Origin of the sequence: Thermogutta terrifontis (assembly GCF_002277955.1) — a bacterium.
Lineage (GTDB): Bacteria > Planctomycetota > Planctomycetia > Pirellulales > Thermoguttaceae > Thermogutta > Thermogutta terrifontis.
Genome location: NZ_CP018477.1, coordinates 3,633,307 through 3,690,977 on the forward strand (window position 1 = coordinate 3,633,307; position 57,671 = coordinate 3,690,977).

Sequence of the window (57,671 nt, forward strand, 5' to 3'; positions counted from 1 at the left end):
ACGGAGGGCACACCCGGAGCGGTGGTGCGGACCGTCTGGAATACTTCGGACATCTGGCTGCGACGGAGTTTCGAGCTCACCAAGCTCCCCGAGCACGGCGAATTGGCCTTGGCGATTCACCACGACGAAGACGCCGAGGTCTATCTCAACGGGCAGCTCATCAAAAGAACGAAAGGATTTCTTACCGGCTACACGATCGTGCCCCTGACGGGTGAGGCAGTTCGAAACGCCCTCAAACCGGGGCGCAACGTGCTGGCCGTGCACTGCCACCAGACACGCGGTGGACAGTATATCGACGTGGGACTCACTTTGATTGTCGAGAAAGAATAGCCCCCGACCGCCGGAGCGCAACAGGCCTTCGCCTTCGTGGGCGGTTCATGATAGCGTGTGCCCGTAGGCTGGCTTTACCGCGCTCGCCCCCTCTGGGGCGAGTTTTTTTACGCCGGAGCCACCATCGAGCAATCGAGCGATCGCGCCGGACAGTGCGAACAGTCCCCGTGTCCGCCCCCGGCTGGCTGGGCCACGTGGAGCCGACGGATTTCGACTGTTGTCTGAAGTCCGGCCGGATCGTAGGAGATTGTCCGCGACACCGGTTCGTTCTCAACCGCCAGCATGACGTACCACATGGTGCTCGCCCGATCCATGGCCTGTTGGTTGAGGGCCTGAATAGTGGCCAGCGCCTGTTCGTAACTGAGCTGGTCTTCCTGCAGCGTTCCGTGGGTGCGACAGATGCACAGGGGCATATCGAGCGGCGAGTTCGGCTCCCAGCCAGGAGGCCACCAGATCGAAGCGATCTTGTAGCGCAGGGGCGTGCAGATACGGAGGCCCGGCCAGGTTTTGCCCGGGCAGCCCACTTCGCATACGACAGCCCACCGGCCTTTCCGTTCCGACCAGGTCTGCTGATTAAATTGAATCGCTTCTCTCACTGCCGAGAAAAAGTCCTCTGTTTCAAGGAGGCGCTCGTTCGGCTGCGGTGGCTGGGCAGGGACATCATCCGGCGATGCCGGGGTCCAGTTTTCATCGACCGGTATCAGCACAACGCGGTAACATGCCATGACAATTGCCTCGAACGGAATCGATCTTACACGGAAACTGTCCCATGGTTCCTTCACGATAGTATAAACCATCGCTCGCCGGAGGGCGAACGATGGGAACCAAGATACTGTGAGCCGGTGCTCCGCTTTACGCATGCCTCCGCCGGGGTTAACATACATCGCGCCGCGAAAATCGGTAACAACTGTCCAATTTACGTTTATTCCTGGCAGGAGGGCTGCCATGCAAGATGCCAGAACCGCTGCTCCAATCTTCTCCTGGTCATTCCGCAGCATGGCCACCAGTAAACTGAGATTGCTCGCCGTGGTTTGGATGAGCTTGTCGTTAAGCTCTGCTGCCTGGATTCTAGCGATGCAGCCCGTGCTCGCTGGCGGGCCGTCCCAGCGGGATGAAATTCAGGTGACCATCACGCGGCAAGATTTGGAACGGGATTATCTCAGGCAGGTGGAACTCCGTGAGTGGAGTACCGCGGCGCAGCAAGCAAGAACCACCGCCGACGATGCTCGGGGGGCCTGTGACGGAATCAAAGACGGCAAATGGGGATTTCACACCGAACGAGAGTCAAGGCCATGGTGGCAGGTCGATCTGGGACGTCAATATCTTGTAGAGTCGATCGTGGTGTACAATCGTTGCGACACGGTGGCCTCTCGGTCGGCACGGTTGCAGGTGCTCATCTCTCCAGACGGGGGCCAGTGGACCCAGGTCTATCAGCATGATGGGAGCGTATTTTACGGTTTCACCGATGGCCGACCGCTACGCATTACCCTCAATAAGCTCCCGGCAAGATTTGTACGGGCACAGCTTCCCGATACAGAATATCTCCACCTCGACGAAGTCGAGGTGTATGCCGAGGAGAATGGCGAAGTTCGGAATGTTGCCCTCTACAAGGCAGCGGATCAAAGCAGCCTGAGCATGTGGTCGAGATGGCATCCCGAGGGTGCACCTCACGCGCGGTGTTATCCCGTGCAGAAAACCGTTGAGCGAGGTTTGGCCCTGGCGGAGGAACTCCTCCAATTTGCCTCGCTCGATCCCGAGGCGGGAAGGATTATTGGGGAGGAAATGGAAAAACTCCGTCAAATCGCGGCAGAGGCGCGAAGCCCTGAGGCGGCGGATCAAAATGTAACCCGAGAACTCTATTTGCGGGCCTGCCTGGTTTCTCGACGCATCGCTCTGTTGAATCCCCTCCTCAATTTTGAAAGTCTCGTCTTTGTCAAGCGCAAGCCGCCGGTATTTCATCATATGTCCGATCAGCACTACGGCTGGTGGTGCCGACCAGACGGTGGCCTATACATTCTCGAGGGATGGAAAAGTGAGGCTCCACGGCTGCGGTGTCTGACAAGTTCGCTTCCTTCGGGGTCGGTTATTCGCCCGGATATTTCATATGATGGTAAGCGGATTCTGTTTACTTACGCTCGATATTATCCAGAATTACATAAGCATCCGAATAAATTAGACAAGAATAATATTCCCGAAGATGCCTTTTACCACGTCTATGAGGTGAATGTCGATGGCACGGAATTGCGTCGATTAACATATGGTAAATTCGATGATATCGATGCGCGGTACTTGCCCGACGGCCGAATTGTCTTTCTTTCCACGAGGCGCGGTGTGGCCACTCAGGTTCTACCGGATGTGAATCAGGTGACAACTGCGCCGCAACCCGATTGTTATGTTCGCTGCGGGGGAGGTCCCGAGCGACCGGTCGCGATTTACACGCTCCATGTCATGAATGGTGACGGCAGCAATATCCGGCCGATATCGGCCTTTGAGAGTTTTGAATGGCATCCCTGTGTCGATTTTTCCGGCAGAATCCTGTATGCCCGGTGGGATTATGTGGACCGGCATAATCAGCCGTTTATGGGGCTGTGGTCCACGCTGCCGGATGGTACCGGCGTGCAGGCGGTGTACGGCAATTTCACCTGGAATCCGTTATCAGTATTTGAAGCACGCCCGGTGCCGGGGTCGCACAAAATTGTGTTTACAGCATCGGCCCATCATTCGATCACCGGAGGAAGTCTGGTCTTACTCGATCCCCGTCGGGGAACGGATGACGAGGCCCCCCTAACCCGTCTTACGCCGGAAGTGTGTTTCCCGGAGAGCGAGGGCTGGCCTGCCCATTATTATGCCAATCCGTATCCGCTCAGTGAAAAATTCTTTCTCGTGTCGTGGAGCGATAAACCTCTCGCAGACCATGGGGGACAAATGGACGATGCTGGTCCCGGGCTGTATCTCTACGATGCCTTCGGCAATCTTCACCTCATTTATCAGGATCCCGAGATTGGCTGCGAATGTCCCCTTCCTCTGGCTCCCCGTCCGCGACCTCCTGCTGTAGCCAGCGAATCGCAGGCCCTTGCGCGTGACACGGCCACATGCGTAATCGCCGATGTTTACGCGGGAATGCCTACAGTGGCACGTGCGGCGGTAAAAAAACTCCGCATTGTGGGACTTCCCGTCAAAACTCATCCCACCATGAATTACCCGGAGTTAGGTTTGACCCACGAGGACCCCGGCAAGTTTGTGCTGGGCACGGTGCCGGTGGAACCGGACGGTTCGGCGTATTTTCGCGTTCCAGCCGGTATTTCCGTTTTCTTCCAGGCATTGGATGAAAGAGGAATGGCCCTCCGAACGATGCGTTCGGCCGTTTATTTCCAGCCAGGGCAGACTGCGAGTTGTATTGGATGCCACGAGTCACGGCAGATGGCACCTCCGAGCAAGACGATCGCCGCGCTCAGAAAGGAGCCGCAGCCAATTCAACCAGGTCCAGTGGGGAGTTGGCCGCTTGATTACAACGAGCTGGTGCAGCCGGTCCTGGATCGGCACTGTGTGAGGTGCCACAACCCTTCCGGGGAAGGCAAAAATTGGGATCTCTCAGCGGGCCAATCGTGGGAAACGCTTGTCCGTTACGGCAAACCCAGTTTGGCAGACCTGGTACTTGAAGGATACAGGCGGGGACGGTCTCTTCCCGGAGAAGGATTAGCTGCCCGCGCCCCGCTGATTTCCCTGCTTGTGAAAGGCCATTATCAGGTTGCTCTGCAAGCCGAGGATTGGGAACGCCTCATCATCTGGATGGATCTCTACGGGCAGAAGCGAGGTTATTTTGACGACAGACAGTACCAGGAGCTGGTGAACCTGCGAGAGCAATTGAGAGGGGTACTCGTCGGTATGGCGGATGCGGCACCTTGAGACGATCTGACAGGTTGCCTCGTGCCAGCGGGTGCAACCTCAATGTAAAAGTATTTCTACCAAGTGTATCCCGTGGTCAGCAAACCAGAGAATGGATGTAGCCATGTTGGGAGAAATCATCGCCATCGGAGACGAAATCACAAGTGGTCGAATCCTCGATACCAACAGTCAGTGGCTCAGCCTGCGGCTCGAAGATTTGGGGATTCGCGTGCTATTCCACACGGTTGTGGGCGACGAACTGCAAGCCATGGTGGCCGTATTTCGTCAGGCCATCGAGCGTTCCGACGTCGTCGTTACGACAGGCGGACTTGGACCCACAGCGGATGATCTGACCCGAGAAGCACTGGCCAACGCTACGGGGCGCCAACTGGTCGAATATCCCGAGGCCCTCGAGCACATTCGCCAGTTCTTCCAATCGCGGCAGCGCCCAATGCCGGAACGCAATCGCGTCCAGGCAGCTTTTCCGGCGGGAAGCGAAATGATCCACAATCCGCGGGGAACCGCACCGGGTATTTTTATCGCTGTTCCACGTGATGGCCGATCGCCCTGTTATTTTTTCTGTTTGCCGGGCGTGCCCTCAGAAATGCGGGAAATGTGGCCTCAGGTAGAAGAGCGACTCCGTCGTCTCGGGGCAGGACGCGAGTATATTCTCCATCGGGACATCAAATGTTTCGGAGCGGGCGAAAGTCAGGTGGAGGCCATGCTGCCTGACCTTATCCGGCGGGGCCGCGATCCTCTGGTGGGCATCAATGCCTCGCAGAATACCATCATCCTCCGCATTTCCACCCGCGGCGCGAACCGGGAGGAATGCGAAGCCAAGGTAGAACCGGTGGTTCGGACGATTTACAGCATTCTGGGCGATCTCGTTTTTGGGGAGAATGAGATCGAACTCCAGGATGTCGTGGTGGGGCAGCTTCGCGAGAAACGCCTCTCACTTGCGCTTATAGAGACAACGACTGCGGGGCTGGTCAGCCAATGGCTCAAGGCAGCGGAGAATAAACAGAGTGGAACATACCGCGGAGCACTCATCGTGGAGGATCTCGCCACAGCAGAAAGGCTCCTGACAGGTGTCGGCAGTCGGCCAATATCAAGCGACAACGGCGAATCTGAGTCGGCGCCGGGAGGGCTGCCCGTGTCCTTGGCCCGCCGTCTGTCACAACTTTTCCGAGCAGACATCGGTGCCGTAGCGGGACCCCTTCAGTTTCTCAATGATGAGGGGACGCTTGTCGAGTTTTCACTCGTTTTTTGCCAGGGCGAGCGTGTTCTGGAAAAGACGATCCGTTTCAGCAGTCATCCCGATTTTCGCCAAATCACCGTGGCCAAGCACATCCTCAACACGCTCCGTTTGTGGCTCAAAAACGGAACTTGAGGGAATGGATTGATCCCGCGGTGGTTGGGCCCCCCGAGCGGGAAAGCGCAATTTAGAGTCGGTCGAATAAGCCCGACTTGCAAATTGTCCGCCATAGACGCCATCCCCAGACGACGCTTATCCCTGCTCCCAGCGCGCCCGGAAAAGACAGATTCTGCATATGACCGTTAAAAAGGCTCCCGATCCAGGGAAGATCGCCCAAAAGGGGTGGTACCTGGAAAGCGAGCATCAGGGAACAGCCCACAAACAGCGCACTCGCCAGCAGTCCGGAGACCAGTCGATTGGCGGAAGGCTCCAGGCCACGGTGCTCGAGGCGGATGTCGAACTGTCCGCTTCGGATATGATCGAAAAGGTCCAGAAGATTTTGGGGGAGTGCATCGAGCAGGTGTTGAAAACGCCATGTCGCGCGACGGAGTTTTCGCAGTCGCCGGCGGAGGGAGAACTGTTGCCAGAAAAACTCTTTCTGGTATTCCTGAATCACGTAAAGAAGATGAAATTTGGGATTCAGCAGCTGAGCGGTCCCTTCCAGAATCACAAGAGTTTTTAAGAGAAGGGCAATACGGGCAGGCAGCATGATCCGGTACCGGCGGAGGATTTCAAACATCTCGTTGAGTGCTCCGCCGAGATCAAACTGATCAATGGGCAGGTGCCCGTAGTAGGACACATAGTCCGTCAAATCCACGGTCAAGCTTGCCCGGTCCAGATCGCGAGGCCCCTTGCCAATATGGCTGATGACATCCGCCAGTGTGATGGCATCCTGCGAAGCAAGCCCGGAAAGCAAAACCTGAACGTCTTCCCGGAGTTCATCATCCAGACGGCCCACCATCCCAAAATCCAGAAGTCCCACCCGACCGTCCCTGAGGATGAGGATATTTCCTGGGTGCGGATCCGCGTGATAAAAGCCGTCCTGAAAGATCATTTTTAGGTACGCGCGGGCACCACGGAGTGCCACGGCCTGGCAATCGATTCCATCCCGCTCGATTCGTGCGTGGTCTGCCAGTTTGATCCCGTCCAGGTATTCCATCGTGAGCACCCTTTTGGTGCTGAATTCTGGAAAAGCCCGGGGGATCTTAAGATCCTCGCTGTTCTGAAAATTTGCTTCAAATTCCTGAAGATTGCGCAATTCCCGCTGGAAGTCGAGCTCCCGCGTCATGGTCCGTTTGAGCTCGGCCATCAGTGCCGCGGGACGGTAGGTCTGGAGATCCGGTAATTTCTCAGCGAGCATGGCCAGAGCACTGAGAATTTCCAGATCGACGAGGACTTTCTGCTCGATCCCGGGATGCTGGATTTTCAGCACGACGCGGCGGCCGTCTTTCAACCGTGCCGCGTGCACCTGGCCAATGGAAGCCGAGGCGAGTGGCTCTTCTTCAAACTCGGCAAAAAGTTCCTCCGGATCTTGGCCCAACTCCGTGCGAATGACATGCCGAATTGCATCGGGTGGGTCGGGCGCCACATGTTCCTGAAGTTCCTCAAGTTCTCGGGCAAGTTCCACGCCCACCACGTCGGGCCGCGTGCTGAGCACCTGTCCTAGCTTGATGAACGTCGGGCCCAATTCCGTTAAGGCAAGTCGAAATCGGGTGGTCCAGGGCAGTCGCGCGACGATTTCTCCGGTGGGCCCTTTGATGAGATCGCGGGCTATTTCCAGGCCGAGGCGGTCAATCCAGTCCGCAAGGCCGTACTTGCTGAGCACGGATAAAATCTCGGCCCACCGGGTGCCGTGGCGATAAATCTGCCGGACGGGGAATAGATGCATGTCGCCTGAGCCCTCGGTAAGAATGGGGTTTAGGTCAACCGCCGGGGGACGGATCACCGTCTCGTCGCGTCAGCCGGTTGTCCCTCAACTGTGGGTGCCGATCGGCCGATAATGACTCCTGGATGCGCTGCCTTTGCCCAATTCCATCATAGTTCGCAGGAAATCGAAAGGGGCGTGCTTCGGGCCCCCTTGACGCTCCCAGAGATGTCTGTGTAATGAGAAATACCAGGAGCAAGTGGGGCCCGGTTGGGACGATCAAAAAATCGGAAGCCGGGGGTTGATCCTGAAAGGCAGCGGCCCCTATAATGACGAATGCCAGCTGAGTAATAGCCGCAAGAAGCCTAAAATGAGGATGAAAAGGCACGGCGGGGAGGGGTTGACAGGAAGTTGGGCGGGGCGATAGATTGAGAATGTCAGGAGTTAAAAAAGCTCCTGGCGGCAAACGAACAGGGGACGTAGTTTGGAAGCAAAGTGCGACCCCAGTTGGTTTGCCGCGGAGTGATGACATCAGGTTGTCGCTCCGTGTTTTGTTCTTTGACAATTCGGTTGTGATCTTTGGTGGCATCTGATGCCGAGCGTACGAGGCTACGGCCGAGCGTGTTATCCAGATGACATGTTCGGCTGGAGGCGAGCGTAGCGAGCTTGGGTATCGGCGGCCCGCCGGAAGGTGGGAGCGTTCGATACATGTGGCCAAGCTCCTAAGGGCGTACGGTGGATGTCTTGGCGTCGAGAGGCGATGAAGGGCGTGGAAGACTGCGATAAGCCCGGGGGAGCTGTCAAACAAGCGATGATCCCGGGATCCCCGAATGATCACACGCTGAACCCATAGGCGTGTGAGGCGATACCCGGCGAACTGAAACATCTTAGTAGCCGGAGGAAAAGAAAGAAAACTCGATTCCCTAAGTAGCGGCGAGCGAAAGGGGAACAGCCCAAACCGTGGGGATTTTCCCTGCGGGGTTGTAGGGCCTCCACATGGGTGATGTGAACGGCTAGCTGAACCATCCTGGAAAGGTGGACCACAGAGGGTGACAGTCCCGTAAGCGAAAGCTGGCTCACAGCCCGGAGGTACCTGAGTAGGTCGGGGCACGTGGAACCCCGACTGAAGCTACGGGGACCATCCCGTAAGGCTAAATACTCCTCGACGACCGATAGTGGACCAGTAGGGCGACCGAAAGATGAAAAGAACCCCCGTGAGGGGAGTGAAAGGAGACCCTGAAACCGTATGCCTACAAGCGGTCGGAGCACCGATTTCCTACCCCGCAAGGGGTGAGGTAGGTGTGACGGCGTGCCTTTTGCATAATGATCCGGCGAGTTACTGTCGGCGGCTTGGTTAAGGCCTTCCGGGCCGAAGCCGTAGGGAAACCGAGTCTGAATAGGGCGTTTTGTCGCCGGCAGTAGACGCGAAACTGCGTGACCTACCCATGGGCAGGGTGAAGCGCGGGTTACACCGCGTGGAGGCCCGAACCCACTTGGGTTGAAAACCGAGGGGATGACCTGTGGGGAGGAGTGAAAGTCTAATCAAACGCAGAGATAGCTCGTTCTCTCCGAAATAGCTTTAGGGCTAGCCTCGAGACACTACGCACCGGGGGTAGAGAGACTGAATTGGCATGGGGGCCTTCGCCGGCTGCCCAGCCGAACCAAACTCCGAATACCGGTGCGACTATCTCGGGAGTCAGTCCCTGGGGGATAAGCTCCAGGGTCGAGAGGGAAACAACCCGGACCACCAGCTAAGGTCCCTAAGTAAGGCTCAGTCACAAAGGAAGTGGGGTTGCTGAGACAGCCAGGATGTTGGCTTAGAAGCAGCCACCATTTAAAAAGTGCGTAAAAGCTTACTGGTCGAGCAACCCTGCGCCGAAAATGAACGGGAGTAAGCCTTACACCGAAGCTGTGGGCTACGCTACGCGTAGCGGTAGGAGAGCGCTGTAGAGCAGATACAGGCCGCTTCGTGAGGAGCGGTGGCGGGCTCTACAGGTGATTATGCCGGAATGAGTAACGATAAAGCAGGTGAGAATCCTGCTCGCCGAAAGCCTAAGGTTTCCTGGGGAAGGTAATTCCGCCCAGGGTTAGCCGGTACCTTAGTCGAGGCCGAAAGGCGTAGACGATGGACAGCAGGTCAACATTCCTGCGCCACTGAGGAGGACTGATGGAGGGACGGCGTCCGTAGGGTGATCGGACGGTTAGAAATGTCCGTGTACCGTTCTGAGGTGGGGGTAGGCAAATCCGCCCCCGCAAGCCGAGGGACGGGACCCACCGCGTTTTGTTCGGGAAGTCATCCGAAAGACGCCCGAGAAAAGCTCCTAAAGGTTGAATCCTCAGTGACCGTACTAAAACCGACACAGGTAGGCGAGACGAGTAGTCTCAGGCGCTCGGGAGAACGCTGGTTAAGGAACTCTGCAAAATGGCCCCGTAACTTCGGGAGAAGGGGTGCCCTCGGAGGTGATGAGCTTCTGGGGGTCTCAGTAAATCGGCTCTGGCGACTGTTTATCAAAAACACAGGACTCTGCTCAACTCGTAAGAGGATGTATAGAGTCTGACGCCTGCCCGGTGCCGGTAGGTTAAGGAAGCGGGTTAGCCGCAAGGCGAAGCTCGCAACCGAAGCCCCGGTAAACGGCGGCCGTAACTATGACGGTCCTAAGGTAGCGAAGTTCCTTGGCGGGTAAGTTCCGTCCTGCATGAATGGCGTAACGACCGGAGCACTGTCTCAACCAGCGACCCGGTGAAATTGTAGCTGTGGTGAAGATGCCACATACCCGCGGCTAGACGGAAAGACCCCGTGAACCTTTACTGTAGGCTGGTATTGGGCTGTGGTGTATCTTGTGTAGGATAGGTGGGAGGCTGTGAAGCCGGGACGCCAGTTCCGGTGGAGCCGCCCTTGAAATACCACCCTGGATACACTTTAGTTCTAACTCCGATTCCCGTAAACCGGGCGGAGGACAGTGCCAGCTGGGCAGTTTGACTGGGGCGGTCTCCTCCTAAAAAGTAACGGAGGAGTCCAAAGGTACCCTCAGCCTGGTCGGCAATCAGGCGTTGAGCGCAAAGGTAGACAGGGTGCTTAACTGCGAGACCGATGGGTCGAGCAGATACGAAAGTAGGGCTTAGTGATCCGGTGGTCCCGGATGGAAGGGCCATCGCTCAACAGACAAAAGGTACTCCGGGGATAACAGGCTTATCGCGCCCGAGCGTCCATAGCGGCGGCGCGGTTTGGCACCTCGATGTCGGCTCATCGCATCCTGGGGGTGGAGAAGCTCCCAAGGGTTTGGCTGTTCGCCAATGAAAGCGGTACGTGAGCTGGGTTCAGACCGTCGTGAGACAGGTCGGTCCCTATCTACCGTGGGCGCACGAGGCTTGAGGAGGGTCCTCCTTAGTACGAGAGGACTTGGAGGGACGCACCTCTGGTGTACCAGTTGTCGCGCTAGCGGCACGGCTGGATAGCTATGTGCGGAAAGGATAAGCGCTGAAAGCATCTAAGCGCGAAGCCCTCTCCAAGATGAGGCCTCGTAAGGGTTCTGACCCGAAAGCCCCCTGGAAGACTACCAGGTTGATAGGCCGGGTGTGTAAGCGCAGCAATGCGCTGAGCTAACCGGTACTAACGGGCGAAAGCTTGGCCACATGTATCAAACGCTCCCGCGCTCGACATCAACCCGCCACCAAGGATACAACCGCCCCCTCCCTCCGACCGATGTCCGTCTCACTAGACGGCATCGGTCCTTTCCCGGTGGCCATACCCGGAAGGAAACACCCGTTCCCATTCCGAACACGGCCGTTAAGCTTCCGGGGCCGATGGTAGTACCAAAAGTGCGAGAGTAGGTGCTGCCGGGATTAATCCACCAACCCCCTGATGGTGATCCATCAGGGGGTTCCTTTTTTGATCCATCCATCCACTTTGCCATTTCGCATTCGTTCCGACTCGTATCCCTGCGCGACACGCGCGAAATGTGCTATGATCACAAAGTGCGATTGCGCTTGGGCGCCTGTAGCTCAGGGGATAGAGCGGCGGTTTCCTAAACCGTAGGTCGCAGGTTCGAATCCTGCCAGGCGCGCTAAGTCATCTTGCAACAATAAGTTACGTTTCGCATCCCGTTGCAAAACATAGCTATTCATCGATACTTGGGACGAAAAGTTCTTCATCTTGCCATCTCTTGCGCGAACCTGCTGTGCCGCATTTTGTGCCACCTGTGTGCCGGATTCTGTGCCACTGTTCATCTGGACACTACCGGCCGTCTGGGAGTCGTTTGTGACCGGCCGGGCGGGGTATCCAATCGCCTGTGCGAAGTCGGCGTCCGTTACTTGCCAGTAATGTGCATCGGCAATCCTTATGGAATGGCCACACCAAGCCGCCGCTACGTGCTGAGGATATTCCCGTGCCAGTTCGGTAGCCCGTGTTGCCCGCAAATTCTGCCACAGCTTCGGCCAAGGCTTTAGGCCCGCCCGGCGTATGATTCGTTGCAATTGTGTCCGAAGGTTTACTGCAGGGCTTCGGTACCGATTGATGACGTATACCGTGCCTTCAGGAGTTATGTTCCAAAGCTCCTCCAAGGCTTGGCGTAATTCTGGAAACAGCGGAATGATACGTTCCGCGTGGCCGGGGTGATGGGCCGTCTTGGGGCTTGGCACTCGCAGCCGCCCCCGCTCCCAATCCACGTCCGCCCACGTTAGGGCTAGGATTTCGCTGGGGCAGCGCAATGCACCCCAACGGGCCAGACTGAACAGTGCCCGCCATTCAGCGTCCGGGCAAGCGTCCAATACTTTCCAAGCTTCCTCTGGTGTCACAAAGTAATCGCGTGCACGATTACTACCGCACCGGCTGACAAGCTTGGCGAAGGGATTCCGGGGTAACAGCTCATGATCAACGGCATCTTGAAAAAATTGTTTTGCGGTGCGTAGTCGCTTGCCAATAGTCGTTGCTGACAAGCATCGTTCACCTGTTCTATTTCTCCAGGCTTTCGGTGTTTTTAGCCAACACGCAAAGTCGGCCGCATCTCCCAGAGTGATGCTGGCCAACAGCCGTTCCTCGCCGAAAAACGTAACCAGGCACCACGCCACTTGCTTCCAATGACTAAGGGTTGATGGCCTGACACTCGCCCGCCGCTTAAAGTAATCATCCAAAAAAGCCTTCAGTGTGATGCCGGGGAGGTGCTGGGCATCAATCAGCCCTGCGCTAATTAGCCTGGCCCGCAAGGTATCACCGATGCTGCTAAGCCAAATCGCCGTTGCTTGGGGAATAGGCAAACCGGCGATGCGTGCGGACAGTAAGGCTTCCACGTGGTGCCGGATTGATTCAGCCCCCTTCCTGTCTACGGGGCCGAGTCGCACCGTTTTCCGCCTGCCATCGGGGGCCACGAAGAGGATCCGCCAGCCCTTGCCGTCTTTTGCTACGCTTGCCATAGAGAGCTCCTTTCCGTTCTCTGGTACGTCAGCCGTTATTTGAGCCACTGCACTGTTTCCAAGCCACCGGAATCGGACTGGACACAGGCATCCTCATGGCGTCAAATTGGCTCCGCTCAACCGCCATGCTCTTGACCCTGACCGAGTGACCGGGGGGTTTCTAGCCAGAAACGCTTGAGGGCCCTTTCTAACTGCGCGTCGGTCCAATCGTCAAAGGGCCACCGCTTCACGGTATCTTTGGGTTCCAGATTCGCTCCGTAAAGTCCCACGCACTTAAGGACGTGCACCGCCGCTGATTGCCGTAGCCGCCGGTCGTCATCTTGGAGTAGGTCAGCTTCCAACACCTGAAGAGCTCGGCCTATCAACTGCCGTAACCGCTCCACGCAAGCCCCCCAGAGTTCCCGTCGGCGGGCATCCAGGGCCGCTTGAAACACCTTGTCTCTGTTGCGCCAAAGGTTGACGGTTTGCCGAGTGACGCCCACCGCCTCGGCCACTTCCTGATCGGTCTTACCGGCCAGCAGAAGCTCGATGGCGTTCTTCTGAGCGAGCCGCAATTGTCGGGTTTTGTCGGATTTTGCCATGTCACACCCTTTCCTGTGATGCTTAAGCCAACTCCCTCTCTTGTAGATGAAGGACCGCTTCCCTCACGAACCTTTCAGCCGCCTTGGGCCAATCTACGGGGGCAATCTTAAGCAACCGGCAGGCGTCCAGTAGCAGGGCAACCGCGGAGTCGTGGAAAGTGTCGTAGAGTTCAAAGAGAGCTGGGAAGTCCACGGGCTGCGCCGGCGTCCCCGTTGGCATGAGAACGTATCCCGGGCCGTATTCGCTCGGTTGCAGCCGGAGGGAATATCCCGCGTCCCAGAGTTTGTGAAGTAACAGCCAACCGCCCACTTCCTCTTTGTGGCCAAGCAGGAGGGTCAACTCGGCTTTGGTCAAGGCCTCCGGGGCTACGTGGAAGTGAAGTTCTCCACGTTCCCACGTGACGGACACTCCCGGGCGGTTGAGCACATGCAAGACGCCTTTGGGGAGAGTTCCGCATAGATTCACCCGCTGGCCCACGGTCGGGGCGGTCACCTTGCCAGTGGAAGATTCCCTCTGAGTGGTGGTACAATCTAGCCACGCTAGTGGGTCGAGAGAGTTTCTCATAATTTCTTCCCTCTTACTTCTGGTTTCCGCATTTCCGCTAGTCGTAAATCTTGTTGGGACAATGACTTAAGTGGAAAGTGCCGCGAATTTCCGCTAGTTTCCGCTTTTCGGCTAGCTGCCACGTTCGTGCCTTGTGGAAATGCCGAAAGTAGTGGAAAGTAATGCCACTTTCAGCTTTAATTGCGGCCATTTCACAACTTGCGCCTAGCGGAAAGTGAGAAACGGGGAGGAAGCAAAAACTTTTTCTGGTTCAGGGAGCACCCCCCGGCCGTGGTGTTCCCCGATGATTCTCCAGGTGGCCGACTTAGGCCCTCCTCCGGGGGATACTTGCTCAATAGCTCCCTGTTCTGCTAGGGCGCGGAGGGCCTGTCGTGTCCACTGTGGGGTCATGCCACCAATGTCGGCCGCTTCCTTTGTCGAAAACTCCCCGTCCCCGACAGCCGCTTTCAGTTTTTCAAGCAAGCGTTCAAATGACGTGTGCACCTCCCGCCCCAGCAACCGAGCGGCGGGCCGTTGCAGTAGGCGATAGGCCACGTAGTAATCCGCCGGGTCGGCGATGATCGCCTCGCCATCCCGCTCGCGTTGGAACTGATGGGCGAGGGTACTCGCTCGAATCAGCGCCACACAGTGTCTTGCGATACGCCGGCACTCCGGTCTGTCCACCGGGAATTTTTCCGCGAGTTGTTCCGCAAACGGGATCACGACCTGCGGCGGGTGGCTCCCGATGAGCCGCTGAAAAGCCCAATGCTTCGCGATGAGCGTTTCAGAGTTTTCACTTTGCGGGTTGCTTGCGTCGCTGAACAGCTTACTGATCACCAGCCGGGTCTGTTCTTCCGAGTCGTCTGAGTTCAAGATCAGCATCCGCGACGCGTCCTCATCAAGAAGTTTGCTTTTCGTCGTGGATTCGCAAAACGCGACGGGGCCTTCCTGAATGACCACTTCCGTGGTCATCTGCCCATCCGGCCCGCGAGTGGCGACAGCCTTGACGAGCCGCCCTTCGCTGACCAGCTCTCGCCAGCTCCGGTTGGCGTCCACAACTTCGGGTGTTTCCCCCTGCGGGCGTTCACCCAGGGTCACGAAACGATGACGCAGGCTTCCCGGGGGAAGATAGAACCAACTCTGCGGGCTGGCCTGAGTCAACTTGATTGTTGCTTCGGGAGGGAAGAGCGCGCCCACTTTCTGTAACACATGCGATTTTCCAGTGGACGTGGGACCCACGATAACGGCCGCCAACGGGCTTGCCAGCAAACGGCTCACCCCCACGAGCCATACAGTCAAGGCTGTCTCGGCCTCTCCGGCAACACCCAGTGTGCAAATGTCCTGATAAACCTCCCGGAGTAATTCGGGGCTGTTTGCCATCCGCTCCGCCTCGGCGACGATCTCTGGCGGTGTTTTTTCTAACTCACGGCGGGCGATTTCAAAGGGATCAGTGGAATTGCCGTTGCCGCGGGCTGCCTGTTCTTTCGCCGCTTTATCCACTTCATCGGCTAGGTTGAGAAGCATGCCCTCGAACGCCCGGGCTAACTCCTGCCCCGGGCGCTGAAGCGTCTGCCCTAACCTCTCAAAAAAGCGTTTACGAGCGTTTGCGTTGTCAACATCAACTTTGTCACGGAACACTTCCGCCCCATTTTCCCATACCATGACGAGTCGGCGGACGGACCCGTTATGGGGAGTGACAACAAAATTCAGTGGACTCATTTTCGAAACCTCCTGTGATGAGCGATGGCGCGTGACCAGGCCCGATAAAACGCTGGTGGAAGAGGAATTGGGCCGGTGGGATACTTTGAAATGGACTTTGCAATGGCCAACACTTCCCGCTCGGGAAGCGGCGGGCGACAACGCGACTGATTGGCCGCCAAAAGAGCGGCCGCTATCTCATCCTGTGAAAAGCCCAGTCGGCGGAGACGGCCCGCAAGACTTGTTAGGCCACAATTTCTTTGCCCTTCGCAGAGGATTGAACCCTCTCGGGCTATTTCTTCGGCGGACTTAGGATCGGGGGTGTGTTCGATGGCCTTCGCGGCGGCTTTCAGAGCTGCGTCCAGCCACTGCGGCGGCGGGGGGAGTTGATCGATCGGAACGAGCGGCCGAAGCCATCGGTAGCTCTTGCCGTTTACACTCGACGGCGGGGCCACCACATAGCCGCGGGGGCCTTTCGTATCCACCCCCGGGGCAATCACCCCAACGGTGTTAGGCCAGTTTGCTTTGAAGTAAAGATGAAACCCACCGCGCGGGGTCTGAACCAACGGGCATCCCGTGGCCTTCAGTTCCTGCCGGCGCTGGTCACCGGGCCACCCTGCCTCCAGGGCAGCGGGGTCAATGTCCAGTACAGAGAAGCCGTCTCCGGTTGCTATGCCCCAATTGCACCCCGGAAAGTCTGCCAGCCAGCGGCGAACGGTCGCCTCGTCACGGGCAGCCCGTTCCGGCCAGTTTTGGAGAATCGGCCCCTTAGTGCCCGCCTTTAGCGGATGGAGCCGGTATTCGTAAGAGAGATATTCTCGCAGAATCTGGTGCATGAGGTTCCTCTTATTGCGGCTGATCGGGAAGAGAGTTGTCACCTTCCACTGCGGAGTCCGCGCGACCTGATTGGCTAGCCAGCTCTTGTTCAATCCACTTCTCCACCGCCTGACGTGGAAAGCGAAGGCAGCGGCCGATCCGCAGCGACGGAAGTTTTCCCGCTTTGGCCCAGGTCCAGGCCGTCCGCTGGCTAACACGAAGCAGTCGGGCCACCTCGGGCAGTGTCAAAAGGAGCGAGTTCTGATGAGAACATTGGTGTTTCATCTTTTTCCTCCAATTGGAACAACAGGACACGTACCGAAAACTTTCTATTACCCGTTTCCAGTATAAGGGGCGCCTTTTGCAAAATGCCGCCACTTGCAGCAAGGGGATGAGGCTTACGGAATTCGCTTTGGGGATTTGGAACGCATTATAAACCCCAGGGGTTAGAAACTTGGGACAGTTTTACAGCGATTCATGCTTTTGCTTGCGTTGTCAGTCACTGGGATGGCCGGGATTTGCCAAGAAGGCAAGGAAATTGCGCTGTATCTCGCGCTGAGCTAACAAGTTATGGCACTTACGCTTTTTGCTCCCAGGGCGCTGTGCATGACTTGACACGCGATAGGCAATGCCATCAATCGCCGTACGTGGAGGGTGACGGACAAGGAGTTTGCGTGGGCCGATGTTCGCTTTCCAACCCTGCTCCAACAGGACCGTAATTTTTTCGGCAATCGCGTGGAATGAACCGGCAGGCCAGCGCGGAGGGGCATCTCAAGACTGTCAAGGGATTTCCAGACCGACCGGCCGGGCACCTTAAAAGAAACTTTCTCCAGCCTTAACTCTGTTCAGCGTTGACTGAAAGAATTCCAATCCCCCCGGATGGAATGCCGACATAACTCCTTCGAGGGGATTGACAACACACGCACACACATTTAAGCTGTCTGACGAATTTCTGGCACTAACGGGCACTTTTCTCAATATCGGAGCGGGGTTCAATGGTTGGTGGGCAAAAAGGGACGCGGTTGAGGGCAGAATGGGGGTGCGACGAGGGCGCAGCAGGGGGTCCCTGGCCGTCGGCCGACCCGGAAAAACTCTTCGAGGCGGCCCTTGCAGCCCATCGCGGAGATGATCTTGTGACGGCCGAGAGACTCTATCGGCAGATCCTGGAAATGGACCCTCGCCACCCGGGTGCTTGGCATTTTCTGGGCGTGATTGCCCTGGTTAAGGGCGATCTCCAAGAAGCTTGCCAAGCGATCGAGTCCTCATTGCAGTTTTGTCCTCAAAAAGCTGTTTACTGGAACAATTACGGGGCTGTTTTAAAGGCCCTTGGTCGATGGTCAGAGGCTGCGGCGGCGTTTTCTCGGGCGATCGATCTACGGGCCGATTACGCGGATGCGTGGTCCAACCTGGGGTTGGTGCATTTGGAGCGGGGGGAGGCCGCGGATGCCGAGCGGTGTCTTCTGCGGGCCTTAGAGTTGGCTCCGCACCACGTGGACGCCCTTCGTCATTTGGCTCGATTGCGTCAGATTCAGGGGAACTCGAGGGAGTCCCTCCGGCTGTGTGAGCTGGCCCTGGTGCTGGCCCCACGACATGCGGAGCTTCTGCTGCAGTTGGGCGAACTTTACGCCACTCTGAAACGCTTCGGAGAAGCGATTCGGATGTTGCGGGAGGCAGTCAATCTGAGGCCGACCTGGGGCCAGGCCCGTTTGGCATTGGGGCAAGTCCTTAATGATATGGAGGAGTACGAGAAGGCGCGGGAAGCTTTTCGCCGGGCGGCACAACTTTGTCCCACGAGGCCGTTGTGGCGGTGGCGGGAGCTGAGTCTGTGCCCAGCGGTCTTCGATTCAGAAGAGGCCCTTTGGGCTTACCGGGCGGAGTTGGAACGGCGACTGGACGAGGCCTTGGCAGAGCGGCCCCCTTGCGATTGGCGAGAGATTTTCCGGGATGGGTTCCTGCCGTCCTTTCATCTGTATCATCATGGGGTGTGCGATCGTGGCCTGCGGGAGAAGTTTGCCGCATTGTGGGGAGGGGCCTTTCCTCAAGAGAGACCCCGGCCACCGCGAGGGTCCAAAATCCGGGTGGGCTTCTTAGTAACGGCTGGTCATCACGGGGGCTTTTTGCGAGGCCTGGGGCGGGTTTTGGCCGGTTTGGATCGGCGGCGCTTTGAGGTCGTTGGGCTGGTCTCGGCAGGGATCGGAGAGGCCTGCCGCAAGAGCGTGCCTGCAGGCGACATCCCCTGGATTGAGTTCCCTCATGAGATTCAGCAGGCCTTGTCGGTGATTCGCCAAGTCCAATGCCATATCATCTTTCACTGGCAAGCGGGAACGGATACGGTGGACTATTTTCTCCCTTTCTTGCCCCTGGCACCTGTGCAATGCATCGGTTTTGGGCAGCATGGGACCACGGGAATAAAAAACATTGACTACTTCATCTCTTCCCAACTGTTTGAGCGTGGATCAGAAGCCCAAGAGGACTACACGGAGAAGCTGGTCCAATTTTCGGGTTTAACGACCTGGCAGCCGCGCCCCGGGGTCCTTGCAGACATGGGGCGAGAGCATTGGGGGCTGCCGGAACGGGGAACGGTCTATTTCTGTCCTCATCGGCTGAACAAGTTTCACCCTGCATTCGACCGACTATTAAGAGGAGTTTTGGAGGCAGACGAGGAGGGGTATCTGGTCGTTTTGAGAGGATACCGCCCGGCGACCCAGGCCCGGCTGCAAGCCCGTTGGGAAAGCACGTTGGGAAAAGACCTTTGCCGGCGGGTGATTTGGCTGCCCAGCCAGTCGGTGGGGGACTATTACCGTCTTTTGAGCGCAGCGGACGTGGTTCTCGATTCGCCCGCTTACAGCGGTTCTCTGACGGGTTTTGACGCCTTGGGACTGGGTATTCCAGTGGTGACGCTTCCTGGACGGTTGATGGTCCAGCGCTACATGGGCGGATTCTATCGTCTTTTGGGCCTCCCGGACTTGATTGCTGCAACCGAGGAAGAGTACATCCGTTTGGCCGTCCGGCTGGGCCGGGAAAGAGATTTTCACCAGGCCATGCGAAAGAAGATTTTGGAGCGGGCGGAGGTACTTTTTGAACAGGATGGGGTGATTCGAGAGTACGAAGATCTTTTCACTCAGCTTGCGGAGTATTCTCGCTGAAAGGTCCTGTCGGGAAAGTAGGAGGTATGGCAATGCGTCTCGGAAGCTTGTCCGAAATGGGGTCGAAACGTGAATCACGGCAACGTTGGCTGGGCAAAACGAGACAACATCAGAAACAGCGGCACCGTGCCCTGCGGGTGGAAGAACTCGAACGGCGGGAACTCCTCTCGGTAGTGGCCAATATCACGGTGGATCAGCCCTCTCAAGTGGAACGGTTGGAGGGGACGTCCACGTTCACGATTACGATTACGGACTGTCCGCCCAACCTGACGTTTGGAGTGGTCAATTTCCAGGTCACCGGGACAGCGGATCCCAATTGTGATTATCAGGCGTCAGGCTTTCTGACGTGCGGCTACATCACTTTTTATGGCAACGGGAGCCAGTCGGCCACGGTGACCATCGAGAACGATCCTTGGCGGGAGGAGGACGAGACGATCACGGTGCGACTGACGGGCGGTTGGTGGACGGACACCAGTTGCTGCGGTACTTATCCGGTGACCATTGGTGAGAACAGTGCGGCCACTGTCACGATTTTCGACGACGATCAGTGGAACTTTTACCTAACAGCGGTGGACAATATAGGGGCGGAGACGCTCCAGGGGAAAAACAACGCGACCTTCCGGATCACCCGGAGCAATCTCCGCGAACCGGACCTCAGTTATGGCATCAAGGTGTATTACGACATTTCGGGGACGGCCACCCAAGGTGAGGGTGTCAACGACGACTATGACCCGCTTCCTGGGGTGGAAGGTGATGGATGCTGGTATTCTTCCACGGGTTATATCATCTTCCCGGCCAATTCTTCCCAGATGGCATCCGACATCGAGGTCAATGTGAGAGATGATGCGCAAAATCCCCGCGCAGAGCCACTGGAGACGGTGATTCTCACGGTTGCCCGTGCGGAGGCTGTATGGGAAGGGGGCGAATACGCCAGTTACCCCGTGTCCCGAGATTCAGACACAGTTTATATTCACGACAACGACTGGATCATCGTTCGTGGGGGCGACGCAGTGGAGCCTATTGCCCCCCTCCCCGAGCCGACTACAGGCATGGAATCGGAAATGCATGGGCACCCCGGAGCGTTCATTATTCACCTTTTGGAGGGTAATGAGAACTTCGAGGACGTCGCTGTTTCGTACAGCGTGGGAGGGACGGCCACGATCGACGATGATCCGCATTGGGACAATGAGCCGACACCCCGTAATAATCGAGCCGACGCTGATGGATTTCTTACGACGGGGCAGGGTGCACTCTCTCTGAGTGGTCAAGTCACGATTCCAGCGGGCCAGAACCAATACTCCATCTCTTTCGTGCCGTGGTATGACGGCTTTCAGAATCAGAATGATGGTCAGAATGGAAATGAGTCAACACCTCCGGAAACCGTCATATTGACCATTTTCGGAAACAACGTCGACCAACAACGCAATTCCGGCACCCTTCTCATTTTGGAACCGATAGGGGATCCAAAACCTTGTGTGGATTGCTGTGGCAAGGAAACGGGCGACCCCGGTGTTAGTTGCAATGTCGCCGCTCCGACTGGTGGTTTGGGCATAAGCAACCAGGGAACCCGTATCACGTATTACGCCCACTTTAGTTCAGGTCAGGAGACAGTTGTGGCGTTCAGTCCCCTCCAGCTCACCAACGGCCAGGCCACCCTGGAGTTCGTGGAGGCCAAATTGGTCAGCTTTGGCAGCAGTAACCCCGATACAACCATCTGGTTTGACGCCGCGGATGCTTCCGCACTCAGCACGTACGCTTTTGCTTTTCCGGTGGATGTGTCAACTCTCAGTACGGGAGCCTATCCCTGGACGGTCCAATTGATTCAGCACTACTCCGACAATTCCACACAAACAATCACGCTCAGTGGCAAAAAGAACGTTTTCAACACGCTCAACAGCCCGATGGGACCAGGTTGGTTTCCCTTTGGTGTGGCCCGGCTCATCCCCGACGGCCCCGATGTACTTCTCTTGCGTGGCGGGCTGCAGCGGTTTAAACCCGACGGCATGGGCGGTTGGATCCCCGACCTTTCCGATGACACCAGTGCCTACACCCTGACCGGCAACTGGTACACCGGCTTCACTTTGCGGGCCAAGGATGGGACCGTCGATTACTTCAATCCAGCGGGACTCATTACCCGCACAGTCGATCCCGCACGGAATCAAACTGTTTACAACTATGACGACTCCAATCGTCTGGTCTCGATCGACGCCCCGGAAGGGGATACCGTCTATCTCTACGATGAACAGACCGGTTGGCTCAGCCAGGCCATCCGCCCCGATGGCGTGGTTTCGACTTACACTCATGATGCTCAGGGCCGCATCATCCAGATCACCAAATCCGACCCCGACGGCAACGGCCCGCTGCCGGCCCCCGTCACGACTTTTGAATATGCGGGCCCCAACGGCCTCCTTTCGGCCGTCACCTTCCCCGACGGCTCGCGCGAAACCTACGAGTACGATCATGCCCTGCGACTCAAAAAGATCATCCGCGCCGATGGCAGCGAAGAGACTTATGTTTCCTTCCCCGCCGCGGTCCTGGTGGATCTGGGGAGTGGCGAGGGGACGTTCGACAACCCAGCGGCGCTCCGCGACACCGCTGCGATTCGCGTTTCCTCCACGGTTGGCGGGATCACCACGACCTCGGCTGTGGATATGTGGGGGTTCCCCCTGGAATCGGTGGATGGCGAAGGCCACACCACCCGCTACATCCGCAATGCCGCCGGACAGGTGGTCCAAGTTATTGAACCCGATCCCGATGGCGAAGGCCCCTTAACGCCTTCCGTGACCTCTTACGAATACGATGCCAAAGGCAACCGGATCAAGATGGTTCTCCCCGACGGCGGTATCCGCCGCTGGGAGTACGACCCTCAATGGAATGTCGTCACCAAATACATTGACGAGCGGGGGATTACGACCCTCTACAAAATCGACCCGCAAACTGGTTACGTGTTGGAAAGCCGCATCGTCGTGGGCCAGGTTGATTCACCGGGCAACGGGGAAAGCGATGACGTGGTCACCACCTACACCTACACCGACGCCAACGACGGGACGCTCATCGGCCTGGTGAAGACCGAGACCGACCCCCTGGGCACCGTCACCCACTATCAGTACAACGCCCGGGGCCAGGTGACCCAGATCACGTATGCTGTGGGCACCTCCGAGGAGGCATCTGTCAGCTACGAATACGACCCCAATACCGGAAAACTCCTCGCTGAAGTGGACGAACTCGGTCGCCGGACAGAGTACGAGTACAACGCCCTCGGTCAGCTCATTCGCAAGACCCTTCCCGACCCGGATGGAGACGGTCCGCTCACCAGCCCCGTCTACCAGTATAGCTACGATGCCATGGGCAACCTGGCGGCCGAGACCGATCCCTTGGGGAACGTCACGCAGTACGTTTATGACGCGCGCGGCAGGCTGATCCGCACTATCCAGCCCGATCCAGATGGCGAAAACGGCCCGCTCGCCAGCCCCGTCACCCAGCAGTTTTACGACCGTGCAGGACGCCTCAGCCATGTCATCGACCCGGTGGGAACGATCACCGAGTATGCCTACGACAATGCCGATCGCCAAACCGCAGTCTATCATGGCGCCCTGCTGGATAACGCCGATGCCAACTATGCCGAAACCGGTCCCACCTGGACCGACCGGCAGACTGGTTACGGCGACCTCTCCCGGATCCATCCCACGGTGACGGGTGCCCCCACCGCCAGCGCCACCTGGACGTTTTCCCATCTCCTGGTGGGCATGGAATACGAGGTGTACGTCACCTGGGAGGCTGACCCCGATAATGCCTCTGATGCCCCCTTCGCCATCTTCGCGGGTGACACCTCCGGGCAACCGCTGGCCAGCATCACCGTGGATCAATCTCAGGATCCCGGCCAAACCGGACAGTTCCGTGAATTCGCCGGACTAACCTTCCGCAAACTGGGCAGCTTCACGCTCACCGACCCCACACTGATCGTGCAACTGGCCAACAACTCGGCCACCGCCAACAAAAACGTCGTCGCCGACGCCGTGGTCGTCCGCCTGGCTTCGCCGCTCTCCCAGACGATCTATGACAATGCCGGCCGCGTCGTTGGCTCCCTTGATGCCTTGGGCCGACTGACTACCTACGAATACGATGCCGCCGGACGCCAGACCAAGATCATCCAGCCTGACCCGGACGGCACCGGCCCCTTGGAAGCCCCCGTGACTCAATACGTTTACACCACCGGCGGACAACTCGTTCAGGTCATCGATCCCTTGGGCCGTGTCACCGCCTATGAGTACGATGCCCTCGGCCGCCGCAGCAAGGTGATTCTGCCCGACCCCGACGGCTCCGGCCCGCTCACTTCCCCGGAGACTCTCTATGAGTACGACAAGCTCGGGCGACTGCTAAAGGTCAGCGATCCCCTGGGTAACGTCACGGAATACGAATATGACGCCCGGGGGCGGCAAATCCGAGTCACCCAGCCTGACCCCGATGGTAGCGGCCCCTTGGAGGCCCCCGTCACCCAGTACACCTATGATGCGGCCGGACAACTCCTCCAGGTCACTGATCCCCTCGATCGTGTCACCAGCTACGAGTACGACGGCCTCGGCCGCCAGACCAAGATCACTCAGCCCGACCCCGACGGGGAAGGTGAAGAACTGGCCCCGTGGACCGTCTTCACCTACGATGCGGCGGGGCGGCTTCTCACTCAGGCCGACCGCCTTGGCCACACCACGACGTTCACCTACGATGCCCTGGGCCGGCTTATTAGCCAGACTGACGCCAACGGCGCCGAAACCACCTACACCTACGATGCCGCCGGGCGACGGCTTTCCCTCACCGACCCCGTCGGCAACACCACCACCTGGACCTACGACGCCCTGGGCCGGGCCGTGGCCGAGACCAACGAACTGGACGATACCCGGTACTTCGTCTATGATGCCGCCGGCTACCTCCTCCGCCAGATCGACCGCCTGGGCCGCGTCCGCCAGTTCCAGTACGACAACCTTGGCCGCAACACCGCCGAAATCTGGTACAATAACGTCCAGGATGCCGACGCCGACCAGAACCGGGTGGGCACGATCTCCTTTACCTACGACGCCGCTGGGCAGTTGCTCACCGCCAGTGATTGGGCGGCCCAGTATAGCTACACTTACGACGACCTCGGGCGGACCACCCGAATTGACCAGACACTCGTCGGGCTTGCGCCGACAATAACCTTCACCCAGCAGTACGACGCGGCTGGCCGCCGAACACGGCTTATTGCCAGCATCAATAGTACCCGTGACTTCAAAAACCGGTATTTCTATGACAACCTGGGTCGGATGACCGATCTGACGCAGGGGTCGCAATCAGGCGGGAACCCGGTCGCCACGAAGTGGGTCCACTTCTCCTACGATACAGCCAGTCAACTTACGGACCTCACCCGTTACGCCGACCTGGCCGGTACCCAGCTTGTCGCCCAGTCCGACTACACCTACGACGAGGCCGGGCGACTGCGGGGCCTCAGCCACTTCCGCGGCCAGACCACCTTCGTGGAATACACCTGGAACTTCGACGCCGCCAATCGCATGACCCAGTACATCAACTCGGTGGACGGCACGGCCGACTACACCAGCGACGCCACCGGCCAGCTCACCGCCGCCGACTACGACTACCAGAGCGACGAAAGCTACCAGTACGATGCCAACGGCAACCGCCTCACCGCGGGCGGCAGCACCTACACCACCGGCACGAACAACCAGCTTCTCTCCGACGGCACCTACCGTTACCTCTACGATGCCGAGGGGAACCGCACGCACCGCTTCATCGACGCCAATCAGAACGGCCAGCTCGACGCGGGTGACACCGACATCACCCAGTACACCTGGGACCACCGGAACCGGCTGACGAAGGTGTCGCATCGGCCCAGCTATGGGGCGGCCGTGGATTGGGTGATCCGGTACTGGTACGATTATCAGAACCGTATGGTCCGGAAACTGGGCGACCTTAACGGGGACGGCGACTACGAACAGAAACAGAACCTGGTCTATGATGGCAACCAGGTGGTGATGGACTTTCGGCGGACGGGCTCCGGGCTAGTTCAAACAGGTGATCTGGAGTGGCGTTACCTCTGGGGCCCGGCGGTCGATCAGATTTTGGCCGAGGAAAATGTTGACAACGGCAGTGATGAAACGGTACAGTGGACGCTGACGGACCACCTGAACACGGTCCGGGACATCGCCAAGTACGATTCGGGCAGCGACATGACCACCGCGGTCAATCATCTCATCTATGATGCCTTCGGCAAGGTCACGTCGGAGAGTAATCCGGCGGTAGATAGTCTCTTCTTATTCACGGGTAGACCATTCGATAGTGACAGTCAAATTCAGAACAACCTCAACCGCTGGTACGATGCCCGCGTCGGCCGCTGGCTGAGCGAAGACCCGATCGGGTTTGCCGGCGGGGATGGGAATTTGTATCGGTATGTCTTCAACGGGGTGTTGCGATACCCAGATCCGGTTGGTCATTTCTGCGGTGAGTGTCAGCCGCCAATACCGAAGTATGCGAACCAATATAATAAACGGGTTGTGGATATTGCCGTTACCGCGGGCCAGAGCCCCTCACAAGAGAGAGCCGCAGAATCCATAGAGCGGAATCTCGAGGCACTGGGGTATATTCAGGCATTCGGCGATGTAGCAACGGCTGCTCTCCTCGGAACCAAGGAGGCATTAGAAGCATTGGTAAACGCTATTGCAGAGACAGCTTCGTCTGCGTATTCCGGTGTAACGGGCGCTCCTAACCATGCGTACATAAAGCGCGGTTATATCGTTTGGCTCATTGTGGAGTTTGAATCTTGCGAACCTTGCTGCGTTTGGCCCATAGTCAAGGGCTATGAGTTCGTCACGCATCGGAGGGAAGTACCCATTCGCGCACCGGAGGGAGCAAACGATATTCCGGGATTCTACGGCTATCCCCCTTATGGCAGAGGACCAACATGGGAGGAGCTTCGTGATGCGATTGAGCGTGTGCTGGGCCCTGGTCCCATTGACGAGTCTCGTGATTGGATGCGACCTTGGTAGGCGTGATCATGCAAAAGTGGAGCATACAGTGAGCATTTTGGACGGTATCCTTCGGGGTGAGTCCGTCTTTGATCCAGAGGTACTACCTGCGTGTTTCAGGGCTCGTGAGTCTCTTAAGGCCGGTGGCTCACAAGCCCTTCGACAGCCCATTGTTTTATGGGCAATCATGCGTCCCTCACGCGTTCTAAACTCCGATGATGTATTTTCCTTAGATATTGCATGGCTGACACTTGATGATGCGAGTATCGCAGGCGTTTATTTTGTCTCTCGCTCTGAGTTAGATCCCAAAGTGGTGAAGAGTAGCATGCGGTTGGAGTGGGTGGATGCAGGCACGGCTTACTCGGTGAGATTTCACGAGAAGGGATCTTTTCGGGTAATCAAGGACCTCAGTGTTGAATCAGCCATGCGTCTGGGAGTCCTCTCGATCACTTTTGATGAGGAGGTCGCTAAACAGCTTCCTGAGGAACGGAGGGCAGCGACGGTTGTACTACCTCGCCAGTTCGAGCTCGATCAAAACCTCTATTTCGGCCTCTTGCTCAGCGATGATAGCCTTTCGGAGCCAATACGAATTCTGCGCCGCGATGTGCGTGACAAGAAACTTGCGCAATAGTGGCATGGCGACAGAGACAGATTTGCCTGACTGTCTGAAAGCGACCATGCACTTGATGTGACCAACTTTGGCCGAAAAGGCCGTTGACGGCGGCACACCCGACCTTGTACAGTGGACCCTCACGGACCACTTGAACACGGTTCGGGACATTGCCAAGTACGATTCGGGCAGCGACATGACCACCGTGGTCAACCACCTCATCTACGACGCCTTCGGCAAGGTGACGTCGGAGAGTAATGCGGCGGTGGACTCATTGTTCCTCTTCACCGCGCGACCCTTCGACACCGACACCGGATTGCAGAACAACCTCAACCGCTGGTATGATGCCCACGTCGGCCGCTGGCTGAGCGAGGACCCGATTGGCTTTGCCAGTGGGGACGCGAATTTGTATCGGTATGGGGGGAACGTGCCCCAAAGGCTGGCCGACCCGGATGGTCTTAAAGCGATCCCCTCCGGCGTGAAATATTGCACGGGGTTCATTAAGGGTGATCCCCTCTGGGGGCGTGTTCCAAGCCATTGGTTCATTACAATCGATGGCCAAGGGTGGGGATTCTTCGAAGAGCGGCTGAATGTTGTCGGCCAGGGAGACATACGTGACAATGACCTGGAAGTTTATCCGGAGGCAGACCCAGCAACCATCGCCCACGGGCATGGCTATTCGGTGTGTGTGGAGGTTATGATCTTTGACGAGTGTTATGACAAGGCAGCGTTTCAGCAAGGGGTCAGAGAGTTTGTTAGCCAAACCAAGAGTACTCCAGGCAGATATATCGCCGGGGTGCGCGATTGCAGGTGGTTCGCAAGGTCGGCGATCACCGCCGGCCTTCTGAAGGGGAGGCGGAAGGACCTCTCCTTTTGGAATTGCATAAAGTGTTCCTTCGTATACCAAGCCGACCTTGAGCTATGGGCAGGCATACGGTCAGGCCGACGAGGAGACTGAACAAAACCTTTGTAAGGCCCATCGCGTCGTGTTATCGTGGCCATAGCGCAATGCATCAGAGCGCGATTCATGAGCAGCAGTCGCCTTCGACGCGGACTTACGCTGGTCCCCTGGGCCACGCCAGGTCGGGGAGCTTAGCGTGTGTAAACCACGCCCCCGGTAAGCGGTGAAACGGCCAATTGACGGAGGTGTCTGTATTCATTTAGGCGTGTTGTGGATGGCGAGTTCTTCTTGACAAGGCGCGAGGGAGAAATGCCATGGCGCATATGTCGCGGGTGATTTGTGCACTCTGCATCATTTGGTTGGTCGTGGTTAGCTTCATCGCGTATAGCGAGTCTCTCTCTCGTGCGCAGCTACAGGCCAGGTATTCCGCGTCGGCCGAGATTTGCGGGAAAGAGCTTGACCAAATCGCCAAATTCCACATCCGATACCTTTCTGCAAATGGGATTGCTGCCATTGACTATCTTGAGGCTGTTGAGGTCGCCTCTCGTGAAACGGGACACTTGCGCGACTACTTGGAACATTGTCGGAAAGCGGTCCGGCAACAGTGGGATACCGGAGCCTTTCAGGGCGATCAGCAAGGGGGACAAAAGTAGCCCCCGTAGGGTAGATTGAGCCGGAGGCGAAAACCCGCCCGTTTGGTCAGGTGATGGTTTGATGATGGTTGGTCTTCGGTGCGCTCGACCCGCCAGGCTGGGCCTCTGGGGCCCGGCGGTGGACCAGATTTTGGCCGAGGAGGCGGTTGACGGCGGCACGGCAGACCTCGTACAGTGGACCCTGACGGACCACCTGAACACGGTCCGGGACATCGCGAAGTACGATCCGGGCAGCGACATGACCACCGTGGTCAATCACCTCATCTACAACGCCTTCGGCAAGGTGACGTCGGAGAGTAATCCGGCGGTGGATAGTCTCTTCTTATTCACGGGTAGACCGTTCGATAGTGACACCCAACTTCAGAACAACCTCAACCGCTGGTATGACTTTCGCGTCGGCCGCTGGCTGAGCGAGGACCCAATCGGGTTCGCCGGCGGGGATGGGAATTTGTATCGGTATGTGGGGAATAGAAGCTTAACAGCCGTTGACCCGGAAGGGTTAACGCTATGGTATCGAGGTACGCTGACATACCGAGTGATCCAGCCCATAAGAACGATAAGTGTGGTTCTTCCGGCGAAGGGCTCCTCTGGCCTCTCGAAGGAGAGAATACAGAAGCTCGTCGAGGATGCAACCCGAGAATGGGCAAAAAACGACGGAAAAATTATTTTCCACATCGATAAACGATGTCCGGCCGGCACGATACCTGGGCCTGGTCAACGTATCCGGGTTGCACAACAATTTGAGGGCGAGCTCCGGATTTTCGTAAAGCTGAGCCGTCGATTCTTTGGGTTATTTGGGGATTGGACTGCCGTGATTGTGACTGATCCACGCAAGGAAGACGATCAGTGGTCTTTGGGTACGGTGTTATTTCTAGCTGTTTATCAAAAAGAATTCTACGGCGAATGTGGACCGTGTTGCGAGAAAACCTAGGCTCGTGGTAGGATGGCCGTTTTTTGCCGTTTAGTCGTTGACATCTGAAGTTCAGGAAGATTTGAAGGAAGAGAATTGCGATCCCATGTGCACACGGACTGGAAAGGGATTTTTAGGGATTACACTCTCTGTCGGATTCATCGCTTGCATGGGTTGCGGCTGCTTGCGATGTGACGACGGCGAGTATGAACGGACTGGCACGATACCGCTGGCGATTCCGGAAAGAGGTAAGTCCGCACATTGGCTTCTTGTCAATGCCTATTCCGATGAGGACATCGCGAAGGCGGTGGAGGGCCGGTCACACATCCGTGCTTTGCTCATCGACATCGGCCCTGATGTTCTACGAACCTTGCGAGACGATAAGCCCACAGTTAGCGATGAAGGACTGGCGATTGTCACAAAACTTCCAGATCTGGAATCCCTATGTATAACGGGGAAAGGGGAGTTGACCGGTGACTTTCTGGCGTACGTCTCTGCTTTATGTAATCTGCAGGTACTCGATCTCAGTGGTTTTCCAGCCATTACTGATGAATCTCTTGCACATTTGAAAGAATTGCACGGGCTCCGTGTTCTTTCCATGCGGAATTGCGGCGTTCACGGCCCCGGGTTAGCACACTTGGTGACGTTACCGGCTTTGGAATCGCTTGATCTCTCAGGGAATCCGCTGGACGATCTGAACAAATCCGAACTTAGTAGGTTTCAGAGCTTGCAGGCTCTTTTTTTGGACGACACGCCCGTGCGTGATGCGGACTTGCGGCATATCGCTCGCCTTGAGCGGCTTCGCGCGTTGGGACTCGGAAATACTGGCATTAGTAACCAAGGCTTGCGATATATAGCGAATTTGAAAGATCTGGAATTTTTAAATTTATCCGGCACAGGCATAACGGATGAGGGCTTGCATTGGTTAAGCAAACTCGCAACCCTTCAGAAGTTAGATTTGAGCGCTACGCGTATATCTGACAACGGAATTCCGCAGCTTACTAGCCTGAGAAACTTACAATCCCTCGATTTGCGAGGGACTGAGGTCACCGATTTCGGGCGTAAACAGCTTAAGCGGATAGCTGAATTTAGGACCGTGGAGTTAGACATGCCGGTTTTTTGGATGGCCGCAGAAGAACTATCCGAGTAGTGTGTGTCAACAACTCGCTTATTCGGCACTCTTCAATAGATGCCAAAGAGCTGGGGCAGTTGGGAATGTTTGTGTTTCGAAGAAGTGAGGTGTGAATGAGCAATACGGCAGTCAAGCGCGTCTTACTGGGCGTAATCATTGCAGCACCTGTAGGGGGTGTTGTCATTGGGGTCGCCGTTTTTTACCCACGGGCCGTGAGCACTACTTACGATATAGCCCCGTTTCCGGCGCCCGCCCTTACGCAGGAAGAACAAGAAGAACTGTTAGAGACGCTAGGTAGTGCGGCGTTTCGTCAAGACATCGTATCGCGATCAGGCAGAACCGTTGCGCGCGTCGACGCACAATTAACTCGTTGGCATCTATTCAGCACGGGAACGACCCTCCTTCTGGAGATTCAGGCGCGTCCTTTAAACCTATTCGAAAGTTATGCATTGAATCGATTGGTTCACGAATTCCAAGAGGAATGTAGGATGGCTATTGCGCTTACACTTCTTCGAAAGCATCTGCGCAATGGGCAAAGTGTCATCCTGTGGGATAGCGAAAGGAAGCCACTTGTGGAAATGGTGTATTGCACCGTAAAAGGGGAAAAGTTTCACTCGCCCGTGGTGATTAGCTGGGATGCGTCTCGAATTCCGAAGACTCGCGCTGTCCGCCAGATCATAATGGATATTGAGGATGAGTATCCAGGTTATTACTTAGATGTCATCATGGACAACTTGGTGACCACCGCATAACACACCGGTTACATGTGGACTAATCCCTCATTCGACATAAGCTACAGGAAGGTACGTCAACCGTGGATATGGGGGAGATGACCTCCTTGATGATAGAACCGCTGAGGGAATCGTTGGGGCATGTTCGATCAACTCTGACCGACCACGTTGAATACCGTGCCGGACATTGCGATCTTCGACCCGCTGACGGTTTCCGGCGTGGTCGCAAGACCCGACAACCCAGATGTGGCGGAGGCAAGGGGGCGACGATCGTGGTCAATCACCTCATTTATGACGCTTTTGGCCGAGTCACGTCGGAGACTAATCCGACCAAAGAGGGTGCCCTGTTATTCGAAGTGGGACCATTGTTAGTCAGGAATAGTCTCTTCTTATTCACGGCTAGATCATGTGATAGTGATCCTCAACTTCAAAGGCCGTTCGATAGTGACACCCAACTTCAAAACAACCTCAACCGCTGGTACGATGCTTCAGTCGGCCGCTGGCTGAGCGAGGACCCGATCGGCTTCGCTGGTGGTGACGGGAATTTGTATCGGTATGTGGAGAATACCGCGCACACAGAGAAAGACCCGAACGGGCTTTGGCCATATTTCAAGCCAAAAACGTATGGCGATTGTATAAAGGACGTGGAGGTAACCTATCAGGGCTGTCGAAAGCGTGCTGCAGTGGTCTGCGAACTTTATGCACGTTTGGTATCCGGAGGGGGGTTAGGTAACGAACCTATCCGAAGGCAGATATTCTTGACTTGCGTATTGGCTTACGATTTTGCGTGCCAAGCTGATCGCAACCTCGGATGGTACTTATGTAGGCGTTGGTTTTGTGAGACCTGACTGAACACGCATTCACGGATAGTACCAATCGAAAGGAATTTGCCACTCAATCCAAGGAACCCTAGAATAAACAGCGACTTTAGCAATGCAAGATAATAAGGTAGAGACGTTCAAAAGAATAGTAGCGTTCCCTCTACGCGCCGGTTTGTTCCGGGTATGCCCCCGGTGCGCTAAATGGTTTGCTTTACGGAAAGTAAAACGACTGCGAATGTGTTCTCGCTACGTCGTTTTTTATCGATGCAGGTTTTGCCACGAAGTGGTGTCATTTGATTGGCCGCGTCTACGCGGTAGCTTTGTGGTGCACTAAAAGGCGCTCGTCATGTCCGAGCGATTTGGATCGGAAAGTGGCGTGGATCGCTTTGTTCGGGAACGAGATTGCGCCGTGGTCAACCACCTCATCTACGACGCCTTCGGCAAGCTGACGTCGGAGACCAATCCGGCGGTGGATAGTCTCTTTTTATTCACGGGTAGACCGTTCGATAGTGATACCCAACTTCAAAACAACCTCAACCGCTGGTACGATGCTTCGGTCGGCCGTTGGCTGAGCGAGGACCCGATCGGCTTCGCCGCCGGCGACGGGAATTTGTATCGGTATGTTAAAAATGATCCGTTGGAGGCCCTTGACCCCGACGGCAAGGTCGTTCGCGGGGTGATTATTGGCGGTGGCTTTAGCTTCGCAGTTGGCGGATGTCTGTATGTTTATTCTGTCTCCGACCACTTAGGCAATGCGGCGGTGATTCTTGCGCCTCGCTTGGCAGTCGGGGTAGAGGTGAGTATTGGTGCGCAAGGATTTATAAGCCAGGGTACAGTTCCGGAGTTTTTAAAAGGGTTTTCAGTCGACATCTCTGGGGGCGTGGGCATTATCGGGGGACAGGTTGGGTTAAATCCCCAGGCAGGCTGGGCGGGCGGTGCGGGGATTTCCGTCCCGTGGGTACCGCATTGGATCTTCAAAGTAGGCCTAAGTGGAGGTGTAACACCCGTCGTTCATGTCATTTGGAAGAATTTCTAGCCTCGCACGTTGACCGTAGGGTGTAGAATGTTCGGGCGATCTTCTTTAACATGGTACCTTCGCGGCGTGGCAAGCGTTTCGCCGATTCTGGTCTATTTTCCATTATTTTGCGTTTTGGTGTTATCGCTTATTCATGGCTCTTGGGACCCTACCTTGTTTTCGGTAACCTTCGTGACGGGGATTGTCGTTTCACTAGCGATTCTTTATGTGGCAGCTTATTATGTGTATCGCGTTTACAACGATAGTCACCTTACACCCGACCAAAAGATAATATGGGCGCTGTTACTTCTGGGCTTCGCCCCAATAGGCTGCCCGTTGTTTTGGTGGACAATGGACAAACCCCAGACCAGTGATTTCACGGATGAGCTGACAAAGAGTGTGGCCGTTCAAAGGCAACCGTGTCACAATGCTGAGGAGCACGGAGGGCAGAAACCGACCCATGGTCGCGCGGCGACGCTCATCTTGGGTGCAGCCAGCCTCGGCTGGCTTCTTTTTGCCGGTGCCTTTGTGTTGGTGATGTTTTCGATTCTTATAGAGTGGAAGCCACCGCCGACGATTGGATTTGGTGTTATTCTTGTCGCAGGAATTGGGGGATTTGCGACGATGACTGTTGTGGCATATTTTTTGTACCATGTATCTAGAAATGGCTATCTGCGGCCGGACCAGAGGAAATTTTGGGCATTAGTGCTGGTTCTATTATGGCCATTGGCTGCCCCTGCTTACTGGTATTGTCATATTTACAAGGCAACTCGCGCGAATCGAAAATGCCCACAGAGTACAAACATTGCCCGTAGCTAGACGGCTAACCCTAATTGGACAGCGTGCTGTGAAGCCGCAAATTGTTACATGTTGCCCGCAGACGGGGGCGACCACCGTGGTCAATCATCTCATCTTTGACGCCTTCGGCCGGGTCACGTCGGAGAGTAATCCGACGATCGATAGTCTCTTCTTATTCACGGGTAGGCCATTCGATAGTGACACTCAACTTCAAAACAACCTCAACCGCTGGTACGATACCCCTGTCGGCCGCTGGCTGAGCGAAGACCCGATCCAATTCGGTGGTGGGGTGAACCTGTATGTTTACTGCGGCAATAGCCCGGGGACGATTCCCGATCCCACCGGCGAAGGGGCAGCCGAATGGGAACCCGTCCGGTATTATTCTCTCCGGGTAGGAGCTCGGCCTCGGGTAAACGAAGGCAAATGGGGGGGCTTCAGGGCCGTCATCAATTGGATTGTAGAACCTCGCCCCATCATGCCGCCAAAACACACAGGCCTTCCCTCGACAAGCTGGATTATACAGTATGTCACGGCTGAGTTCGATGTCAGGGATGCAAACGGCAACAGAATTCACGATCCGCGGGATGATGGAAGGTGGGGCTATTGGGAAGCGTGGGAAGTGCGGCCAGGTCAGCCATCCCCAGTGACCAGGCCGGGAGTGGCTGTCGATGACGAATTCAGCCAGCCTAATGGCCTCCCAGACACTTGCGGCACCATCGTGATGACAGGATTTGCCGCGTTCTATCCATACACGAACTTGCCGGCCGACTTTGTTCCCAACAATCCGATGACCCATGCGGGGGAGTTGCGTTCTACAAGAAACGCCAACGCGTTTGCGGGGCTTCAGCCGAGGTCGGGTACCTTTGTTCGTAAAGTCATAGCGACATGGACAACGTCCGGCGCAACACGTGTTGTGCAGATGTTGTTCGCTGGAGAGCTCCCGGAGCCATGGCCAGGTAATATTGCGTGATGCCTTTGTAGCTGAAAAAGTGTCTTATGCGTGTCGTCTCAAATTTGTTTTTCGCGATTGCGGTTGTTCTGGGGCCTCGTTGTCCTGACGTAGAGCCGGGCCCTGCTATAACGTGGGAGGACTGCTCTCCGGACACAAGGGTGTTCTCCACAGAGATTTCCTGGGAAGCTTTGGACGGATCTCCCCCCTGGCGTGAGAGCGAGCCGAATCCGCCTTTTCCGGCCAGAAAGGCACTCAAACTTGCGGAGAAGGAAAAGTCCCGACTGGTCAAGGACTCGCCACAGCATGGTATTTTTTGGTACCTGGATAAAGTTAGGCTTAGGCCCTGGGAGGACCACTGGTATTGGGAAATTTCCTATAAGGTCCACTATGACCGCGACGAGCTGTATGGGCTCACGCTTGCGGTGCTGCTGGATGGGACGCTCGTTCAGCCCAGGGAGTATGGTATACGGGATGACGAGTCGCCGTCGATCTATTGGGCAACAAGACCGGGCACTCCGTCATTGCCGGTAAGAGAAAAGGTGTACAGCTCGTTTAATGGCCGGGACTTTGTCACCACGATATCCTGCGAAATGCTTCGGCGCAGTCCGCCGTGGCGACCGAATGAAGCGAATCCGCCCCTGTCGGCCAGAAAGGCACTTGCCCTGGCCGAGCGGGAGAAGGCGAGACTGCTCAGGTCTTCTGCCGACAGAGACACGCTATGGTCCCTGGAAGGCATCAGCCTCGTGCCGCGCGCGGGTGATCGGTGGTATTGGGTCATCGAGTATTGGGGTAGGCCAGGCGGAGCATTGGGGGGCTTGCCCTCCATTCTCAATGTTGTAGTACTGATGGACGGGACGGTGGTTCCGCCGAAGGGGTTACGCCACCCCGGCTCACGTTTCACGAACGGTCGTGCTGCTCCACCGAGGGAGGGAAATGGGGCCTCAGGGAGCAATGACGCCAACGAGACTTGTCAGAAAAAGCGCGGTTCAGGAGGCGCCGGCCAAAACGATCACTTACCCAACCAACCCCGATGAACGCACGTGCCGGGCTGTTTGGCGAGCAGCTTCGAGCACCCTCAGATCGGCCACCTCCGCCAGCGGTATTTTGGGGCCCGGCGGTGGATCAGATCCTGGCCGAGGAGACCGTTGACGGCGGCACGGCCGACCTTGTACAGTGGACGCTGACGGACCACCTGAACACGGTCCGGGACATTGCCAAGTATAATTCGGGCAGCGACATGACCACCGCGGTCAACCATCTTATCTACGACGCCTTCGGCCGGGTCACGTCGGAGAGTAATCCGACGATCGATAGTCTCTTCTTATTCACGGGTAGACCATTTGATAGTGACACGCAACTTCAAAACAACCTCAACCGCTGGTACGATGCCCGGGTTGGCCGCTGGCTGAGCGCGGATCCCATCGGCTTCGCTGGTGGGGACGGGAATTTGTATCGGTATGTGGGGAATGGTGTAATACTCCGTGGCGACTGGTTGGGATTGATCACACCTGGGACCAACCATATTCTCCTGCCGGGGGGGTCGCAATATGTCTATGGTGGACACTGGACGTGGGATGACTTCCTGTTGCATTATATGTTAGGTGGGGGTGAAGTCACTTTGGCACAGATCGGTCTTCATGACACGTTCTGGAATTCACCTGATGTTCAACGATCGCAGCAACACTTTGGTCGGAAAATTGTTTCGATGCTGCACGGTGTCATGCAGGGCGCGGACTGTGACGTTACGTCCTTTCCCTGGTGGTATCACGATACGGACGTAGTAAATTCTACGTTCGTGATATATCCACTCGGGCGTAGCACTTTTTTCCGCCGAGTGCTGTGCGAAGTGAATGTGAAAACCGGACACGAATGTTGTGCCAACAAAAATAGGCCGGCGATAGAGTATTCCGCCGAGTGTAAGTTAACGTTTGAGATCAAAGATGAGTTCGCTGATCCCCTTGATCTAGAGGAGTGGTTCGGCATCACATTCGAATTTGGGCATGTTTATCCAATTGTGTCCCGTCGTGACTACGGCATCTACGTGCAAGGGAATACTTGCGAGGAGGGACCCGCTATTACAGCGACTACGCTTCACCCGTTGATATCGGCTGGAAGGTGATTTACTTCGACATCCTTGCCATCATTGGGAGTAGCCAAGATGGATGAGCGTCATGTCCAATACCAAAAGGCATCCATCCCATGGCCGGAACGGGTGCTTGTATGCTGCGCCATACTCGCTGGATTGTTGGCCTGGGCTGCCGGTCTTCGGCGGGGGGAGTGTATCGAGGTATGCCTTTTCCTAACTGGCGAAGCCGTGGCCGTTCCGTTGGTTTGCGCAGGATTAGCGGCATTGTTGAGACAAAAAGACGGCGTCAAGTCCTCCATCCGATTCTCTCGACCCGCATCCGTTGTGGGAGTTATCTTTGTCCTTGGATATCTGGCTCCGATTTTTAGGGGACCTCCAAATCCAGACACGGCAGCGCATTTGGCACTATTTGCGTACCCTATCATACAGGCGCTATTGTGCATAGGTATCTACGTTGCGGTGACATTATACGAGGTGTTGTTTCTCGGCTACAGACTACGGTAAATGGCTCTGCATTTACTAACCCTGTATAACCCTGTGCATCATTAACGATCCATCTCACATACCGCTCTCCACGGCTTTGGAAGAGGTAATACAGCGAACGACGGTTGCCCGGGCACCAATAATGAAAACTCCGATTCGGCAAAGCAAGTAAACACAGATCGGATTATCGCAGATTCGATAACAGAAATCGCGGCCGATATTTAAACACCGCGCGGGATATTGCCAAGTTTGACCCGCAGACGGTTTTCAGCGTGGTCGCAAGACCGGACAACCCAGATTTGGCGGAGGCAAGGGGGCGACTAAAGTGGTCAATTGTCCTATCTACGACGCTTTTGGCAGGGTGACGTCGGAGAGTAATTTGGCGAGAGGGGACGTCTTCTACTGTGATAACTGGCCGTTATTAGTCGGTAATAGTCTCTTCTTATTCACCGGTAGGCCCTTCGATAGTGACACTCAACTTCAAAACAACCTCAACCGCTGGTACGATGCCCGCGTCGGCCGCTGGCTGAGCGAGGACCCGATCGGCTTTGCCGGTGGGGATGGGAATTTGTATCGGTATGTGGGGAATCGTTCCACCGCTTTTATTGATCCGACTGGCTGCGTCAGTTCACTCCAGGGTTGCCTAAAGAGTCCTGCCGCGCTTTGGTGCTGTATTGAAACTGGTGTGATAAACAAAGGGCAGGTTGTCAATCATATAAGGAACTTGGGACAGGACGGTGTTGTGAAGCTGCTGACAAAATGGGGCGGAACGGTAGTGAAAGGTGGCGGAAAGGGTAGTCACGTCAAAGTCATATTGCAAAATGAGCCGTTTATTGTTCCACAGGAAATAAGTATTGGTGTTGCCCAAAAGACCGTAAATCAGATTTTGTCGCTTAATTGAGGCTGCACACTTTCTTTGCTTCAGTGATCCATATCCGTGCGTTTATGGCCGAATACGATTACACCCTGGAGTTCTTTCCTGGTATCACCCGAGAGACCCTTGATCGATTCATGGATGACCTTCTGGAAGAGCTGGAATCACAAGGGATCATCGCCGGTGGTGGTTACAATACAACTTGCGCTAACTTGGCAATGACTTGCGAATCGCAGAGCACGAGAGTGGCCGAAACAATTCGTCGCACGATTATGGCCGTGAACGACCGCTACCATTGTGTGAGCCAGTGGAGGGAAGGGGTCGTCGATGACGACTAGGGAAATCTAACTGAACCTTGCTTTGCGGTCGGCTCGCTACTCAATCTGGAAGGTGACCAACGTATATAGTACGGAAACCATTCGGTGAGGTGTGATAGATGGTTCAGTGTTCTTGTGGCTAGGCGAGTGCTCAACCTTAACCTCGTCTGACGGCGCAATAGCAAGATACTGTCTGAAGGTACCATCGATCATAACCTAGGAATACATTGACAACGGGCCTGATGAAACCGTACAGTGGACCTTGACGGACCACCTGAACACGGTTCGGGATATTGCGAAGTACGATCCGGGCAGCGACATGACGACCGTGGTCAATCATCTTATCTACGATGCCTTTGGCCGGGTGACGTCGGAGAGTAGTCCGGCGGTGGATAGTCTCTTTTTATTCACCGGTAGACCGTTCGATAGTTGGACAAGCGGACCGACAGGCAGGTCCCTGCGAAGCGGTGTTTCCCCGCGAGGGGGTTTCTGAAAAATCGGAGGGGCACGCTTGTCGTGCCCGGTGTCCCCCTGGTTACGGGGCGTCACCATCGTGGCAGGGGCCATTCACGAATTGCCCCTACCGGTGAACCCGTGTCGTACCCGGGAAGACGTGGTAAGAGGAAGTTTGCCTATTTTAACGAAATTGGGCGCTGTTGCGCGCCCCGGCGAAAATAGGTAAACTTTTGGCTGGGCGCCAGAGCCATGGAACCCATCGGCGGGTCGGGTTCCACCCCGACCGATTGCCTTGGTTTCACCCGGGCTATTGGGTTGGAAGGTCGCATGCCACCCCGACCGGTGGCATTCCCACCAACGGCCGACGTAGAAATCGGCCCTCCATAGGTCGGATTGGCCGGCGTGGAAGCCGTCCCTCCAACAGGCCCGGATTCCACGACCAGCATCCCGGTTGCATCCGAATCATAGGAGGCATTGGAGGGCCCGGTTCCGCCCGGGGCGGTTGAGTTGGTCCCATTCGAGAGACGGGCCACGGGCCTTACCGGGATTACTGGTCTAGGGTATCTTGGCCGCGGTAAGATCTCTTCTGTTGGAATAAGTGGAAGACTCGGGCAATCGTCCATCATTTAGGGTTACTGGGGAACGATACATGGCTAAGAAAAAGCAGTCTCGTAGCGGGGGAGATGGCAATAACGTCAAGGATTTTCGGCACGCAAATTCCAAGCGGAAGAATAACCCTCCGGCCGGGATCGCCCCCACTTATGAATCCCGGCAGCGAGAAACCAAGTCGTACCGCTACGATCCCCATTTGGATCCGCAACTGGTCTGGGCGGGCAAGGCCGAGCACACCTCGTTCGAGGTGGATGTCGTCTCGCTCCACATTCACGAGCGTATCTCCACCAAGGCCATTCTGCGAGCCGTGCGCCGACCGCAGCCAATTCAACCCGACCTGTTCGGCGAAACGCCCCTGCCAGCCGACCAACAGATCGAGTTCTACCAGCACGAGGTCGGATGGGCCAACCGCCTGATTCTGGGCGACTCGCTGCTGGTGATGAACTCGCTCCTGGTCAAGGAAGGGATGGCGGGCAAGGTGCAGATGATCTACATTGATCCGCCCTACGGCATCAAGTATTCAAGCAACTTCCAGCCCCGCATTGACCGGCGCGATGTGAAGGACAAGGAGGAGGACCTCACCCACGAGCCAGAGCAGATCAAGGCCTACCGGGACACCTGGAAGCTGGGCATCCACTCCTATCTCACCTACCTGCGGGATCGCCTGCTCTTGGCGCGGGAGCTGCTTACCGAGAGCGGCTCCATCTTCGTGCAGATCAACGACGAGAACCTCCACTTGGTGCGGTGTCTCCTGGACGAGGTGTTCGGGCGGGAGAACTTTGTGGCGGTAGTGGCGTTTAGGAAGACAGGAGGCCTTGGATCCGGTGGCCTCACCGTCATAGATGATTTTCTGCTCTGGTACGCAAAAAGGCGTGCTCAGTTGAAGTATCGGCAGTTGTACCTATCCAAGACCGTCACTGGAACTGCGGAGCAGTATCGCTGTATAGAACTTCGCGATGGCATGAAGGCGCGATTGGGAGATTCACCGGCTGATGCTCTGCTGTTCCAGCCTACCTCGCTGCACACAATGTTCGCTACCGTTGCCTGTGTTTATGCGTTGGACCTTAATGGCAGAGTGTTCCGCCCCCCTCAGAATCGACAATGGTCAACTACTCCCGACGGAATGCAACGGTTGAAGGAGGCTGGCCGCATAACAGTGGCTGGGGCTAGTCCTCGCTATGTGCGCTACCTGAGCGACTTCCCCATCGTTGAACTGACTACTGTATGGGATGACACAATGGGGGCAGAAGACAAGATGTACGCGGTCCAAACCGCCAGTAAAGTCATCGAGCGTTGCATTCTCATGACCACCGACCCGGGCGACCTGGTGTTCGACCCGACCTGCGGTTCCGGCACCACGGCCTACTGCGCCGAGAAGTGGGGCCGGCGCTGGATCACCTGCGATACCTCCCGCGTGGCCCTGGCGATCGCCCGCCAGCGCCTGATGACGGCCAAGTTTGACTATTACGAACTGTGTGACCCGGAACGCGGCCCGGCGGGTGGTTTTGTCTACGAGACGGTGCCCCACATCACATTGGAGAGCATTGCCAAGAACACCGAGATTGACGCCATCGCCGCCAAATACCAGCCGCAGATTGACCAGGCGCTGGCAGAGCTGAACGAGGCGCTCAGGGGTAAACGGATAGAAATCGAGGTCAAAGAAGGCGGTCGCGCGGGGCAATTCGTGGATTTTTCTGCCCCCGACAGTAAAACTGCGACGCTGCCGAGTGGGCAGAAGGTTAGGGTTAACGAGTTGCTGGAATGGGAAGTCCCCCGCGAGGTGCCCCATCCGGTCTGGCCCAAGGAAGCCCACGACGCCTACTGGCAATTGCTGAAACTCAAGCGCTCGGGACAGTTGGGGGCGGAAGAGAAGGCGGCTGCTTTGTTAGAAACGGTCTATCGCCTGACCGGTCATCGCTGGGAGTGCCTCGAGGAGGTGCCCGACCCGATGCCTCCGGAAGGTTGGCCCGACGAGGCCAAAGCGGCCCTGGGGCGTTTCTGGGAGCTCAAGCGCCAGAAGCGAAAGGAGATCGACGAGAGCATCCAGCGCAACGCTCCACAAGAGACGCTTTACGACCGGCCCAAAGTGGTGCGCGGCGTGGTCCGCGTCTCCGGTCCGTTCACCGTCGAGGCCATTCCCGTGCCGGCGGTGGAAGACCCAACACAAACACCCATTCCGCAGTTTGAGGCAGAAGAGGCGCAAGCCCGTGTCAGCGACCGCGGAGGGGATTACCTGACGACGATGATCAACCTGCTCAAACAGCAGGGCGGGGTGCTCTTCCCCGGCGGGAAGCGACTGGAGTTGCAGGGTTTGCGACCATTGAACCTGGGATATTTGCATGCCGAGGCGGAAGCCGGGCAAAACGGGGAGGCGCTGCGGGTGGCGATCAGTTTTGGACCCCAACACGGGCCGGTGATTGCGCACCAAGTGCAGGAGGCGATCCCTACGGCCAAGATGAACGGCTACCAGGTGTTGATCGTGGCGGGATTTGCCTTTGATCCGGAGGCCCAGGCGCTCATCCAGAAGGCCCCGGTGGCGGGGCTTCAGGTGCATTTTGCCAACATCTCGCCCGATGTCTTGGTGGGCGATCTGCTCAAGACCACCCGTGCCAGCCAGATTTTCACCGTTTTCGGCCAGCCCGATGTGCGGGTGGAGAAGCAGAAGGACGGGACGTACATTGTGGAGCTGCGTGGCGTGGACATTTATGACCCGCTGACGGGCGAGGTACAGAGCACCCGGGGCGACGATGTGGCCGCCTGGTTTCTGGACACCGACTACGATGGCAAGACTTTCCACATTTGTCAGGCGTTCTTTCCTGGGGACGATAAGGCTTGGGAAAAGCTCGAGCGGGCGCTCAAAGCACAGATTGACTCTGAGGCCTTCGAGCGGATGCGCGGCACCGTCTCCTTCCCCTTCCAGCCTGGCGAGCATCGGCGCATTGCCGTGAAGGTCATTGATTTTCGGGGGAATGAGGTGGTGCGGGTGGTGCAGTTGGGCGGAGGCGCTGCCTATGAGATTTGATCCCGAACGCCATCATCGCCGCAGCATTCGTTTGCGGGGGTATGATTACACCCAGCCGGGGGCGTATTTCGTGACGGTTTCCACGCAGGGTCGGGCGTCTCTTTTCGGCGAGGTGGCAGACGGGGAAATGCGGTTGAACGAGGTGGGACGCATTGTCCAGCGGTGTTGGGAGGGCTATTCCCGAACATTTTCCGCACATTGAATCGGGTGCCTTTGTGGTCATGCCGAATCACGTGCATGGGATATTGGTAATCACCGGGGCACGGCATGATTTGGTAGGGGCACGGCATGCCGTGCCCCTACCAAACGATGTGCCCCCACCGAACAATGCGCTCATATCAAATAATGCCGTGCCCCTACAAGAACGGTTTGGCAAACCCGTTGCGGGTTCTATACCAACCATCGTGCGGTCGTTTAAATCCGCCGTTACCCGCGAGGTCAACCCCCTACGCGGTATGCCAGGGGCACCCGTCTGGCAACGCAATCATTACGAACACATCATTTGGAACGAGGAATCCCTGCAGCGCATTCGGGAATACATTTGGACCAACCCCTTACGCTGGCACCTGGATCGGGAGAATCCGAATCCGACGGGGATGGATGATTTCGACCGGTGGCTGGCTGCATTGGGGAAGATCGGGGCTCAGCGAGGGAGAATGGACAATGAACAAACTTGAAGCACTCATTCGCCAATTGCCCCCGGAATTGCAGCAAGAAGTGGCCGACTTCGTGGAATTCCTGCTGCAGAAGCGGGCCCGGAGATCGGCAAAGCCGCTGCGCCAAGATTGGGCCGGCGCCCTGAAGGAGTACCGGGACCAATACACGGCGCTTGACCTGCAGAAAAAGGCGTTGGAGTGGCGAGGCGACTGAGCATGTATCTTGTGGACACGAACGTGTGGCTGGAACGGTTCTTGGAGCAAGAAAAGGCAGAGGAGGTTCGGGACTTTCTGAACCAAATGCCCTCCGACCAATTATGCCTTACGGACTTCGCCCTTCACTCTATCGGGATCGTGTTGAGCCGCCTCGGTAAAAGGGAGGCGTTTGTTCGGTTTGTGCGGGATGCATTCGTGGACGGAGCGGTCACGCTGGTTCGTCTGGATCCCGAGGACATGGAAGCCCTGGTTCAGATCATGGAACGAGACAATCTGGACTTTGACGATGCCTACCAGTACAGAGCAGCCGAAAAATATGGGCTTGTGATTGTGAGTTTTGACAGCGATTTCGACCGAACGGGACTCGGGCGGAAAACGCCGGCACAAGTGCTTCAAAAGAGGTAGCCAGGTCCATGCTCGTTGACAACCCCATCCTCAACTCACCCTTTGAGGAACCCACCCGCTACTGGGACTACGAAGAGGGGCAACCGGTTATTAAAGACGGCCGTCGGCCAGCGGGTTACTACCTCAAAGCCCGAACAGCCGGGCCGCAGACGGCGATGCTGGAAGAAGAATTCGTTCCGCTGGATTTGGTAAACAAAATTCGGGAGCGGATGCGAGACTGGCGGGAGCGAGGCTATCCAGGCGTCACTCCCATCACCCGCCAACTCCTCAACCATTGGAATAGACCAGACCGAGAACGCAAGCTCTTCTTCTGCCAGCGGGAGGCGGCCGAAACCCTCATCTGGCTGGTGGAGGCCCCGCCGGCCGAGAAGCAAGGAATCACGATTCCGAAGGATAACGGACTTACTCGCTACGCGTGCAAAATGGCCACCGGCTCAGGCAAGACCGTGGTTATGGGCATGGTGATCGCCTGGCAGGTACTCAACAAGCTGGCAAACCCGCAACTCCGGCAATTCTCTGACGCTGTGCTCCTTGTGTGTCCCAATCTGACCATCCGCGAGCGGCTGCAGGTGCTGCTTCCGTGGAAGCCCGGCAATTACTATGAGAAATTTGACCTGGTACCCCGGGGGCTGTTGGAACGGCTCCAGCAGGGGAGATTCGAGATCACGAACTGGCACCTTTTCCAGTTGCAGGACGACAGCCGTTCCCGAAGTGTGGTCCAGCGGGGTGTGGAAAGCGATACCGCCTTCTGCCGCCGGGTGCTGAAGGAGCTCGGCAACAAGCAAAACATCCTGGTCATCAACGACGAGGCCCATCATGCGTACCGTCCAGCGCCGCTGTCGGACGAGGTAAAGGAGCAGCTTTCGGAAGAGGAGATCAAAGAGCGCGAGGAGGCTACGGTGTGGGTCAGCGGGCTGGACAGGATAAACGCCGTCCGCCGAATCAACTTCTGTGCCGATTTTTCGGCAACACCTTTCTACATCAAAGGAAGCGGCTACCAGGAGGGGACTCCTTTCCCTTGGGTCGTATCGGATTTTGGCCTGGTGGACGCGATTGAATCAGGGATTGTGAAAATTCCCCGCGTGCCGGTGGACGACAACACCGGTATGCTGATCCCCAAGTACTTCCGCCTGTGGGAGACGATCAATCAGGCGTTGCCGGCTTCCGAGCGGCAAACCGCGCGCCGCCGGGCCAAGCCGGAATCGGTGCTACGGGAGGCCGAGGGAGCCCTGGTGACCTTGGCTAGCGAGTGGAAGAAGACTTTCGACGAGTTCCAGAAGTGCCGCTCGCCGGTGCCGCCTGTCATGATCGTGGTCTGCGACAACACCGACCTATCCAAACTCGTTCATGAGCACATTGCCCGGGGCAAGGTCCTGCGCGAACTCGAAAACGGCCAGAACGGGGAGGTGACGTTCCGAATCGACACGAAACTCCTTGCCGAGGCAGAGGCGGCCAGGGAGGGCGAAACCAGGGCCGAGGCGGCCGAGCGGCTGCGCAAGGTGGTGGACACCATCGGCAAGCTCGAATGGGAGGGTGAAGGTGACCCGCCAGGAAAACACATCCGGTGTGTGGTGTCTGTGGGAATGCTGAACGAGGGCTGGGATGCCCAGAATGTCACGCAGATCTTGGGCCTGCGTGCCTTCACGTCCCAACTGCTGTGTGAGCAAGTGGTGGGACGGGGCTTGCGGCGGCTCAATTACGACGACTTTTCGGAACCTGAGTATGTGGACGTCTACGGTGTCCCATTCGAAGTAATCCCGGTCAGAAAGAAACCCGTCAATCGTACCGAAATAGCCAAAGTATCCACACTTGTGCGGGCTCTCCCTCAGCGGAAGCATCTCGAAATCACTTTCCCCCGTGTTGAAGGGTTCGTTGTCGACGTGCGCACACGGATTCGACTCAGCCTGGACGGCCTTCCTTATTTACAGATCGACCCCGGCAGCGAGCCCACCGAAGTAACGGTTAAGCCGGCGGTAGGCTACCGCATAGGCCGACCTGACCGACTAGGGCCCGGACCTGAGGTGATCCACGACCGCAACCCATTTCACCGGGAGAAACGCCTCCAGGCGACCGTGTACGAGATTGCGGCCGAACTCACGCGGCGACTCAAAGAGAAACGGGAAGAGTGGAACGCCCGCCACATTCTCTTTCCTCAAGTCCTCAACATTGTGTGGCAGTACCTGGAAGAGCGCGTTGTGGTGAAACAGGACGCGCCGCCGGAGGAGGTCACCCTGCTCAAGTACAAGGAGCGGATTGTTGAACGCTTGACCGCGGCCATCGAACCGGATACCGAATCAGGAGAGCCACCAATCCTTCCAGTGATCGAGAGGTTTCGCCCGATCGGTTCAACTGCCGAGGTCCTTTTCCGCACGGTCCGTCCATGTGTCGGTACAAGTAAGAGCCACATCAGCCATGTGGTGCTCGATGCACCCAAGTGGGAGCACAGTGCAGCGTATCAACTGGAGCGAATGCCCGAGGTAATTGCCTATGCCCGCAACGACCACCTTGACTTTACAATCCCTTACGAGTGGCATGGGTTCCGACACGAGTACCGGCCCGACTACCTGATCCGCTGGCGCCGCAATGACGGCACTGAGGTCAAGGTGATCCTGGAGATCAAGGGCTTCGAGACGGAGCAGGATCGCCAGAAGGAGATCGCAGCGCAGCGGTGGATCCGGGCGGTGAACCATCACGGTGAATTCGGCTGTTGGCGATTCGTCGTGTGTAAGGACCCCGCTGGCCTGGAGAGAGTATTGCGAGATGCTTGTAGATAACCACTCGCTGAATCGGGCATTTCTTCCCAGTTTCCGACCGCCGGGTGCCGACCAGTCACCAAAGAATGCAGTGTTATTTGACCCGCCGAAGTACTCCTTAGCTCAGCCTTTTGCGTTGTTGCCACTCGGAACTGATAAGGAAATCTGGTGCCACCAGTGCGATTGCGCGCAAGTGAATTGTAGCCTCAGGGAAACCTCCAAGAGCCGTTCATCCCACGATGTCCCGGCGGAAAAAGATCACGTCATATCCCGTGGTTCGCAGACTCACCGGGGAGGCGGTCGGACGATGTTTCGTCCCCAAGTGTGCCGGATTGTGTGCCACCAGGGGGCAGTGAAGTGTCGTAACTGCTGCACTCATCGTCACTTATAGAGTTGTGTTCGAGTCCTGCCAGGCGCAATGGCGAAATTGTTCCAGTGCCCAGGTTTTCGTGTCAGAGATAGGGTTACCGGCGAGTCGCTCCAGAGAATCTCTTGTGACGATTCTTGGGGAAGTAGTCTTTGGAACCCTCGATGGGAAGCGCATCGCCGGGCGAAGTGCTAAGAACCCATCCAAAAGCCGCAGAATTGGCGTGATTCCCCGGCCTCGGTTCGGTTTACGGATGGGCTCTAAAACTGGTCGGTATTTTGCCGGTTCGCCGTCCTGCCTATAATCCTTGATAGAGTGACAATCTCACAAGTTGGTGGATTTTCCATAGGTGTTAAGGATGGGTGGCCGAGTGGTCTAAGGCGGCAGTCTTGAAAACTGCTGTACCCGTTCGGGTACCGGGGGTTCGAATCCCTCCCCATCCGCTAAATCATGTTTCGGGAAGCACCTGAAGCCTTTGTCCTGCCCGAAGGTCAAGGCGAATCGGCGATTACTCCCGTATTTTCTCGTCAGAACCCTTCCGGGCCCGAAAAGCCGGCTTTTTTGGACCGAGTTTGTGGCTTGGTAGGACACCGAAGTCTCTCTGCGACACATCAACTCGGGTCACTTTTAGCTGGACGAGATACCTTGGTGGGACACCCAAGTTTCCCTTCGACCGGGCTGCCCCTATCGCCGTATGTACACTCGGTCACTCATACCACAGCGTAGGATTATGGGATCGGCCCAGCATCTTGTGGCCAGAGTACTCACGTCAGCACAACATGTGGCGGGTGCATTGTAAAGTTTAAACAATCGCGCTGTAGTACTAACGAATTTCGTCAAATCTCCCGTGTGGTTGCAGAATCGTCACCGGGCCACCGAGGGAGGTTGTGGCACCGTGCGGAAGGACGCTGGACCACATTTCTAAAATCTATTCAGTGGGGAAGTTAATTGTGTCCCGCAGGCAAAACGGGATGGAGGAAAGCTATGAGCACCATTGGCACCTTGATCGAAAGATACAAACAGGGACCGAGTTTGCTTCGGCAGGCGATTGCGGGGATGACTGCGGAGCAGATGGACGCTCGACCCGTCCCCGGACGATGGTCCACGCGTGAGGTCGTGTGTCACATCGTGGATTTCGACCAGCTTTATGCGGATAGGATGAAACGGGTGATTGCGGAAAAGGAGCCCGATTTTTCCCCAAGCGAACCGGACGCCTTTGCCGCTCATCTGGCCTATGGTAAGAGGGACGTAGTCAGGGAATTGCAACTGCTGACGCTTTTGCGCGAGCAAATGGCCGTCATTTTGGAGTCCCTCCCGGAGGAGGCCTTTCGGCGAGCGGGCCGCCATTCAGTCCGCGGATTGGTGACCCTTCAGGAATTGTTGCAGGCGATTACGGATCACATTCCGCACCACATTCGCTTTATTGAGGAAAAGAAAGCCGCACTGGGGCTTCACACCGGCAAATAGCCCGCGATGGAGCTTTTCTCCGGCGGGGAGAGTATGTCGCAGAGATTGGGAACAAGCTGTGAGTTTCCAGCAGGTCCCAGTCCGTCCTGTGTCACTTGCAGGAGACCGACCTCCGGCATCCGTGTCAATTTCGAGGACGGTCGGCTCGAAATATTCCCTCTCCCCTGCGCAAGCCTTTTTGAGCGTGGCAGGGTTGTGCAATATTTTTTGCGGGAAAAACTTCTCCTCTTTGGCCTACGGAGCAATCGACAGGGGCAGGGAATGCTTTGGACAGGCGTCAAGTAAACCGGGACTTCGTCAGCCCGGTGGAAATGTGGTAAAGTGATCTCAATTAACATTCGGCTGCTTGATTGATGCCGACTGCTGCAGAAGATTGCGTTTTCTGGATGCGGCGGTCTGAGAGCCGCGAGCTCGACTGTGGCAAAACTGTTTGCGGGGCGAATGTTGGAGTTTCTTGGGTCGGACGCGTTTGACATTCGGCGTGAGGTTACTTGATGGCTGAAACCAATCTGATAAGAACGACGATTGGTGGTGTGCCTGTTGTGGAACTTGCGCAGGAGTTTGGAACTCCTCTGTACGTGTACGACGCTGCGGTGATCCGAAAGCGTTTTGCGGAACTTGCCGTCTTTGACGTGGTGCGCTATGCCCAAAAGGCGTGCTCAAACCTGGCCATTTTGGCGCTCGTCCGTCAACTGGGAGCGCTAGTGGATGCTGTGAGTGCGGGCGAGATTCATCGAGCTTTGGCCGCTGGGTATCCGCCGGCGGGAGATCCGCCTCCCATCATGTACACGGCTGATATTTTCGATCGAGATGCCCTCGACTTGGTGGTTGAGCATCACATCCATGTGAATTGTGGCTCGCGTGACATGATCGAGCAGCTTGGGGAACGCGTTCCTGGCCGAGAGATCACGCTCCGCGTCAATCCCGGGTTCGGCCACGGACACAGCCGAAAGACCAACACAGGCGGAGAGCTTTCCAAGCACGGAATCTGGCATGAACAGTTGCACGAGGCCCTGTTCGAGGCGGAGCATCACGGTTTGAGCGTGGTGGGACTTCACATGCACATTGGGTCGGGAAGCGACTTCGAACATCTGGCTCAGGTGTGTCGGGCCATGGAAAAAGCGGCTGTAGAGGCCGGTCGGAATCTACGATGGATCAGTGCGGGAGGCGGTTTGCCAATTCCATATCGGGAAGGGGATGCCCGCATTGACATTCAGCGATATTTCGATCTCTGGGATGCGACGCGGAAGCGATTGGAAGACCGGTTTGGCCATCGGGTGCGTCTGGAGGTGGAGCCCGGCCGCTACATCGTCGCGGAGGCGGGTTTTCTCATCACGGAAATTCGGGCCGTTAAGGAACAGGCGCAGAACACGTTTTATCTCGTGGATGCGGGGTTCAATAATCTCGTCCGGCCGGCCATGTACGGCGCCTATCATCCGTTGCGGCTGGCACCGCGAGACCCGAGCCTTCCACGGCTTTTTCAAGAAGTCATTGTGGGGGGACCGCTGTGCGAGTCCGGCGATATTTTCACGCAGGAGGAAGGGGGAATTGTCACCAAGCGACTGCTTCCTCAGGCGGCAGTGGGGGATTACATCGTTATTGAGTGCGCCGGTGCCTACGGGTTTGTGATGGGCTCCAACTACAACAGTAAACCTTATCCGCCTGAGGTACTTGTGGATAATGGCGACGTGAAGTTGATTCGGCGTCGTCAGACTTACACAGATCTTTTTGAAGACGAGATGATCCCCTCGGAGTTTTTGGCCGACGAGGATTCCCGGCGATCCGTCACTGGCCTATCCTGATGGGCCACCGTTGACGGTTTTGCCGTATTTGGTGCTCAACTTGGTTGGCTCCGGTTATTGTGCGGCTTCGGGACGTTGGGTTCGCGTGCGCCGACGGGCCGGCTTCGCAGTTGACCATTCCCGGGTAAGAGTTTCGAAGACCTCAGGCGACTCATAGCGGACGATGCCGGGGGCTTCGGGGATTGGACCGATCAGCCCTTTGAGCACCGGTAGACCGCGCACGCTCAAATCAGTGCAACAATCGTCCACGCCTACCTGAGTATGTCGTTTGAGGAGATCCTCGGGACTATCATAATCGCGGATACGGATTTCGCCGTCGGCACCCCGTGTGACAACGCGGATTGTGTGCTTCTTCATGGTGTGTGACTCCCATCGACGTTGCACCAGGTTTCCTCCTCATTTTGAAAATCGTCTGATGAGCAACACCCCTTTTGAGCGTCTGCGAGGTCCCCGCATTTCAGGTGCGACCGGCGCTCTTCGGAAATCGGTTGAAGCTGGAGTGATCGCTCAGGTGCGGCGAACCGCTGTGACGCGCGCAACTTGTGTAAATGGATCACCGACAGTGCGTGGAGAGCGAAAAAACGGATAGTGCGCCCGAAATGGATTATGCGCATCATGCGGTCGCACACGTTGGGCCCGACGTCCGTCGCTTGGATCTGAGGCATTCCGGAGGGAGGGGTATCGAGGGCCTGATGATCACTCGGCCACGAACACTGAAACCGTATTATGGGCACTGGAGACAAGTCCGGTCCCATAAACGAAGACAACTCGATCACCTGACTGAATAAGCCCCTCGCGTTTTCCCCATTCCGTGGCGAATCGCAGGAGAGCCGGGGAATCGTTTAAGGGGGCTTCCATCAGGGGGATGATTCCCCAGTAGAGACACATCCGCCGAAGCACGTGCGGAGACTCGCTCACGCCGATGGTGGGAACCAGGAAGCGATGTTTGGCGATGGTCAAAGCAGTCTGTCCGGAACGGGTCAGAATGATCATCATTTTCGCACCAACCTCGTGGGCGATAAGGCCGGCGTGCCACACGGAGGCCTCGGTGATATCCGCCGTATTTGCGGCTTCTGAGTCTCCTGCCTGGTATCGCACCGGAGGCTGGCTCACAGATTCCGTAGCCAGAGCGATGCGGTGCATCATCGTGACAGATTCGACGGGGTAGTTACCAATGGCCGTTTCGCCAGACAACATACAGGCGTCGGCCCCGTCGAGAATGGCATTGGTGACATCGCTGACTTCAGCTCGGGTAGGAATGCGGGACCGCTGCATGCTCTCCAGCATTTGTGTGGCAACGATGGCTGGTTTGCGGTGCCTTTTCGCGGCGGCCAGGATCCGCTTTTGGACAATGGCAACGTCAGCAATGTCGATTTCCACGCCGAGATCTCCCCGGGCGACCATTACAGCGTCAGCCAGGTCCAGAATCTCATCTAAACAGTCCAGGGCTTCTGGCTTTTCAATTTTTGCGACAATTTGCGGCGGATTTTGAACATTGCCGATCAATTTCCGCAATTCGTGGATGTCATCAGGGGAACGGACAAAGCTCAGGCCGACAAAATCGATATCTTTTTGGAGGGCCCAGGCGAGTGCTTCCCGGTCCGCGTCGGTTATGGCGGCCAAGGGTAGCTTGACACCCGGCAGATTGACGCCTTGACGGCTGCGGACAAGACCGGGCTGCGTCACCAGACATGTGGCTCGGTTTTCCGATTTGCCGATCACCTGAAGGGTAACAGTACCGTCCGCGAGAACAACGCGATCTCCCTCCTTCAGTGCGGTGATGACCTCGGGGCAGGAAACGGGAAGATCGGTGGGTTGCTGGGCAGTTTCCTCCATCACAAACGTGACCTGCATCCCCGGTTGGCATTCCAGCGCTCCATTTTTCAGCTCGCCAAGCCGAATCTTTGGACCGCCAAGATCAATGAGAATGCCAAGTGGGGTTTTGAGATCCTGTTCGATCTCTCTGATCCAGCGAACACGGGCATCGTGCTCGTCGAAAGAACCATGGGCCATATTGAGTCTGAAAACATCGACCCCCGCTTTGACAAGGGCTTCGATCTTGTCCCGTCCATGGGTCGCTGGACCCAGTGTGGCGACAATCTTTGTCTGGCTGGGCCGACGTGGCACTGCAGGCAGTTCCATCGGTTCACTCCAGATTCACGAAAAGTTTGAAAATCACAAACGCCTTCTAACACTTTTTAGAGAATTTAGTTAGCGTGATGCATCATAACGCCTTTTACAGGTTACTCACAAGCTGACCAGTCCCCACTTTTTGTATGGGCCTGAGAGAAGCCAAAGGGTCAATGTGTTGGAGGGACAATTCCCGAAATGCCCGTACCGACTCGGCGGGACCTGCTTGTCGAGCCCACCTTGCGATGTAGGCTAAGGGATTTCGTTGCATCGGGTACGAAAAGCGTGGCCGATCGAAGTCTCCGGAAGTTTGACCCCTGAGCGCGGATGGAAACAGTACAAATGGCTCGCTGAATCGCGCAATTACTTGCGGCTGGTTTCCAAGCAAGTTATTCTGAAGGGGAACGATCGTGGGTGTTCTCAGTAATTTGGCACACCATCGGCTGTCTTTGATTGCGCTGGTAAAGGAGTTGCGTATGCAGTTGCCCCATGCGTCGCGCCGGGATTTCTTGAAATGGTCAGCGGGAATGGCGGTTGCCGTGCCGCACATTTGGGTCAGCCCCTTTTCCTGGGCGGAGTCACCCAATGAACGCTTGAATGTTGCGGCGATCGGAGTGGGGGGCCGTGGCACGGACATCGGACGGCAGGCGGCCCAGCTTGGGAACATGGTAGCATGTGCCGACGTGCACCGCCTCAATGCCGAGAATTTCGCCAAGCCCTACGAAGGACGCTGTGCGGTGTACAAGGATTACCGCGAGATACTCGATCGCAAGGATGTGGACGCCGTGACGATCGGCACTCCAGACCACTGGCACGTCAAGATTTCCATCGATGCCATGAAGGCGGGCAAAGACGTTTATTGCGAGAAACCCCTCACGCTGACCATTCAGGAAAGCCAACTCATTTGCGAGGCTGTGCGACGCACCGGGCGTGTGTTCCAGGTGGGAACGCAGCAGCGAAGTGAATTCAACAGCATGTTCCTCAAGGCAGTTGTGATGGCCCGGAGCGGCCGCTTGGGTAAGAAGTTGCGGGCCATCAGTTCCGTCGGCCAGGCCACGTCGGGCGGACCTTTCCCCAATTCCGAACCACCGGAGTATCTCGACTGGGATTTTTGGCTCGGCCAGGCGCCCAAGGTGCCGTTCTGCGAAAATCGTATCGGCTGGAATTTCCGCTGGTGGTTTGAATACTCTGGTGGCCAGGTGACCGACTGGGGTGTCCACCACACGGACATCGCCATTTGGGCTCTCGGTGGTGAAGAGACCGGACCCGTCGAAGTAACCCCGGTCAACTTCGAATTCCCGCTCGGTCGGGAATTGATGCTGGAAACGCTTCTCGGCAAACGTCGCTGGGAAGACCTGCCGGTTGCTTACAATGTGGCGAAGACTTTCGATTGTGACATGCTCTTGCCGAATGGGAACGTGGTGAAGCTTCTCAGTGGCCCGAACGAGCTGATCATCGAGGGCGAATTGGGCCGCATTCGGGTAAATCGAGGGAGCCTCACGGGGCGACCAATCGAAGAGCTCACGGAAGCCGACAAAAAGTGGCTCGATGAGGAGGTCCGCAAGCTCTATCGCGGCAAGGAGCCGGGCAGCCACATGCGGAATTTCTTTGAATGTGTGAAAGACCGGAGTCTCCCCATTTCGGACGTTTTCACACATTGCAACGCGGTGAATGCCTGCCACATGGCGAACATTGCCATGCTCCTGAATCGCAAGGTGAAGTGGGATCCGCAGAAGTACCAGTTCGTGGATGATGAGGAAGCCAACGCGCTGACCAAGCGCAAGCAGCGCGAGCCATACACAATTACGCTGTAATTGTAAAGGACCGGCCAGCTTCGCCCAGAGCGTGCTCGGTTGAAGCCCGCCTCGGTTGTGCAACTGGCCCGTTAAAAATGTTGCCCACAGGGGATACGGTTCAGTCCGAACCGTATCCCCATTGTGTTTAATACTCGAGATGTGTTCTGAAATGGCGTTGTTCGGCTCCCGAACAGCATCCAGCGCCGCCCCAGATTATTTCTCCTGGTGCATTGACCGGTTTGAAACATCCGACTACACTCGAGCCAAAGCGCATCAAGTGATTCGCCTTCCCCGCCGAAATCTCGACTTTCGATCCCACCTGGAGGAGACTTCCCATGCTTGCAGGAAAACTGTCCCGTCGTGATTTACTGAAAGGTGCCGCTCTGAGCGGGGGAGTTGCTATTCCTTTACTCTGGCTTCCCAGGCTTGCCCGCGGAGAATCCGCTAACGAGACAATTGGGGTCGGGGCGATCGGAGTTGGGGGACGGGGTTCAGGAATTGGGAACGAGGCCGCACGGTTCGGCGTGATGCTCGCGTGCGCGGATGTGGATAGGAGTCATGCCGAAAAATTCGCTGCGCGCTTTGGAGGCCAGTGCGAGGTATTTACAGATTACCGTCGAGTGCTCGATCGCAAGGACATCCACGTGGTGACCATCGGAACACCCGATCATTGGCACACCAAAATCGCCGTGGAGGCGATGCTGGCGGGGAAGGATGTGTACTGTGAAAAGCCGCTCACGCTAACGATAGACGAGGGCAAAATCCTACGGCGGGTGGTGGCAGAAACAAAACGAGTCTTTCAGGTGGGGACCCAGCAGCGGAGTGATCGCCGTTTTCTCCAGGCTGTCGCGCTTGCCCGGAGTGGCCGCCTCGGAAAGCCCCTGACAGCCACCTGTTCCATCGGGGCGGGCCCGAAAGGGGGCCCCTTCCCTACAAGTGATCCACCCGCGACGTTGGACTGGGATTTCTGGTTAGGTCAGGCGCCATTTGTCCCCTACACCAAGGAACGCTGTCATGGTACGTTCCGATGGTGGCTGGAATACTCGGGAGGCAAATTGACCGACTGGGGGGCGCACCATGTGGACATCGCCCAGTGGGGTCTCGGATGCGAACACACAGGCCCCATCGAGGTCGAGGGAAAAGGGGATTTCCCCACCATCCCGGAGAATTTTGACCCGGTGGCATTTTTCGCGGGGAAGGTCGCTCTGCCCAACGCTTACAACACGGCCACGACCTTCCAGTGCACACTCAGGTTCGCCAACGGGGGAACCATTATCGTTCGGCACGGCCCGGATAACGGTGTGTGGTTCGAGGGGCCGAGCGGACAGATCTTTGTGAATCGAGGCAAAATCACAGGCAAGTTGCTTGAGGAGTTGACCAAGAACGAACAGCAGTGGCTCGAGGAAGAAGTCACCAAGCTCTATAAAGGACGCCAACTGAAAGGACACATGGCCAACTTCTTTGAATGCGTGCGCGAAAGAGCCGAGCCCATCTCAGATGTGGCGACGCACCATCGCGAGCTTTCGTCATGTCACATGTGCAATATCGCGATGCTCCTCAAGCGCAAGCTGCGATGGGATCCCGAGAAGGAAGTTTTCGTCGGTGACGAGCAGGCTAATGCTCTGCTTTCACGCCCGCAACGAAAGCCCTATACGATTGAGGTGTGAAAGCCGATCGGGCGGCAAGCAGGACCGGCGGTCCAAGCCGCGTGAGAGACAGGACAAGTCGCTCGGTAGAGGCTGAGTGGGACCCTGGGCTGCCCGGCGCGCATTTCGGAGACGGGTGTTCGCCGGGCAGTTTTTCCGTCTGCCCTGGGCTTTGCCCTGGCTTCGCGTATCATCAAAGAAGGAACCGGCACGAAAAACGGGGCTGCGCCTTGCTACCCGCGATTTTTCGGCGTTTACTTACATTTTTGGGTGCCATGATTGTCCGTGAGAAAGGTGTCCTGTGTCTTACTGGAGCAACAAGAATGTTCTGGTGACGGGAGGCTCGAGTGGGTTGGGGCTCGCCATCGCGCGGGAATTCGCCAGGGCTGGGGCTCGGGTGGCGATCGTAGGACTGGAGCCGGCCGGCGTCGAGAAAGCGGCCGAAGAACTGAGCCGCATTTCCCATTCGATCTTGCCGCTTGCAGGCAATATTTGCGTGGAATCCGACGTTGCCCGGATTGTGGGTTCCATCCACGAAAAGTGGGGACCGCTGGAAGTGCTCGTCAATAACGCAGGCCGGTCGATGCGGGGCACCGTGCGGGACACGACTCCGGAACAATTTCGCGAGTTGATGGAACTGAACTTCATCGCTCTGGTTCGCATGACCCAGGTTTTCTTGGATGATCTTCTGTCGACGCGTGGTCATGTGGTCAACATTGGATCTCTGGCTGCCAAAGCGGCTGCCAAATTTGTGGGAGCTTACCCGGCGACAAAGCACGCCGTGGCGGCCTTTTCTCAGCAACTTCGTTTGGAACTGGGGCGTCGGGGCCTGCATGTTTTGCTGGTTTGCCCAGGGCCCATTGCCAGAGCAGGGGAACGCCTCTACCGTTTGGAGGGGGCTGAAATGGTCCCGGAAGCGGCACGGGCGCCAGGGGCGGGGGTAAAAGTGCGGAGTATTTCAGCGGATTGGCTCGCCAGGCGTATACTTCGCGCGTGTGAAGCTCGCAAGCCGGAGCTGGTCGTTCCAGCCAGGGCAAGGTTGCTTTTCGCCATCGCCCAACTGTCCCCACACTTGGGGGATCGGCTCATCGAGCGATTCACTCCCCGGGGGGAGGATTCGTAGATTCGCGGCGTGCCGGTCCTTGAAGTCGCCGTCCCTTGACAAGTGATATGGGAAGCGTCACTATAATGTTTTCCGGGCGAAAGCTCCGGCTGATTCCAAATAGCGGTAGAGTCGCATCGCCATTGAGGTTTACTATTGCCCACCTGCGCGTGGGGTTAAGGTACAAAAAAGTTGCAAAAAGATCAAAGATCGTCGTGAGAGAACGAGTCCAGCATGCCCACAATTAATCAGCTTGTACGCAATCCTCGGAAGCCCAAGAGAAAGTTCAGCAAGTCGCCGGCTTTGGACGGTTGCCCGCAAAAGCAGGGCGTGTGCCTGATTGTGCGGACCATGACCCCGAAGAAGCCGAACTCGGCGCTGCGGAAGATCGCGCGGGTTCGGCTGAGCAACGGGAAG

Annotated in this window: 41 protein-coding genes, 2 tRNA genes, 2 rRNA genes and 1 pseudogene (2 of these 46 only partly in view); 36 read left to right on the forward strand and 10 right to left on the reverse strand. The window is 56.7% G+C overall.

The features are described from left to right. Positions 1-330, forward strand: partial view of a glycosyl hydrolase 2 galactose-binding domain-containing protein gene (locus tag THTE_RS13430; RefSeq protein ID WP_095415910.1) — the 3' end only. Its footprint begins 1,899 nt before the window's first position; the window shows 330 of its 2,229 coding nt (coding positions 1,900-2,229); the start codon falls outside the window, past its left edge; it ends in the stop codon at positions 328-330. Between the two features lie 107 nt (positions 331-437). Here THTE_RS13430 and THTE_RS13435 read toward each other — a convergent pair whose 3' ends face one another. Then, positions 438-1,055: a hypothetical protein gene (locus THTE_RS13435; RefSeq protein WP_157732098.1), complete on the reverse strand. Its 618-nt coding sequence runs from the start codon at positions 1,053-1,055 to the stop codon at positions 438-440. Between the two features lie 220 nt (positions 1,056-1,275). Here THTE_RS13435 and THTE_RS13440 point away from each other — a divergent pair, with 220 nt between their 5' ends. Continuing rightward, entirely contained in the window at positions 1,276-4,236 is a 2,961-nt protein-coding gene (locus THTE_RS13440; protein ID WP_168175863.1) for an HzsA-related protein, read from the forward strand. 91 nt (positions 4,237-4,327) lie between these two features. Continuing rightward, positions 4,328-5,605 (forward strand): competence/damage-inducible protein A, encoded by a 1,278-nt coding sequence (locus THTE_RS13445; RefSeq protein WP_095415913.1) that lies wholly within the window; start codon positions 4,328-4,330, stop codon positions 5,603-5,605. A 52-nt stretch (positions 5,606-5,657) separates the two neighbouring features. Here the strand turns inward: THTE_RS13445 and THTE_RS13450 are convergent, their stop codons facing one another. Beyond that, the gene (locus tag THTE_RS13450; RefSeq protein WP_095415914.1) at positions 5,658-7,358 is read right to left on the reverse strand and encodes an ABC1 kinase family protein; all 1,701 of its coding nucleotides are present in this window, start codon (positions 7,356-7,358) and stop codon (positions 5,658-5,660) included. Positions 7,359-8,046: 688 nt separating this feature from the next. Between THTE_RS13450 and THTE_RS13460 the strand changes: the two genes are divergently transcribed. The 3 genes from THTE_RS13460 to THTE_RS13470 all read left to right on the forward strand — a co-directional run bounded on the left by THTE_RS13460 (position 8,047) and on the right by THTE_RS13470 (position 11,398). Next, positions 8,047-10,967 (forward strand): 23S ribosomal RNA (locus tag THTE_RS13460). Positions 10,968-11,069: 102 nt separating this feature from the next. Beyond that, a 5S ribosomal RNA gene (gene rrf / locus THTE_RS13465) occupies positions 11,070-11,177 on the forward strand. Positions 11,178-11,325: 148 nt separating this feature from the next. Then, positions 11,326-11,398, forward strand: a tRNA-Arg gene (locus tag THTE_RS13470). A gap of 253 nt (positions 11,399-11,651) precedes the next feature. On the opposite strand, the pseudogene THTE_RS18720 reads toward THTE_RS13470, so the two are convergent. From THTE_RS18720 to THTE_RS13500, 6 genes and pseudogenes are all read right to left on the reverse strand, one after another. Continuing rightward, positions 11,652-12,743 (reverse strand): annotated as a pseudogene (locus THTE_RS18720) (tyrosine-type recombinase/integrase); the annotation flags it as partial. 116 nt (positions 12,744-12,859) lie between these two features. Then, entirely contained in the window at positions 12,860-13,324 is a 465-nt protein-coding gene (locus THTE_RS13480) for a helix-turn-helix domain-containing protein (protein WP_095415916.1), read from the reverse strand. Between the two features lie 22 nt (positions 13,325-13,346). Further along, positions 13,347-13,889, reverse strand: a complete 543-nt coding sequence (locus THTE_RS13485) for a hypothetical protein (protein ID WP_095415917.1) — start codon at positions 13,887-13,889, stop codon at positions 13,347-13,349. Between the two features lie 204 nt (positions 13,890-14,093). After that, complete coding sequence (locus tag THTE_RS13490; RefSeq protein WP_095415918.1) at positions 14,094-15,587, reverse strand: hypothetical protein; 1,494 nt, start codon at positions 15,585-15,587, stop codon at positions 14,094-14,096. Further along, a complete protein-coding gene (locus THTE_RS13495) occupies positions 15,584-16,402 on the reverse strand; it encodes a bifunctional DNA primase/polymerase (RefSeq protein WP_095415919.1) in 819 nt (272 codons plus the stop codon). Before THTE_RS13495 ends, THTE_RS13490 begins: the two co-directional genes overlap by 4 nt. Before the next feature lie 10 nt (positions 16,403-16,412). Beyond that, entirely contained in the window at positions 16,413-16,667 is a 255-nt protein-coding gene (locus THTE_RS13500; RefSeq protein ID WP_095415920.1) for a helix-turn-helix domain-containing protein, read from the reverse strand. Positions 16,668-17,377: 710 nt separating this feature from the next. Here THTE_RS13500 and THTE_RS13505 point away from each other — a divergent pair. The 26 genes from THTE_RS13505 to lysA all read left to right on the forward strand — a co-directional run bounded on the left by THTE_RS13505 (position 17,378) and on the right by lysA (position 50,580). Further along, positions 17,378-19,528, forward strand: a complete 2,151-nt coding sequence (locus THTE_RS13505) for a tetratricopeptide repeat protein (protein ID WP_095415921.1) — start codon at positions 17,378-17,380, stop codon at positions 19,526-19,528. Between the two features lie 32 nt (positions 19,529-19,560). After that, positions 19,561-26,562 carry an RHS repeat protein gene (locus THTE_RS13510; RefSeq protein WP_168175864.1) on the forward strand — a complete coding sequence of 2,334 codons (7,002 nt, stop codon included), beginning with the start codon at positions 19,561-19,563 and terminating at the stop codon, positions 26,560-26,562. A 304-nt stretch (positions 26,563-26,866) separates the two neighbouring features. Then, positions 26,867-27,172: a hypothetical protein gene (locus THTE_RS18030; RefSeq protein ID WP_157732100.1), complete on the forward strand. Its 306-nt coding sequence runs from the start codon at positions 26,867-26,869 to the stop codon at positions 27,170-27,172. Between the two features lie 67 nt (positions 27,173-27,239). Beyond that, the gene (locus THTE_RS13520; RefSeq protein ID WP_095415924.1) at positions 27,240-28,109 is read left to right on the forward strand and encodes an RHS repeat-associated core domain-containing protein; all 870 of its coding nucleotides are present in this window, start codon (positions 27,240-27,242) and stop codon (positions 28,107-28,109) included. 257 nt (positions 28,110-28,366) lie between these two features. Further along, entirely contained in the window at positions 28,367-28,705 is a 339-nt protein-coding gene (locus THTE_RS13525; protein ID WP_095415925.1) for a hypothetical protein, read from the forward strand. A gap of 61 nt (positions 28,706-28,766) precedes the next feature. Then, complete coding sequence (locus THTE_RS13530) at positions 28,767-29,636, forward strand: RHS repeat domain-containing protein (protein ID WP_095415926.1); 870 nt, start codon at positions 28,767-28,769, stop codon at positions 29,634-29,636. Positions 29,637-29,721: 85 nt separating this feature from the next. Further along, the gene (locus THTE_RS13535; RefSeq protein ID WP_095415927.1) at positions 29,722-30,765 is read left to right on the forward strand and encodes a leucine-rich repeat domain-containing protein; all 1,044 of its coding nucleotides are present in this window, start codon (positions 29,722-29,724) and stop codon (positions 30,763-30,765) included. Positions 30,766-30,860: 95 nt separating this feature from the next. Next, positions 30,861-31,499 carry a hypothetical protein gene (locus tag THTE_RS13540; RefSeq protein ID WP_095415928.1) on the forward strand — a complete coding sequence of 213 codons (639 nt, stop codon included), beginning with the start codon at positions 30,861-30,863 and terminating at the stop codon, positions 31,497-31,499. 89 nt (positions 31,500-31,588) lie between these two features. Then, positions 31,589-32,326: an RHS repeat domain-containing protein gene (locus THTE_RS18725; protein WP_420823849.1), complete on the forward strand. Its 738-nt coding sequence runs from the start codon at positions 31,589-31,591 to the stop codon at positions 32,324-32,326. A gap of 319 nt (positions 32,327-32,645) precedes the next feature. After that, the gene (locus tag THTE_RS13550) at positions 32,646-33,335 is read left to right on the forward strand and encodes an RHS repeat domain-containing protein (protein ID WP_095415930.1); all 690 of its coding nucleotides are present in this window, start codon (positions 32,646-32,648) and stop codon (positions 33,333-33,335) included. A 27-nt stretch (positions 33,336-33,362) separates the two neighbouring features. Next, positions 33,363-34,133, forward strand: coding sequence for a hypothetical protein (locus THTE_RS18035; protein ID WP_157732103.1), 771 nt, complete (start codon positions 33,363-33,365; stop codon positions 34,131-34,133). A 28-nt stretch (positions 34,134-34,161) separates the two neighbouring features. Then, positions 34,162-35,082, forward strand: coding sequence for an RHS repeat-associated core domain-containing protein (locus THTE_RS13560; RefSeq protein WP_157732104.1), 921 nt, complete (start codon positions 34,162-34,164; stop codon positions 35,080-35,082). A gap of 140 nt (positions 35,083-35,222) precedes the next feature. Then, a complete protein-coding gene (locus THTE_RS13565) occupies positions 35,223-36,098 on the forward strand; it encodes a hypothetical protein (protein WP_157732105.1) in 876 nt (291 codons plus the stop codon). After that, a complete protein-coding gene (locus THTE_RS13570; RefSeq protein WP_095415934.1) occupies positions 36,095-37,183 on the forward strand; it encodes an RHS repeat-associated core domain-containing protein in 1,089 nt (362 codons plus the stop codon). The genes THTE_RS13565 and THTE_RS13570 overlap by 4 nt, the downstream gene beginning before the upstream one ends. A gap of 775 nt (positions 37,184-37,958) precedes the next feature. After that, positions 37,959-38,534 carry an RHS repeat-associated core domain-containing protein gene (locus THTE_RS13580; protein ID WP_095415936.1) on the forward strand — a complete coding sequence of 192 codons (576 nt, stop codon included), beginning with the start codon at positions 37,959-37,961 and terminating at the stop codon, positions 38,532-38,534. Between the two features lie 44 nt (positions 38,535-38,578). Continuing rightward, the gene (locus THTE_RS13585) at positions 38,579-38,845 is read left to right on the forward strand and encodes a hypothetical protein (protein WP_095415937.1); all 267 of its coding nucleotides are present in this window, start codon (positions 38,579-38,581) and stop codon (positions 38,843-38,845) included. A 241-nt stretch (positions 38,846-39,086) separates the two neighbouring features. Next, complete coding sequence (locus tag THTE_RS18040) at positions 39,087-39,317, forward strand: hypothetical protein (protein WP_157732107.1); 231 nt, start codon at positions 39,087-39,089, stop codon at positions 39,315-39,317. 612 nt (positions 39,318-39,929) lie between these two features. Then, positions 39,930-42,914, forward strand: coding sequence for a site-specific DNA-methyltransferase (locus tag THTE_RS13595; RefSeq protein ID WP_095415939.1), 2,985 nt, complete (start codon positions 39,930-39,932; stop codon positions 42,912-42,914). Further along, on the forward strand, positions 42,904-43,116 hold the full coding sequence (locus tag THTE_RS18305; protein ID WP_207651717.1) for a hypothetical protein: 213 nt from the start codon (positions 42,904-42,906) through the stop codon (positions 43,114-43,116). The genes THTE_RS13595 and THTE_RS18305 overlap by 11 nt, the downstream gene beginning before the upstream one ends. 19 nt (positions 43,117-43,135) lie before the next feature. Beyond that, complete coding sequence (locus THTE_RS18310; RefSeq protein ID WP_207651718.1) at positions 43,136-43,591, forward strand: transposase; 456 nt, start codon at positions 43,136-43,138, stop codon at positions 43,589-43,591. Beyond that, the gene (locus THTE_RS13605; protein WP_095415940.1) at positions 43,578-43,784 is read left to right on the forward strand and encodes a DUF2281 domain-containing protein; all 207 of its coding nucleotides are present in this window, start codon (positions 43,578-43,580) and stop codon (positions 43,782-43,784) included. Before THTE_RS18310 ends, THTE_RS13605 begins: the two co-directional genes overlap by 14 nt. Further along, complete coding sequence (locus tag THTE_RS13610) at positions 43,769-44,191, forward strand: type II toxin-antitoxin system VapC family toxin (protein ID WP_207651719.1); 423 nt, start codon at positions 43,769-43,771, stop codon at positions 44,189-44,191. Before THTE_RS13605 ends, THTE_RS13610 begins: the two co-directional genes overlap by 16 nt. An 8-nt stretch (positions 44,192-44,199) precedes the next feature. After that, the gene (locus THTE_RS13615; RefSeq protein WP_095415942.1) at positions 44,200-46,965 is read left to right on the forward strand and encodes a BPTD_3080 family restriction endonuclease; all 2,766 of its coding nucleotides are present in this window, start codon (positions 44,200-44,202) and stop codon (positions 46,963-46,965) included. 702 nt (positions 46,966-47,667) lie between these two features. Next, positions 47,668-47,754, forward strand: a tRNA-Ser gene (locus THTE_RS13620). A gap of 541 nt (positions 47,755-48,295) precedes the next feature. Next, positions 48,296-48,778: a DinB family protein gene (locus THTE_RS13625; protein ID WP_095415943.1), complete on the forward strand. Its 483-nt coding sequence runs from the start codon at positions 48,296-48,298 to the stop codon at positions 48,776-48,778. 494 nt (positions 48,779-49,272) lie between these two features. Then, the gene (gene lysA, locus THTE_RS13630) at positions 49,273-50,580 is read left to right on the forward strand and encodes a diaminopimelate decarboxylase (protein ID WP_095415944.1); all 1,308 of its coding nucleotides are present in this window, start codon (positions 49,273-49,275) and stop codon (positions 50,578-50,580) included. Positions 50,581-50,634: 54 nt separating this feature from the next. Here the strand turns inward: lysA and THTE_RS13635 are convergent, their stop codons facing one another. Together THTE_RS13635 and pyk are read right to left on the reverse strand one after the other, a co-directional pair. Next, a complete protein-coding gene (locus THTE_RS13635) occupies positions 50,635-50,937 on the reverse strand; it encodes a hypothetical protein (protein WP_095415945.1) in 303 nt (100 codons plus the stop codon). Between the two features lie 339 nt (positions 50,938-51,276). Next, positions 51,277-52,722: a pyruvate kinase gene (gene pyk, locus THTE_RS13645; protein WP_095415947.1), complete on the reverse strand. Its 1,446-nt coding sequence runs from the start codon at positions 52,720-52,722 to the stop codon at positions 51,277-51,279. 464 nt (positions 52,723-53,186) lie between these two features. Between pyk and THTE_RS13650 the strand changes: the two genes are divergently transcribed. The 4 genes from THTE_RS13650 to rpsL all read left to right on the forward strand — a co-directional run. Continuing rightward, positions 53,187-54,524 (forward strand): Gfo/Idh/MocA family protein, encoded by a 1,338-nt coding sequence (locus tag THTE_RS13650; protein WP_095415948.1) that lies wholly within the window; start codon positions 53,187-53,189, stop codon positions 54,522-54,524. Between the two features lie 317 nt (positions 54,525-54,841). Then, on the forward strand, positions 54,842-56,173 hold the full coding sequence (locus THTE_RS13655; RefSeq protein WP_095415949.1) for a Gfo/Idh/MocA family protein: 1,332 nt from the start codon (positions 54,842-54,844) through the stop codon (positions 56,171-56,173). A gap of 280 nt (positions 56,174-56,453) precedes the next feature. Further along, the gene (locus THTE_RS13660; protein ID WP_095415950.1) at positions 56,454-57,275 is read left to right on the forward strand and encodes an SDR family NAD(P)-dependent oxidoreductase; all 822 of its coding nucleotides are present in this window, start codon (positions 56,454-56,456) and stop codon (positions 57,273-57,275) included. 213 nt (positions 57,276-57,488) lie between these two features. Further along, positions 57,489-57,671 carry the 5' portion of a 30S ribosomal protein S12 gene (rpsL, locus tag THTE_RS13665; protein ID WP_095415951.1) on the forward strand. It continues 192 nt past the right edge of the window, so only the first 183 of its 375 coding nucleotides appear in the window; it begins with the start codon at positions 57,489-57,491; the stop codon falls past the right edge of the window.

Coding starts and splice junctions, on each gene's coding strand:
- pyk (WP_095415947.1), bottom strand. CDS start 52,722: ATGGAACTGCCTGCAGTGCCACGTCGGCCCAGCCAGACAAAGATTGTC.
- THTE_RS13490 (WP_095415918.1), bottom strand. CDS start 15,587: ATGAGTCCACTGAATTTTGTTGTCACTCCCCATAACGGGTCCGTCCGC.
- THTE_RS18035 (WP_157732103.1), top strand. CDS start 33,363: ATGTTCGGGCGATCTTCTTTAACATGGTACCTTCGCGGCGTGGCAAGC.
- THTE_RS13505 (WP_095415921.1), top strand. CDS start 17,378: ATGGTTGGTGGGCAAAAAGGGACGCGGTTGAGGGCAGAATGGGGGTGC.
- THTE_RS18310 (WP_207651718.1), top strand. CDS start 43,136: ATGCCGAATCACGTGCATGGGATATTGGTAATCACCGGGGCACGGCAT.
- THTE_RS13655 (WP_095415949.1), top strand. CDS start 54,842: ATGCTTGCAGGAAAACTGTCCCGTCGTGATTTACTGAAAGGTGCCGCT.
- THTE_RS13615 (WP_095415942.1), top strand. CDS start 44,200: ATGCTCGTTGACAACCCCATCCTCAACTCACCCTTTGAGGAACCCACC.
- THTE_RS13550 (WP_095415930.1), top strand. CDS start 32,646: ATGTCCGAGCGATTTGGATCGGAAAGTGGCGTGGATCGCTTTGTTCGG.
- THTE_RS13450 (WP_095415914.1), bottom strand. CDS start 7,358: ATGCATCTATTCCCCGTCCGGCAGATTTATCGCCACGGCACCCGGTGG.
- THTE_RS18305 (WP_207651717.1), top strand. CDS start 42,904: ATGAGATTTGATCCCGAACGCCATCATCGCCGCAGCATTCGTTTGCGG.
- THTE_RS18030 (WP_157732100.1), top strand. CDS start 26,867: ATGCGGTTGGAGTGGGTGGATGCAGGCACGGCTTACTCGGTGAGATTT.
- THTE_RS13540 (WP_095415928.1), top strand. CDS start 30,861: ATGAGCAATACGGCAGTCAAGCGCGTCTTACTGGGCGTAATCATTGCA.
- THTE_RS13535 (WP_095415927.1), top strand. CDS start 29,722: ATGTGCACACGGACTGGAAAGGGATTTTTAGGGATTACACTCTCTGTC.
- THTE_RS13650 (WP_095415948.1), top strand. CDS start 53,187: ATGCAGTTGCCCCATGCGTCGCGCCGGGATTTCTTGAAATGGTCAGCG.
- THTE_RS13605 (WP_095415940.1), top strand. CDS start 43,578: ATGAACAAACTTGAAGCACTCATTCGCCAATTGCCCCCGGAATTGCAG.
- THTE_RS13525 (WP_095415925.1), top strand. CDS start 28,367: ATGGCGCATATGTCGCGGGTGATTTGTGCACTCTGCATCATTTGGTTG.
- THTE_RS13495 (WP_095415919.1), bottom strand. CDS start 16,402: ATGCACCAGATTCTGCGAGAATATCTCTCTTACGAATACCGGCTCCAT.
- THTE_RS13500 (WP_095415920.1), bottom strand. CDS start 16,667: ATGAAACACCAATGTTCTCATCAGAACTCGCTCCTTTTGACACTGCCC.
- THTE_RS13625 (WP_095415943.1), top strand. CDS start 48,296: ATGAGCACCATTGGCACCTTGATCGAAAGATACAAACAGGGACCGAGT.
- THTE_RS13510 (WP_168175864.1), top strand. CDS start 19,561: ATGCGTCTCGGAAGCTTGTCCGAAATGGGGTCGAAACGTGAATCACGG.
- THTE_RS13585 (WP_095415937.1), top strand. CDS start 38,579: ATGGCCGAATACGATTACACCCTGGAGTTCTTTCCTGGTATCACCCGA.
- THTE_RS13635 (WP_095415945.1), bottom strand. CDS start 50,937: ATGAAGAAGCACACAATCCGCGTTGTCACACGGGGTGCCGACGGCGAA.
- THTE_RS18725 (WP_420823849.1), top strand. CDS start 31,589: ATGATAGAACCGCTGAGGGAATCGTTGGGGCATGTTCGATCAACTCTG.
- THTE_RS13435 (WP_157732098.1), bottom strand. CDS start 1,055: ATGGCATGTTACCGCGTTGTGCTGATACCGGTCGATGAAAACTGGACC.
- THTE_RS13595 (WP_095415939.1), top strand. CDS start 39,930: ATGGCTAAGAAAAAGCAGTCTCGTAGCGGGGGAGATGGCAATAACGTC.
- lysA (WP_095415944.1), top strand. CDS start 49,273: ATGGCTGAAACCAATCTGATAAGAACGACGATTGGTGGTGTGCCTGTT.
- THTE_RS13445 (WP_095415913.1), top strand. CDS start 4,328: ATGGATGTAGCCATGTTGGGAGAAATCATCGCCATCGGAGACGAAATC.
- THTE_RS13480 (WP_095415916.1), bottom strand. CDS start 13,324: ATGGCAAAATCCGACAAAACCCGACAATTGCGGCTCGCTCAGAAGAAC.
- THTE_RS13485 (WP_095415917.1), bottom strand. CDS start 13,889: ATGAGAAACTCTCTCGACCCACTAGCGTGGCTAGATTGTACCACCACT.
- THTE_RS13530 (WP_095415926.1), top strand. CDS start 28,767: ATGATGGTTGGTCTTCGGTGCGCTCGACCCGCCAGGCTGGGCCTCTGG.
- THTE_RS13570 (WP_095415934.1), top strand. CDS start 36,095: ATGAACGCACGTGCCGGGCTGTTTGGCGAGCAGCTTCGAGCACCCTCA.
- THTE_RS13440 (WP_168175863.1), top strand. CDS start 1,276: ATGCAAGATGCCAGAACCGCTGCTCCAATCTTCTCCTGGTCATTCCGC.